Raw genomic sequence first — 57,671 nt, 5'->3', positions numbered from 1 at the left:
GGTGCCCGAGGCGTTCACATCGACGGCCGGGAAGATTCGCTTGTCAGCGAGCTGACGCGACAGGCGCAGTTCCATATTGCCGGTGCCCTTGAACTCCTCGAAGATGACCTCGTCCATTTTGGAGCCGGTCTCCACCAGCGCGGAAGCGAGGATGGTGAGTGAGCCGCCATTCTCGATGTTGCGTGCCGCACCGAAGAAACGCTTCGGCGGGTACAGAGCGGATGCGTCAACGCCACCAGAGAGGATGCGGCCAGAGGCCGGGGCCACGAGGTTGTAGGCGCGGCCGAGGCGGGTGATCGAGTCGAGCAGCACGACGACGTCGTGGCCCAGCTCGACCAGACGCTTGGCACGCTCGATGGCGAGCTCAGCGACAACGGTGTGGTCTTCGGCCGGGCGGTCGAAGGTGGAGGCGATGACCTCACCCTTGACCGTGCGCTGCATGTCGGTGACCTCTTCGGGACGCTCGTCGACCAGTACGACCATGAGGTGGACCTCGGGGTTGTTGGTGGCGATGGCGTTCGCGATCTGCTGCATGACGATGGTCTTACCGGCCTTCGGCGGTGCGACGATCAGGCCACGCTGGCCCTTGCCGATCGGGGCGACGAGGTCGATGATGCGCTGCGTGAGCTTGCCCGGCTCGGTCTCGAGGCGCAGGCGCTCGGTCGGGTACAGCGGGGTCAGCTTGTGGAAGTCGACGCGGGCCGCGGCCTCTTCAACGGTCTGGCCGTTGATGGAGTCGACCTTGACGATGGCGTTGTACTTCTGACGACCGGACTGGTCGCCCTCGTGCGGCTGACGGATGGAGCCGACGACGGCGTCACCCTTGCGCAGGTTGTACTTCTTGACCTGGCCGAGCGAGACGTACACGTCGCTCGCACCCGGCAGGTAACCGGACGTGCGCACGAACGCGTAATTGTCGAGCACGTCGAGAATACCGGCGACGGGAATGAGTACGTCGTCGTCGTTGACCTCGGGTTCGAAGTCATCGCCCTGGTTCGGGCCGCGACGCTTGCGGTCACGATACCGGTTGCGGTTGCCGCGGCCGTTCAGGTCGTCGTCGAGCTGGTTGCGGTCCTGGCCGCGGTCATTCTGGCCCTGATTGCGGTCCTGGCCACGCTCGTTCTGACCCTGATTGCGGTCCTGGCCACGCTCGTTCTGACCCTGATTGCGGTCCTGGCCACGCTCGTTCTGACCCTGATTGCGGTCCTGGCCACGCTCGTTCTGACCCTGATTGCGGTCCTGGCCACGCTCGTTCTGACCCTGATTGCGGTCCTGGCCACGCTCGTTCTGACCCTGATTGCGGTCCTGGCCACGCTCGTTCTGACCCTGATTGCGGTCCTGGCCACGCTCGTTCTGACCCTGATTGCGGTCCTGGCCACGCTCGTTCTGACCCTGATTGCGGTCCTGGCCACGCTCGTTCTGACCCTGATTGCGGTCCTGGCCACGCTCGTTCTGACCCTGATTGCGGTCCTGGCCACGCTCGTTCTGACCCTGATTGCGGTCCTGGCCACGCTCGTTCTGACCCTGATTGCGGTCCTGGCCACGCTCGTTCTGACCCTGATTGCGGTCCTGGCCACGCTCGTTCTGACCCTGATTGCGGTCCTGGCCACGCTCGTTCTGACCCTGATTGCGGTCCTGGCCACGCTCGTTCTGACCCTGATTGCGGTCCTGGCCACGCTCGTTCTGACCCTGATTGCGGTCCTGGCCACGCTCGTTCTGACCCTGGTTACGGTCGGACTGGGCCTGCGCGCGCTCCTGGTTGCGTTCCTGGTTGCGCTCGTTGCGAGCCTGACGCTGGCTCTGCGCCCGCGTCATTCCCTCGTCGTTGGTGCCGTTCTGGTTGCGGTCGTTCTGGGCGTTCTGATTCTGGGCGTTCTGGTCGCCCTGGTTGCGGTCGGCGCCCTGCGCACGGTCGCCACCGCGGCTGCGGCTGCGGCCCTGACGCGGCGCACCGGAATCGTTCTGCTGATCATTCGACTGGTCGTTCAACTCGTCGGTTGATTCGACCGACGCGTCGGGTGCGACCTCTGCAGAATCGGCGACAGCGTCAGACTCGGCGGGCGTCTCATCCGGTACGACAGCAGGGGTGCGCTGCGACGACGCACGCCGGGACGGCCGGCGAGTGGATGCCGCGACCTCAACGGGTGCATCGGCTGGCGCATCAGCGGAGTCGGCAACCACAGCGGCCGCGTCATCGAGGAGCACCGGTGCGACCTGCACGCGCTTGCGTGCCTGGCGAACCGGCTTGTCAGCATCCGCTCTGGTGGGAGCAGCGTCGTCGACTACGGGAGCAACGGTGGTGGACGTCACAACGCCGCGGGCGTTACGAGCGATGCGCGAGCCGGCCGCCGGAGCGTCGGGCAGGATGATGCCGAATCCGGTGCTGGCGTCGGCATTGACGTGGGATTTGGCGGGAGCAGCGGTCGCGGTACTGGCACGACGCGGTGCACGCTTGCGGGGGGCCGTTTCGAGTGCCTCGGCGAGGCTCTCGATCGGTGCGATCTCGGGAGCAGCCTCGACAGGGGCTGCCTCGACAGGGGCAGCCTCAACGACCGGCGCGTCGGCGGGAGCAGCGGCGCTCGTGCCGGACTGAGCCGTTTGGATTGCCTCCACAAGTTCGCCTTTACGAAGTTTGGAAGCGCCGGGGATTTTCAGTTCAAGGGCCAGAGCCTGAAGCTCGGACACGCGAAGGGTACTCAGACGGGGAAGATCCGAGCCAGCGGCGCGGAGGTTGACATCAGTCACGAAGGGGGTTCCTTTCCCCTGCCGAACAAAGATTCAGGTCAGGAGAGATGTATGCAGCGAGAATTGCGCTGCGGGTGATCCAATCCGACAAATGGAGGGGATTGGTGTAAACACCCACCGCTACGCAGAAATTCGCAATAACAGTGAGGTACAGGGAATGCACCGGAGAAGATGTCGCTCAAGGCGGTTTCTATCGGGTGCACAACAACCATAGCATCCCGGAGCCAGTCGCTTCGACAGCCTGAGGACCGGCCGAGCCGACGCGCGCCGCGGAGGCCGACTCGACTCGACTGCTCCCTACGCCGCGGTCTCCGCCGTCGTCTCCCCCGCGTTGTCCACCGTGAGCGGATGCACGGTGGCGCCCTGAACGTCGACGGCGAGCATGAGTGCTCGCCACGGGGTATCAGAGTTGCTGGCCACGAGTTCGGCAGCCACCAGGCGCTGGCTCGGGTCGCTCGCCAACACCAGAATGGATGGCCCGGCACCGGACACGACGGCAGCGAAGCCGGCCGCGCGCAATAGGGTGATCAGCTTGTTCGTCTCCGGCATCGCCGCGGCACGGTAGCTCTGGTGCAGTTTGTCCTCGGTCGCGGCCAGCAGCAACTCCGGGCTCTGGATGAGCGCGGCGATCAGCAGCGCCGAACGCGACAGGTTGAATACGGCGTCTTCGTGCGGCACCGAGGCCGGCTGTAGGCTGCGCGCGAGCGCAGTGGACATCTCCTGCTCGGGCACAAAGACGAGCGGCTTGACGCCGCGGTGCACCATGAGTTTCTTGTGCCGCGGGCCTTCCTGCGTCGTCCACGCAATGGTCAGGCCACCGAACAGAGCGGGCGCCACGTTGTCGGGGTGCCCTTCCATCTCGGTGGCGAGCACAAGCAGCATCTCGGCGTCGATGTCGACGATGCCCTCGAGCAGGCCCTTGGCCGCCATGATGCCCGACACAATGGCAGCGCCGGAGGAACCGAGGCCGCGCCCGTGCGGGATGACGTTGTGCGCGACGATGTCAAGCCCGGGCATAGCCTGGCCAACAGCGTTGAAGGTGTGGATGATGGCCCGTACGACGAGGTTGGTCTCGTCGGTGGGAACCAAACCGGCACCGACACCGTGCACCTCGACGAACACGCCGGGTTCGCTCCGCACGGTCACCTCGAGCTGGTCGTACTTGGCCAACGCCAGACCGAGCGTGTCAAAGCCGGGGCCGAGGTTGGCCGTCGTAGCCGGAACCTGCACCGAGACAGCGCGGCCGATCAACGAGACAGGGCTGGTCATGCCTTGGCCAGGCCGAGCACGCTCGCGATTTCGGCGGTATCGATCGGAACAATTGTGGGCTTCACATCGGAGCCGTCGGCGGTGCGGAGCGCCCACTGCGGGTCTTTCAAACCGTGGCCGGTGACCGTGATGACCACGGTCGATCCCTTCGGAATGAATCCGGCTTCGGCACGCTCGAGCAAGCCGGCGACGCCGATAGCGGATGCCGGTTCCACGAAGATGCCGACCTCGGCCGAGAGAATGCGGTGGGCTTCGAGAATCTTCGCGTCGGTGATGGCGCCGAAGTAGCCGTCGCTCTGCTCACGGGCGTTCAGCGCGAGGTCCCACGATGCCGGGTTACCGATACGGATGGCGCTCGCGATGGTGTCGGGGTTCTCAACGCGGTGGCCGAGCACGATCGGGGCGCTGCCCGAGGCCTGGAAGCCGAACATGCGCGGCAGCTTCGTGGTGGCGCCGCGGGCGACCTCTTCGCTGTAGCCGCGAAAGTACGCGGTGTAGTTGCCGGCGTTGCCGACCGGAACGAACTGAAAGTCGGGGGCGTCACCGAGCACCTCGACGACCTCGAAGGCCGCGGTCTTCTGTCCCTCGATGCGGTCGGGGTTGACCGAGTTGACCAGGTGCACCGGGTAGTTGGTGGCGAGATCGCGGGCGATGTCGAGGCAGTCATCGAAGTTGCCCTGCACCTGCAGCAGCTGGGCATTGTGCGCGACGGCCTGGCTGAGCTTGCCCATGGCGATCTTGCCTTCCGGCACGAGCACGGCGGCAGTGATGCCGGCGTGGGTGGCGTAGGCGGCAGCGGAGGCGCTGGTGTTGCCGGTCGAGGCGCAGATGACGGCTTTCGCACCGTCTTCCATGGCCTTGGAGATGGCCATGGTCATACCGCGGTCCTTGAACGACCCGGTCGGGTTCATTCCCTCAAACTTGATCCAGACCTTCGCGCCGGTGCGCGCGGAGAGCGCGGCGGCCGGAATGAGCGGCGTTCCACCCTCACCCAGGGTGATGATCGGGGTCGCGGCCGAGATGTTCAGTCGGTCGGAGTATTCGTTCAGCACGCCCCGCCACTGGCGGCTGACGATCGCCGCGGGGTTGGTCAGGCTGGCACTGGTCTCGCTTGGGCTAAACATCAGACTCCTTCAACTCTCAAAACGGATGCGACTTCGCTGACAACACTGTTGGTGGCCAGGTCCTGCACGGTGGCGGCGAGTGCGGCCTCCGTTGCGTCATGGGTCCCGATAACTAGGGTAGCCGTGGCCGAGCGCGCCGCACGACTCTTCGTTGCCATCACGGCCGGCGTCATGGACTGTTCCACGAGCGCCAGCGACACCTTGCGCTTGCTGAACACGCTCGCGATGGTCGCGAGCACGCCGGGTTCGTCGGTCACTTCGAGGGTCACGGCATAGCGGGTGGTGACCCGGCCGATGTCGAAAACGGGCAGTTCGGCGTAGCTCGACGCGGCCACTCCCGGCCCGCCGGCGACGTGACGCCGGGCGATCGAGACGACGTCGCCGAGGACGGCAGAGGCCGTCTCAACTCCCCCGGCGCCAGCGCCATAGAACATGAGGCTGCCGGCGGATTCCGCCTCGACGAAGACGGCGTTGTTGGCGCCGTGCACGGAGGCCAGCGGATGACTGCGCGGAACCATCGCCGGGTAGACCCGCGCCGACACCCCGTCGACCCCGTTTTCATCGGTGACGCGCTCGCAAATGGCCAGCAGCTTCACGACATAGCCGGCCTTGCGGGCTGATTCGATCTGCGCCGGCGTGACCTGCGTGATGCCCTCGCGATAAACGGATGCCAGCGGCACCGTCGTGTGGAACGCCAGACTCGCCAGAATGGCCGCCTTCTGCGCCGCGTCGAAGCCGCCGATGTCCGCGGTCGGATCGGCCTCTGCGTAACCGAGCGCGGTGGCCTCGGCCAGCGCGTCCTTGAGACTGGACCCTTCGGTATCCATCCGGTCGAGAATGAAGTTCGTGGTGCCGTTGACGATACCAAGGATGCGCTTCACCTGGTCGCCGGCGAGGCTTTCCCGCAGCGGACGCACGATGGGAATTGCCCCGGCGACGGCGGCCTCGTAGTTGATCTGGGCGCCGACCTGGTTCGCGGCGGCGAACAGCTCGGGTCCGTGGAGGGCGAGCAGCGCCTTGTTGGCGGTGACAACATCCGCTCCACTGCTGACCGCGAGCAGAATGTAGCTGCGGGCCGGCTCGATGCCGCCCATGAGTTCAATGACGATGTCAGCACCGAGAATGAGTTCTTCAGCGTTGGTTGTGAATAGTTCGCGCGGCAGGTCGACGGTGCGTTCCGCGTTCACATCGCGAACCGCGATGCCGACCAGTTCCAGGGTCGCGCCGACCCGGTTGGCAAGCTCAGGGCCCTGTTCGAGGAGCAGGCGGGCTACCTGGGCGCCGACGGATCCACCGCCGAGGAGGGCGACACGGAGATTGCGGTATTCGATCTTCAAGATTCTCCTCCGTTGGTGGGCGGCATGGCCCCGGTGTCCCGCGCGAGCAGGTCGGCAATCGTTTCGCCGCGCACCAGAACACGCGCTGTGCCATTGCGCACAGCGACGACGGGCGCGCGGCCCTGATAGTTGTAGTTGTTGGACAGTGCCCAGCAGTAGGCGCCGGTGGCGGGCACGGCGAGCAGGTCGCCTGGGGTCACATCCCCGGGCAGATAGTCAGCGTCGACGACGATGTCGCCGCTCTCGCAGTGTTTGCCGGCGATACGCACGAGCACCGGAGGTTCGGTCGACGTACGGTCGGCGAGGCGTACGGCATAGTCGGCGCCGTAGAGGGCGGGGCGCACGTTGTCGCTCATGCCGCCATCGACGCTGACATAGAGCCGCTGCGTACCCGAGACGTCGACGGCCTTGGTCGTGCCGACCCGGTACAGGCTCACGCCGGAGCGACCGATGATGACCCGGCCGGGTTCGAAAGCCACGACCGGCAGCGGGATGCCCAGCCGATCGCACTCGGCGGCGACGATGTCGGCCAGGGCTCGAGCGAGTTCGCGAATCGGAGTGGGTTCGTCGGCGCTCGTGTAGGCGATACCGAAGCCGCCGCCCAGGTTCAGCTCCGGCACCGGACCATCCGCCAGCAGGGTGGCGTGCAGCTCGAGCAGACGTGCGGCCGACTCGGCGAATCCGTCGGCGCCGAAGATCTGCGACCCGATATGGCAGTGCAGACCGACGAAATTGAGCGCTGGTTCAGCGCGAATCAGCGCGACCAGCCTGGGCGCGTCACTGAGCACGATGCCGAATTTCTGGTCTTCGTGCGAGGTGGCCAGAAAATCGTGGGTGTGCGCGTGCACGCCGCTGTTCACGCGCAGACGCACGTTCTGCACGCGGCCGTTGCGGGCTGCCGCTTCGGCGACGCGGCCGATTTCGACCTCGCTGTCGATCACGATCGTGCCGACACCGACCCGGGTGGCCTCATCGAGTTCGGCCAGGGATTTGTTATTGCCGTGAAAGCCGAGCCGGGCCGGGTCCGCGCCGCCGGCCAGCGCGACGGCGAGTTCGCCGCCGCTGCACACGTCGATGTTGAGGCCGGCGGCGGTCATCCAGCGCACGATCTCGGTGGAGAGAAAGGCTTTGCCGGCGTAGTACACCTTGGCGCTTGTGCCGATGCGGGCGAACTCGGTCTGGAACACGGCGAGCAGCTCGGCGGCGCGGGAGCGGGCATCCGTTTCGTCGATGACATAGAGAGGGGTGCCGAATTCGGCGGCGAGGGCCGTGGCACTCACTCCGCCGAGCACGAGTTCGCCGGTGCCGCTGCGAATGGTCGAGGTCGGCCAGAGTCCGGGGGCGAGCGCGTTGGCGTCGGCGGGAATGTGCAGCCAGTCGGGTGCCAGTGGGTTGGACGAGCCGTCCGAGGGATCAAGTGTCACGGGAAGTACCTCACGAGAGTCGAAGGGGAATCTCAGCGAGCGAACCCGGATTGGTCCCTGAAGCCGGAAAATGAGCCAGCCCGCGAATGGGGCGTGCCTGACTGGATTCTACCGCCGCAGGTGGCGAGGTTCGAATTAGCCGGAGCAGGTGCCGAGGGTGGTCAGCGACTGCCGGGTGAGCATAAGCGTGCTCGACTCCAGCGTAACGCGTGCCCGCTCGGGAGAAATGTCGACACCGTTCAGTTCGACGCCTTCGGGCAGGTACCCAGCGACGCAGACGCTGATGGGCGCCTGCTGGAGAATCAGATTGACCAGGGGTGTCGCATCGATGTCGCCGACGCCGCTCGTGACGGTGGCTTCGGTGGGCGCGATGTTCACTGTGTCACCGGCGGCGGTTGCCGTGGCGGTGGCGCTGTAGCCCACGTTGAACTCGAACAATTTCACCGTGCCGGTGTAGGTGACGACGCCGGCACCGAGGGTCATCACGGCGTCAGCCGGAGCCGTGCCGGAGGCCTGAACCAGCTGGTTGAGCGCGGCCTGGTCCACGTCGAGGGTGGCGGTGAGCGAGCCGATGGCCTTGGCGGTGTTGGTCGACACATCACGAGCCACGACGTGAACGGATGCCGGCACGCCGTCTACCGTGAGGCTGGGTGCGGTCAGTTCCACCTGGTCGAAGCTGCCGGCGATGAACTGGGCGATCACCGAGGTGCCGCCGATGGTGACGGTGACGTCACCGGTCACCGAGGCGGGCATGCTCTTGGTGATTTCTTTCTCAGCGGTGTCCTGCGCGAAGGCGCGCAGCCCGCCGTCTACCAGAAAGTAGGCGACGACGAGCAGCACGGCGAGCACGCCCACGATGATCAGCGGAACGAGGCCACGACGTTTGGTTCTGGCCATGATCACATGCGCTCCGGGGCAGTGACGCCGAGCAGGCCGAGGCCGTTGCGAATCACCTGGCCGGTGGCGTCGTTGAGCCACAGGCGGGTACGGTGCAGGTCGGTGACCGGTTCGTCACCGAGCGGAATGACCCGGCAGTTGTCGTACCAGCGGTGGTAGTAGCCGGCGACCTCTTCGATGTAGCGGGCCACGCGGTGCGGCTCGCGTAGTTCGGCGGCCTGGGCGACGATGCGCGGGTACTCCTGCAGCACGCCGAGCAGCGCGGATTCGCTGTCGTGCACGAGCAGCTCGGGGGCGAAGACGGTGCGTTCGACGCCGCTCGCGGTGGCATTGCGCGCCACGGCCGACGTACGGGCATGGGCGTATTGCACGTAGAAGACCGGGTTGTCGTTGGTGCGTTTGCCGAGCAGGTCGAGGTCGATGTCGAGCTGCGAGTCGCTGTTCGAGCGCACCAGCGCATACCGGCCGGCATCGACCCCGACCGCGTCGACGAGGTCGTCGAGGGTGACGATGGTGCCGGCGCGCTTCGACATGCGCACCGGCTCGCCGTCTTTGAGCAGGTTGACCATCTGGCCGATCAGAATCTGCAGGTTCACGCCCGGTTCGTCACCGAAGGCTGAGACCATCGCCATCATGCGGCCGACGTAGCCGTGGTGGTCGGCGCCGAGCATGATCAGGCACTGGTCGAAGCCGCGCTCACGCTTGTCGAGGTAGTAGCCGAGGTCGCCCGAGATGTAGGCGGGTTCGCCGTTGGAGCGAATGATGACCCGGTCACGATCGTCGCCGAAGGTGGTCGTGCGCAGCCAGATGGCGCCATCCGCTTCGAAGATGTGGCCCTGTTCGCGCAGGCGATCGATGGCACGGTTGACGGCGCCGGATTCGTGCAGGGAGTCTTCGTGAAAGTACACGTCGAAGTCCACGCCGAAGCTGTGCAGCTTCTCTTTGATCTCGGTGAACATGAGGTCGACGCCGATGGAGCGGAACACCTCCTGCTGTTCCTCGCGGGGCAGGGCCGCGACGTCGCCGTCGTACTTCGCGAGTACGTTGGCGGTGATGTCGCCGATGTAGGCTCCTCCGTAGCCGTCTTTGGGGGTGGGCTCGCCGAGGTAGCTGGCCAGCACGCTGCGGGCGAAGCGGTCGATCTGCGAACCGTGGTCGTTGAAGTAGTACTCGCGGGTGACGTCGGCGCCCTCGGCCTGGAGCACGCGAGCGAGGCTGTCGCCGACGGCGGCCCAGCGCACACCGCCCATGTGGATCGGTCCGGTGGGGTTGGCCGAGACGAATTCGAGGTTGATCTTGAGGCCGTCGTAGAGGTGACCGGTGCCGTAGGCGTCGCCGAGGTTCACGATGGTCTGCGCGAGTGCGCCGGCCGCCGCCGCTTCGAGGCGAATGTTGATGAAACCGGGGCCGGCGATTTCAACGGATGCCACATCGCTCAGCTGTTCGAGACCGGCGGCCAGTTCGGCGGCGATTTCGCGCGGGTTGGCACCGAGGGGCTTGGCGATCTTGAGCGCGATGCTAGAGGCCCAGTCGCCGTGGTCGCGGTTGCGTGGGCGTTCGACAGCGACGTCGGCGAGGGTGAGTCCGAGGTCTACCCCAACAGTGTCAGCCTCACGTCGGCGCTCGCTGACGTCGAGAATGAGGTCAAACAGGGACTGGGAGAGTTCGTCAGGAGTCACCGGTCAATCGTACCGGCCCCTCCTGTTGGTAAGGTCAACGCGTGACTGATACACGCGTCTACCCCACTCTCGTTCGTTCCACTCGTGGCCGGGCGAGCGTCCTGCTCGCCGCTGGCACGCTGTTCGCCCTCGTTCTGACCGGGTGCAGTGGTGGCGACGAGCCGAAGCCCACGGATTCTGCGACCGCAACGAGTGGGGCATCCGCTGACCCCACCGAGAGCGCTGCGCCGTCATCGTCTCCGACGCCGGAAGCGACCGGATCCGCGATCACGCAGACCTGTGGCGACCTGCTCACCCTGCAGGATGTCTACGATTTCAACCCCAACTATGGCACCGCTCCCAACTACTCGCCGAGTGCCGGCAGTCTGGGCGAGACCGCCGCAACGTACAACGGCCTGACCTGCGGCTGGTCAAACCAGACCAGCGGCGAGCTCATCGAGATCTCGGTCGTGACCCCCAACGATGTGCTGATGACCACGCTCAAGCATCAAGCGGATGCCGATAGCCAGGCCGTTCCCAGCTACGGCACCCCGCCGGCTGTGGACGGCTTCTTCACCTATGCCGGTGGCGTCGGTCAAGCGCAGGTCTTCACGGAAAAGTACTGGGTCACTCTCAGCACCGCCGCGTTCTTCGAGCCCGGCGATGCCGAGCCCCTCATCTCGACGGTGCTCTCGCACCTCGGCTAGCAGATTTTGTCGGCTGACCCGTGGTGGGTCTTGGCAGCCGGGGCATGATGCTAACCTTGAATCACCCTGGCCCCCATAGCTCAGGGGATAGAGCACTGCCCTCCGGAGGCAGGGGCGGCAGTTCGAATCTGCCTGGGGGCACACTGTCACGTGCCACGCTAATTCGGACTTCTGCCACCTAGTTCGGACAAACCTTTCCCCTAGGTCCCTAACAGCGATGGCAGCACGGTCAAAGCGCAGCTCTCCGAAGCAGCCGGTGCAGACCTGCCCGGGCTCCACCTCTTCCGTTGAGCTTGCGCACTTATGCCAGTTTCAACTCGCTAAGGCCCCACGCAAGCTGGCACCTGCGTGTCATTTTCGCAAAAAATCTGCTGCTACCCAGCCGTGGTCGGCAACATCTGGGTACTTCGCGACGAGTCCCACATCCAGAAAACTCGCCACCGCCGCTGGCTCGCTCTTGCATTACATATACGCAGCGAAACCATCTCAGTCCGGCCTGCAGTATTCACAGATGGGCGCAAGTGGTTCGGCGAAGTGGCTCACCGAGCAGCCCTCGAACGTCCCTTGCAGTTAACCTCGTCGGGATAGAGTTCGTGGTCCGATTACGGGAAAAGGCTTGGACCGTGCAGACTATGGCCAGAGCCTGAATTCAGGTGCCAATCGGGGGCCCGAGCTTTTCCATTTCTGGCAGTGCCTCCGGACATTACCCGCCGAGATTCCGACCTGTGGCTACTCGCCCCACGCCGCGCAAGTCCGGCCCGGACCAGAGGACAAGCACGATGGGGACACAAGTTGAGGCATCCACGATCAAGGCGGGTCAGCTCTTCTCGACGGCGGATTTCCATATTCCGGATTTCCAGCGAGACTACAGCTGGTCCAAGGATGTTGAGGTTTCTGAGTTCTGGAATGACCTGTCGAAGGGCATAGATTCGCCTCCTTATTTTCTGGGGCTGCTCATTATCACCGACGAAAACGACGTAAAAACGGTGGTTGACGGTCAGCAGAGAATCGTCACTCTCACGCTTCTAGCTAACTCGATCCGACGGGCGGCCCTTGCTCGAGGAAAATTGCTTGTAGCGGACAGCATGCGTGACGTCTTTCTCTATTCGATAAATTATGAAGAGGAGTCAAGATCCGCTCGAGTCGATTTCGCCTCACGTCGAGATCGCCGAACCCTCGACGCAATCCTCGACGACTCGGCCGAGGCCGGCGAGGGTTTCAATGAGACGCTGCTGCAAGCGCAGCGTTTTTTGGACCAGAAACTTGAAGCGGACCTTAAAAGCTCCGATGCGTCCGCGCGGCTGGGTAAATGGGCGCACTTCTTGTCCAACGGGATCACCTTTGCGTTGTTTGAGCATCCGGACCGTAACGCCGCTTACAAAGTATTCGAAGTTGTGAACATGCGCGGCAAGGACTTGACCCCTGCACAGCTCATCAAGAGCTACGTCATTGGTTCCGCCCTGCCGGAGAATCAAAACGACTCATACAGTCGTTGGATCGAACTGGAAGATCCGTTCGTAGATGTTGGCGCGGATGCACAGTTCACACAGTTCATCCGGAACATTGTCACGCTTCGACATGGCTACGTCGAGCCCCGTGACCTCTACCAAGCCATCGCTGATAACTATGTCGGCGATGACGGCGTGAAGACGCTCCTAAGTGAACTAGAAGAACAGATTGGCGTATACCTGCAGATGGTCGATCCGGCACTCGACCGGGAAGACACGACGCTAAAAACGTTCCTGATTCTGGATACCCTAGGTCTCCGAACTATCCGCCCGGTTTTTCTGGCGACTGCACATGCGCGAAATCCCGAAGCGGGATTCAAGGAACTCCTGCGAGTCATCGTGCCGCGCATCGTCACGGGAACCTTTGGCACTGGCAGTATCGAACGGCGTTTCTCCGAGGCGGCCAAGACCATTTTCACAACGCAGGACTGGTCTATAGGTGTAGAAGGCCTGCGGGACCTTGCTCCGACGCGACAAGAATTTCAGGAACGCGTTCAGTCTCGTCCTTTGAATAAGGGTGTACAGCTCGTTGTGCGTGCGTCAGCGCTCCAGCGCTCCTCAGTTCCGGCAATTTCGGGCTACGTCCACCAAGTCCGACAGAAGAACATCGAAGACTGGCCGGCTTTCAATGATGACGACTTCAAAGTCCTCGGATCCACGATCGGCAATTGCTTCATCTCGACTATTGATCGCAGACCACGCGGTTCAAATTCCCTTCAAGGGGTCATCGACAAGCTCCTTCCGACGGCAGTCGAGTTCGAGGATGAGTTAGTAAGGACTGCAAGTTCATGGTCGGCCGAGGACGTCCGAAACATGAATGAGCACCTGTCAACGCTTGCAGCTGAGGTTTGGTATGCCTGACGTGAGCCTTTCGCCCGGCCTGCAACTCATAATTGAATGTTTGTCGCAGAACATCGGTGAACTGGAGTGGCTTAAGCCGCTGAAAATGCATACGGAGAAGAAACTCCCGACCAATTGGGCGGCCATTGGATTCGATACCAATGCGCTGAAGCAGCTTCGGCGCTACCCGCCTGCGACTCGATCCTCTATATTGACCTATCTGCAAGGTGAATCAGTGCCCATCATCTTGCCGGCTCAGTCAGTTCAGGAGTATTGGAACAACCACGGGATATTCACTAAAGATGTTCTTGGGCTAGAGAACGAGACGAAAAGGCTTGCGAGCAAGTACGAGAAACTTCAGGGCGGCGCCAGCAGCAAGATACTGCTTGACCGAATCGCGGCACAGGTCTATACGCTTGCGGCGGATGTGGCCGATTCACAAAATCCGCATCTCTTGAAAGAATCCATTGACCTTTGGGATCTGCTTCTCGCCGACTCGACGACGGCCCATGTGCCGCGAGAACGGATTCTGAGAATCGGTGAGGCGCGTTTCGCGTCGGGAATAGCACCGGGTTTCGCGGATGAGTCCAAGAAGGCAAACAGGCTAGGTGATTTTTTCGTGTGGGCTGATTTCCTGATGGGGCTCCAGGCAATTGGTCTCGCCTCACCCAGCACCGAGGATTCCTCTATCGTCTTCGTCACCGACGATGGCAAAGAAGACTGGATTGCAAGCGGAGTACCTCATCCGACGCTTCTTGGCGAAATCTTCCACCTGACGGGGAAACCACTCGAGATCTTGACAATGGAGCAACTGAAGAAGATCGTGCAGGCTTAGCCTTCACAACCTCGTCCGCACCCCTTCTTGAGGATCACCGGTCGCCGCTTGGTCAACATGACTAATGCCCACAACTACCAAACCGCGATTGGCCGCACGACCGATATCCGCTGAATCAAACCAGTAATCCGCGTACCGAACGGTCTCCTCTTAGGTTCGTCACGCCCGCATCTCAAGGCATCCTCCTAAGTATCAAGGTCGGCCAGATGGGTCTTCGTGGCCCGTAGCACCTGCCCAGGGCACCTCTGTGTCCAAGGGCATCACCGCGAATTTATGCGCTGAAAATCACTCGGAGATCGTCCACACGCTCAATCAAAGGCCGGAATTATCACTTTGTGTGCCTATCGGAGGCCAGATTGTGACCGTTCGTCGCATGGCCGAATCAAACTGGCGGGCCATGAATGCACTTAGTCGGTCAACATCAGCTACGCTCCTCTCTCGCCGCAGCGCGCTCACCGGCTGGTGGCTAAGACTCTTGATGAATGCAACCGTTTGGGCTTTGGGTCGAAAGATTTCGACGGCGAGTTCTTCGATGGACGCCACCTCCCCCGGGTTCTGACTCGTGAGTGCAGTTCCAATGAATGAGAGCTTCTTGACCGCGTATCCGGTGTCAGTCACGGCCGCGCCGTCTTGTTCGAGATCCACGCGTCCGAGGTATTCGATGTCCACAATGGCTGCGACCTCGAACCTCAGTTCGAGCACTCGAGGTCCCTCCAACTCGCGTGCCTCCAGTGAGACCACACCCCAGCCTTCCGCGGCGGTCACGGTCATGCTGTCCGCGCTCGGTAGGTCGAACGCTGGAGGGAAGAGCTCCACCGAGGCTAGTAAACCGCCTTCGAATAGCAACGATTCGACTTTCGTGAGCAGTTCCTTGTCGAGGTCCGGTCTGAACGGCTCTCCGCGGTATTTCCCCGGCAGCGCTACCTGTGAGACGGATTTCGCAAGGGCAATCGTTCCCCCCTCGAGAAGCGACGCTACTTCCGCCGACAAAGTGTCACGGAGACGGCCGCTCGCGTCCATAAAGCCTTTATCTGCGGACACTAGAACAATGTCGTCCCTTGAGTGCTCGGCGGCGACCGCCAGTACGCTGTGCCAGTGCAGAGTATCTCGGTAGCCACCACCCTTCTCGTCGAAGGGTGGTGTGCGGTCAATCGCTCGTTGGGCTATGTCGTCATGTGACGGTGTCGGTGTCGCAAGTATCTCGAATCCCAACTCGACCACCCTTGAGTCGAGCCGAACGCCGTATGCGCTGGCATCGTCCGTGGTCAGCCGGGCTGCCTGCTCAATGAGCTTCTTGGCTTCCGAAGTGGCTCGCTTGGCGGACGCAGTAATTGATGACGCGACTTCGACTCTTAGTGCGACGTATCGCGCTTTTGCTTCCGCGAGCGCCACCCGTGGAATGAGCACCCGTGTAGTCCCGGCAATGACCGCAACGGAGAGCTGCTCCCAGTCGCTACTCCTGAGCCGCGCACCATGGACAATAGCGTTTGCATCGAGAACGACCACAAGCATTCCGAACCTCCAACACGCAATGGCGCTACGCGTACGCCAGGATTGAAGCCTATTCCAGAACGAACGGCCGTCATTTCACGACAGCATCCGGGCGCCAAGCTCGGCGCTAAACCCGAGACGCCGTTGCTTGCCCGACCTTTGTCTCCGATGGTGACGACGGCGAACCATACGGCCTGAATCAGAAGGAAGAGTTTGGGCCGTGGGGGTTCCAACCGTTCAGGAAAGGCCGAAGCTCATCCGGGGCCGGTTCTTTCTCCTCGGGCATACTGAGAGGCCCTCGCAACGGGTCCAGTTGGCCCAAGTGGCCCCTTGCCCACCCGAGCCATTCGGCGGCCCCCGAGCGGCTCTCGTTGTCTCCCATTGCCGCGACGGTGGCACTCATTTCGTCAATAAACTGCTCCATAGCATTGACGTTCTGCCACGCCTCGAACTGAGCCCCGAGCACAGTTCGTCTGTGATGCTCTCGGTAGTCGGCCCGCGCCTGTGCCATGGCGGATTCCCACCGCAGCTTCTTGGTGGCTGCCTCACGTTCCCCTTTCGCTTTGTCACGTTCAGCAGCCAGTGAGTAGATCTCAAAACAACGAAAGATCTCCGGTAACAGTTCCTCCAGTCGACTCGACTTCGAATCACGATATATATCGCCTTGGTACGCCGTGCGCCGGCCGTCAACGACGAGCTCAAGATTCCCGGTGGGGATGAACTCAAACCCTCGTTTCCTCTGCCACGTTGGCAAACGGTTTGCATGGTTCCAGTAGTCAGGAGCGATCCGGGATGCCCCCTTGCCCGGGATCTCGCGCACACGGATCGTGTAGACAGCTGCCGCGGCTTTGACCGCGAAAGGAATGCGCCCAACTTTTCGCCGCTCATATGGCAGGAGCGCCGCTGCTCCTGCTTCCGGGTCGAAAACAACGAGTCCTCTGAGCTCAGCCTCGGCTGTAATGGCCTGCAGCAGGTGCGCAGCACGCACTAGATGGTCTTTCGATACGTACTGCCATTCCCGATCCTTGAGGTAGTTCTGCACCAGGGGGTGGTACTTTCCCACCTTGTTGGGAACAGGAACTGGCCGCGGTAGCACTCGATCTGGAAGGTGTTCCGTTGAGTAGATATCAAGGTTCATGGAGCCGTAGTGGCCAACGAGCTTGCTTTCCAGTTTCTGCGCGAAGGGGCGAACTGACGAGTTCATGGACAGCCGAAGGAGCCTGTCGTAGTCCAGAGCGTCCGCGGATTTGTCGACCCTCATCGAACCGCCTGCAGCGAGCACGCGCTGCCAGAGCGCGTTAACGTCCGCAACTTCTTGCTGGGGCTCGGGCGCGGCCGGTGTGGCGAGGCGCTCCACGCCGAGCGCTGTGATCGCGGCTAACCAGGACTGTCCGCGCCCGGACACTGTGATCAGGCCCCTCCTGTGGAGGCCTCGCGCGACGATTCGGTGCGAGTACCCGTCGACGTAGACACCGTCGGGACAGCCGATGGAAATCCAAGTCAGAACCTCTACTTGGAGGTGATTCAATGCGCTCTCATCGCGACCCATTGGACCAGTCAACCGGGCCAACAGCGCAATTGAAAGAGCCGAAGCAACGGTCGCGAGGCGTCAGCGCTCCCCTGCTTCGCAAGATCCGCACTCATCCAGCGCGGCCGTCACGTCCGCCCAAGGCACTCGTTCCTGTTCGAACCGGACATGGCGGCCGTGCTTGCCGGCAACGAGCGATTGGTAGACGAGCTGTTCCGTATCGGTTAGGTTTTCCAATCGTGCGGCGGTCGGGACGTCCTCGGCAACCCAAGAAACCCGGTTGCGGAGCAACGTGCCCTCGTCCATGAGGATGGACGTGGCTGGCAGGTACGCGCGGAGCCGGTTCAGAATGGCGAAGCCATGCGTATCGATGTCACCCCAATAGAGGATCTGAGCTTCTTGCAGCCATGGGATCCGTGCGTATGCAGGGACGTCGAATCCTTTGCCTGCCAGCACGACCGTGCCCGGCCTGTCCGTAAACGCATGCCCGTTCTGCAGGTTCTCGCAGATGATAACTACTGTCGGCGTCAGCGGAAGTTTCGCGAGCTCCGTCGGCGGCGCGGTGAACAGGCCGAGACCGCCGATCTGGGCGCGGAGGGTGGCATCGAGGATGCGGGTGAACGTCATCTTCTCCATCGTGCTTATCGGAGCGAGGGGATCCGGGTTCAGTCGGGCCCCGAAGCCAGAGAGCTTTTCGACAAGCAGCCAGTGTCGTTGGACCCATTTGGTGTCCGCCCCCGGGATCGGGAGTTGACGAACCAGAAATCCTGAAGGGTCGTTGGTTTCAGCCCACCGAAGAGCGGAAAGCAATGTCGCCCAGTCACCGTCGGCGAGTGACATCATCTGCGTGAACACGCCGGCGGGCAGCACTCGGACGTCCGGCCAGCTGGCACGAAGCTCGGTGATGCGTCGGACCGATGCTGCCCAAGATCGCCGTTCCCCGGTGAACTCCGCAATGTCACCTGCCGTTTCAAACGTTAGGCGGTGCGGCACGTCCAAAACGCCGGAGTATGGCCATTTTCGGCGCACGGTTTCAACCCGACCCGGACCCGTGTACTCGCTCCATGCCCGGGCCCGGCCCAACGCCAGACCCGCGTCCGCAGCGATGCTGTTCGCGCTCAACTCCCGAATCGGAATCCGGACCGGGAACCCATCCGCCCTATTGCTCGCCTGCGCCCACTCCCTCATTTTGCGCTCGTATATCGTCCGCGCTTCCGTTAGAACCGCCGCGTACGCCTCCGCCGTCACTCGCGATCACCCCGATTGGCTTCGACTCGTTCCATCCGGATGGGCAGGAGACGGGAGAACTGGGTGTCGTCGGCGCGGTGGACAATCGTCGCACCGCCGACAAAGTGCTGGAATGTTGCGAGCATTTTGTTAGGGGTGGCGAGGATGAGCTGGAACCCGAAAGTTTTGAACACCTGCAGCGACTGCTCCGTGAATTGAGCGTCCGCTTTGGAGAACGCTTCATCAATGATTACGGGGGCGAACACCGGGATGTTGCCATAGCCATCTGTCAGCTGGTACCGGAGCGCCGCGGCGAGAGTGAATGTGACAAGTTTCACGCGTTGGCCGCCACTCCGGCCGTTGCCAGACGTATGCCGGTCGATGACCTCGTCTCCACGCAGCTCATCCGCGGCGAACACGACATGCTTCCGGACGTCGAGGACCTGCTGCTTCCACGTCAGATCTTTTGGATCATCACTGCCGAGCCGAGTGATGATGGCACTGAGCATGTCATACCGTTTCTCCGCCGTGTCCTCTGCGGGGAGGGCATTGGCCTGCGCGAAGTCTCGCAGTTCGCGTTTGAACGCCTGCAACTGTTGCTGTTGCGTGACGTCGGTAACCACGATTTCCAGATGCGTGCCGCGGTTGAACTCCGTGCTCGCCAGCGCGTCGTTGATCGGTTCGATGCGACGGTCTATAGCCCGGCGTTCTTCTTCCAGCTTTCGAGACAGATCGGTGAGATGCCGTGTCGGTCCGTCTTGCATGAGCTTCCGGAATGCGCCTTCAAAATCGGGGAGTCGGTCGCGTTCCAGTGTTTCAAGGATTTTACGGAACTCCGGCAACGCAGCGAACGTGTCATCGACGTCGGTTGACTGCTCCGGCCATTGCAGGATGAAGCTGGCGAAGATGAGTTTCAGGCTCGCGTGCGCAGCCTGGCTTTGAAGCTTCGCAGTATTTGCTTCCGCCACGATCTCGGTTCGCACAGATCCCGCAGCGTCGTTCAACGCGCTCACCGTGTGTGCGGGATTACCGGTGCTCAACCGGGCTTGGAGGGCTGTGTGCACGTCGTCGGAGACGGTGGGGAGGGCGGCCAAGGCCGCTCGTTCCGCCGCCAACCCGTCCGCGATATCACGATGGTTTTTGGTCGCCGCTCCGCGTTTTTCCACCGCGAGGTCGCGGATTGTGATTTCAGCGGCGCGGCTGTCCTTTGCGATGGCGAGATTCTCGGAAATGGTTCCGAGGGCTGGGTTGCCGCCGAGGATCGTGTCGAGCGTGCGCTGCTCACCTTCCAGACGCTGGATGGTGGCGTCGACATCGATGTCCTCCCATGCTTGACCGCGGATCCGCTGCAGAGCCTGTTCTCTGTCGCTGCGAGCTTGTTCCTTCTGCTCGACGGAGGTCCTTGCCTGCACAGCCGAGTTCATTGCCGTTCGTAATTCGGCGACGCTCTCCTCGAAGATGGCCGTTTTGGCGCCATTGTCGAACCCAAGCACCCATTTGCTTCGATCGTCGATGTCCCAACGGTCATCTTTGACGTGGCGGTCACGCCGCCCGCGTTCCAACCCGTTCCGGGTGACAGCTTGGATGTCCTTGTCGAGACCGGTGACGCTGTCCACGCACCGGTAGTCGAGTGTCTTGAACAACCGGTCAAGCACCCAACCGCGGAATTCCCCCGTTGTAACGTCCAGTTTGCCAATCAGGCTGTTCCCTGAGGGGCTGCGATCGGGTTCGGACACATCCGGGTTCACCGGGTAGAACACCACCCGTTTGCCGAGGTTGTTGTCATTGACGAACTTGGCGGCCGCGAGATAGTGCTCCCGGGGAACGAGGATTGACAAGGCGAAGCTGTGCATCACCCGTTCGATCGCGCCAGACCAGTCCTCCTCATCAGAGCGCACTTGCACCAGCTCGGCCACATAAGGGAATCGGGTTGCCGATGTTGCACAGGCGGCAGCTATCCGGTCGCGGACCTCCCCCTCCGTTGCAGGGACATTGGACGGACGCCGCCGCAATGCCTTGAGTTCCCGCTCCGCCTCATCGAACAAGGTCCGAGCTTTCGAGACCTGATCTTGAGCCGCGTACAGCACCTCTTGACGTTCCCTGAGGTCGCCCCCCATCTGTGCCAACTCCGTGGTCGCGTCACGGGCCAGCTGATGAAACTCTTCTGGGCTCGAGGGGATTGTGAAACCGGCACCTTTGATGTCCCGCGAGAACCGTGTCCGTTGGGTTTCACGCCTCCCGCGTTCGCCCTCCAGCGCTTCAATGCGGTCGCCAATTCTCTGAAGTTCGTTGCCACCGGCGTTTTCGTAGTCGCTGCGCAGCGCTTCGATCTCCCTGTCGCGGCCATCGATCCGGGCGTCGATGACGGTGATCTCGGATTCCGCGCGCGCCATAGAGTCTTCGGCGTCCCGCAGGTCCTGATCGAGAATAGTGACGGCGCGTACTCCGCGAACCCGAGCCACTCCAGCGAGCTCACGGTTGAGTCTCTCCTGGCTGTCGGTCGCGTTTTCGATTGCGGCCACATGCGAAACCAGCGGGTGAAGGAGGTCGCGTTGCTCCCTCGCGGTCTGCACGGCTTTGTGCGCGGCGCGGAGGTCCCCGAACTGGGCGACCGCACGATCTGCGTGCAGGAACGTTTCCGGCTCGTCCAGCATAAAGTCTTTCAGGAGACCGTCAAGGGTGTTCAACCCCTTCATGGCTTGGGTCTTCTGCAAGAGCTGCAGGGCTCGTTCGCTCTGAATGCCAAAGAGCCGCATGTAGCGTTCTTGGTACGGGCCGAAGTCAGTTCCAATGTGGGCGGGTTCGAACTTTCGTTTTAGGACACCCGAGTCGAGGCGGATCCGGACGATGTCCTCCAGCTCCTTCACGCTGAAGGGCCGTTCCAAGATCATCGCGACTTTGGTCAGCTGCTCCACGTTTGTGGTGCTTTCGGACGCGCGAAAGATTCTGACGAGGGTGATGACCCCTCGGTGCGGATGCGTGAATTCGAGAGCCAGAGCCGACCAAGTCGCACCGTTTCTCAGATACTGGACGGCGGCGTTGCCTTCCTCGTCGGGGCGTTGTGCATACGCCCCCCGAACGTAGGTGAGGAGGGTGCGGTCGCGACCCTTGGTGATCGCGTCACGGGCGGCCGCGTTGAAGTCAAGATCTTTCGGGGCGAACAGGACCGCAGACATTGCATCGAGGAGTGTGGACTTTCCTTTGCCGGACTCGCCCGTGATGAGGTGACCTTCAGGGGAGATCACGGCTTCCGAGAACCCCTTGAAGGTTCCCCAGTTGATGAGCTGAAACCGGCTCAGAGTGAATTGGGAGGGCCGGTTGTCGCTGGCGGCGAGGTCCGGGTCAAGGAGCGCAAGCAGGTCAGTCATCGGTTTCGTCCTCGTCAGTGTCAGAGTCAATGTTGGTGACCGCTCCACCGTCGGCGATAGTCCGGAGCGCGGCGAGCAACGCCTCGATGTCCTCGAGGGTGAAGAGGTTCCGCAGCAGCGGCATAATCGTGTACCGGTCTTCGGTGTCACGCACCTTCTTCAAGATTCCGAATTTGGCCATCTTGGTCACCGCATTGTCGACGCTGTTGCGGGTACCTGCAACATTCGTGTCGGAGAAACGACGAAATGCCAAGATTTCGTCTCTGATCTCGTCGAGGCTGACGACGGCGAACTCGCCGGTGCCGGTCACGGTGCCTAGCGTCCGTCGCAGACAGACGATGACCGCGGATTCGACAAGGGTCAGGGGTGCTCGACGCATCAAGACCGGGTACTGCTGCTCGGATCCGGCCTGCCGTGCGAAGGCGATCCGCGCGTCCCGGTCAATGATCAGGCTCAGGAACATCTCCGACAAGTGTTGGCGGACCGTATCCTCATTCCGGAGCAGCGCCTCATATGCGAGTTCGCTCTCCTCGCCGCTCAGCATCGGGCCCCTCACGAGCCGGACGATCGCAGTGCGCAAGTGCACACTGAACTCCCCGGTGTCCCCGGCAAAGAGCATGCCAGCTTGGGCGTCGTCCATCGCTTCGTAGTCGACAGCAGTGTCGTTCATGGCGTCTCCGGAGTGTAGAAAATGATCTTTGGGATGCGAATCGTATGTGTGTCCGACCACGGGATGATCTCGTCCGCCGCTTGACTCACCTGCGCGCTGCGGATGTCCCCGTCGGCTGCGCCCACCCCGATAAGGATCAGCCCGACCAGACCGGCGAGGCCTTGGACGAGTGGGTGTTTAAAGATGACGTCGGCGATGCTGGCCACGGTGCGACCCCGAAGCGTGTCCTCGATGTTGGCGCGGAGGGTATGAAAATCGATGTCTGTGAGGTCCACGAGCTCCAGAAGGTCTTCCCAGCCGCCAGCTTCGACCTCAGCGTCGTAGGAGATCAGGTCAGGCAAGGACGTGTCGACCTCTTTCAACTGCCACTGGCTTACTGAACTGACGCCACTCGTGGACAGTTTCAGTTCGAACGGGATGCGGGTCCGGCCCGACATCGTCTGGGCCAGTTGCCCGTAGACCTTATAGATGTCCTTGATCAGTAAGTCAACGCGGCGTTCGTGTCCGTATTGATTGTCTTCGACAAACGCGCGGAGCTTGGCGGCAAGGGTGTCAAAGACGGTGTGGACGTCACCGGCACGGCTACGCAGGTCCGGGAGCATGTCGCGCAGACCTTCTCGTTCCGCACGGCTCAGTGCCGCAGCGAACGGCCGTTCTAACAGCACGTCGATCGCTGACTCCACTTGCCGGACTCGTTCGGGGTCGGCCAGCACTTGATAGAAGGCTTTGAAACTGCGACCGAAGTCCGTAGTCTCCATTTGGTCAACTTGGCTCAACACGATTTCAAGGACATCGCCACGGCTCTCGTCCGATTCGACGGCTTGGCGCCTCAGGTCGTTGACAGCATTCCCAACGCTCCGACGGACACGCGCAAAATCCGCGGTGGACTGGCGGACTTGACCGAGAAGGTCGCGGACCGCTTCCAGCGCCCGCTCATCGTTCAAGACAACGGTTCGTCCTGCCCGGAGCTGTTCAATTTCGGCGTCGATGGCGTCGCGTTGAAATGTCAGTGCAGCAATGCGCGATTCAGGGTTCGGGTCGGTTGACACGGCGAGGTCCGAAAGCTGTTGCATGATCGAGGTCATCTGCGATTCCGTCGTCGACGACGCAGGGGTCACGATGGTCTCGGCGATGAGTAATGCGGCATGCGCATCCGCCGAGACATCGTAGATTTCCTCCGTCCCGGTCTCGTTTGGTCGGCGTTCTAGCCAACCGGCACTCACCCAGTCCGTGCAGTACTTCTGCGCGGAGGCGCTCATGTCACGGATTCCGGCACGGGCCAGCGCCCGAAGATCATCGGCAACACGTTCATGGAGGCGGCCGGTTGGGATCTGAGTGGCTCCGGAATCGATGAAGTTCATCTTGAGGATCGCGAGGATCTCGGGCGCATTATGCGCGGCGAGCAAAGTCCACGACGATTCGCCGCGGGCACGGCGCAGTGCCTCCGTGCGGGCGAGGAGAGCGGAGTCCGTGCGTGTCATACTCGCAGGCTAACGGCTACTTCCGACATTGCTGGGCTGGCTCGGGCTGAAGACCGAAGTCGGTGCCTCCCGATACGGTCGGGACATGGCCAGCGCCTATCGGCCGGCGTCGACATCCAAGGAAGCCGCGGTCACAAACCTCCGCTGTTCGACCGCCGGTAGAGTCTCCGAGGGCGGAGCAGCCTCAATCGAAAGGAACATCCCATGCGATCAGGAAAACCAGCGCTTTGCAGTTAAATTTCGTCCAAGCAATGCTGCGGCCGGATCCTGTTCCGCATCTGCCCCGCGGCTTCGCCTCGACAGCTGCGGGGAAATTCCGATTCACTGAATGGTGGCTTAGCCGTATAGGGAGGGGGATCGAGCCGGCGGGCGGATCTTGAAAAGATAGCTACCGAGTGCAGACGAGGACTTCAAATGGGGAGAACGGGGACCGCTAGTCGCCAAGCAGCTGGGCGTGTCTGAAGCGCCTCGGGATAGCGGAAGGTGCTGGGCGCACCACCTATGCCATCGCCATTCCCCGGCGCAGGAAGCAGGGAAGCCAGGCTTGGACCACGTGCGGTAAGGGACAAAAGGTGCATTCCTGCACGGAGTCGCCAGCCCGCACGACCGCGCTAGCGTCACCTCGACCGGTCATGCGACCGGTGGCCGAATCGGAGGTACGCGAATGCCCGAACATATCCTGCCCGTGCCATACGTTCCGGACATCCGTGGGGTTCGTGGTCTAACGGCCACCGCGCCCGCTCCCGCCGGCCGCTGCTACTGGCGTCGCAGGCCCGCACTTTTCCACGTGCGACCAGCGAGTGCGCTGGGATGGTCTCTCCGTGCAGGCATTGAGAGTCGTGGAGTGCACGGTGGGACGTTCGATGCATTGGATCGTGGATCTCGCCGTTGCCGGCGTAGTCCCGACGATCCGCTGGACGCCGCCGGTGACGGCAATCGAGCGCTCATGGCATTCGACGGCGCCAAAGAGAAATTATGATCCACGAAGAGAAACCATTCGTCGGTAAGGCTGGCGCGTCGGGAATCCCTCCGTTGGCTACCGCACACGGTTCCCAACTCGTGGTAGCCAAGAAGCTAATTGTGTACCCGAGACTTTTCGGCCCCGTGCCCCGGCGCCTTGACCGTGACGACGCCTACATGAGGTACACCGAGATTTGTTGTGCCGTGGAGATCGGCAAACGCGTGATCCTCCCGTCCGCTGGCCTTTGGGACGAGGGCTTCATCACCTCGCGTGTCGTGGCTTTTGCATCGGTGATGCCGCCGCGGGAGCTGAGCGCCGCAGATATCGAGATAATCCCGCGAGTCCGGCTTGATCTATGAATGCGAGCGAACCGGTTCCGCCGCCTGTGAACGCGCGCACAGATCTGGACCCACGCCGGCTTTCATACCGCCCCGTCCACGACTTCGCGCAGGCCTCATACGCGATACCAACACTGTCCACCGTCAAGTGCATTGGCGTGATGGGTGATCTGCATGGCGATCTGGAGCACGCACTGCAAGCGTTCTCGACTTTCGCTGCCCGCGGCGTTCGCTGCATCCTCCAGCTCGGCGACTGGGGCATTATCTGGCCGGGTGGAAATTGGCAGGCCGATTTGCGCAAGATTTCTCGGGCCCTAGCACGGCATCACATGGTGATGTTTTGGGTCGAGGGCAATCATGAGTATTACCCCAAGCTCCTGAACTATCCAGTGGACGCCGACGGCGTCCGGTGGATCACCTCCAATATCGGCCATCTCCCTCGCGGGTACCGAACCCAGATCGGCGGACAGTTCATCTTGGCCGCCCTTGGCGGCGCTAATTCCATCGACCGTCGATTGCGCGAAGAGGGCGTGAGTTGGTGGCCGGATGAACAAATTTCGGACGCAGATCTTCGCCGGCTTGGCTCCGAACGTGTCGACGTTCTCGTCGGCCACGAAGCGCCGCTCATGGACGAGTGCGCACTTGATAGGAGCGCTCAGGAGTCGGGATTCTCGCCAGTCGACGTCGCCTACGCGGCCGCAAGTCGGGTGATGTTTCGACGTGCCGTCCTGCAGACACGGCCACGACTGACCCTCGGCGGCCACTATCACCGCTTCTACGACCAGACGTTGACGGTACCCGGGGAGACTAGCTCAACCCGAGTGGTGGTACTCGATATGAACGGAAAATGCCGGGTCAACATGGCAATCCTGAACACCACCACCCTCGACCTTGAGTTTATGTACCGAAACGGCGCCTCCGTCCAGCCTGAAATCGACACCCCAGAAAGAAACGACAATGACCAACCCGAAAAATGACCCCGACCACGTGAACGAACTCACGGGAAAGGAGCGCGGAATATGGCGCATCTCGACCCTCGACAGTATTTATTACTTCGATCTGGATCTCGGCACCGTAACGCGCGTCCGCGGTGTCAATGCCCCACCCACAGTCAACGACCGAACCCGACCGTTGCGCGCAATCGAGACCCTCACGGTCGGACACCAGGGACGGTGGACGATGTTGCCCGATGAGGGGGACGACAACATGGACTTTTATTGGGCAAGCACTTCCCGGGTAGAACAAATCGACCGTATCACTCGGAATCAGCTTCCAGGAGCCAGCGGTGTGAACGAGAACGCCAAAGATCCTTCGGCGCCCGAACCAGATTTGTCCGCCCGCGAACGCACGTTCCTCACCACGCATTCTGGCCTGTCCGACCCCTTCGAGGCAACACTCGAAGACTACGAACGCCTGACCGAGGAAGAGCTTCAACGGACCGCCGCCACCCTGATGAGCGTTTCTGAAGTTGCCGCGTTGCTCAGCGTGGATGAGGACTTGCTCCGAGAGAAAATGGAAAATCCCGATCGCGTCGGCCTCATCATGCATACGGAGCAGTTCGATCTTCGACAGTCCGACGGGCCGCCACTGACGCCCTTGGAATGGCTCGCGGACGGCGGCGATCCCAAGGCCGTGTGGGACATTCTGACCGAGGAGATTCAGTGGTAATGCTAATCACTTGCGGAGTTGGGCCGGCCCAATACGACCGTAGGTGCGGGGGACGATGCGGCAAAGCTCAGCCGCAATTTTTAAAGAATTGCTTGGCCGTTCGGAGGTTGGTCAATTCACCGTGGAGGAACCGGTGACAATGTAACGAGGCCCCCTAATTTAGTGTGAGTCGTCGACAGCGGGACGCACTTAAGCTCGATCTGATACTCCGCACTCAGGGTGACTGGAGGGCCCCATGCCCAGCCCGGTAGGTGCTTGAGCATTGATACTTGGAGCGAGGTCAACCGCTCATTTCTGTATTTCAGCCGCTGTTTCGCTGCCCAGACGGCGAGGTGATGTTCGGACGGGCACGCGGTGCCAGCGGAGGGCGGATACCCGCTGATGACCATAAAGGCAAAGTACTCGTTCCAATGCATAATCCACCGCCGCGAGTGGGAATGCACTTTAGGGCTTGGTCGGCTGTCGAGCCACGCCACTTGAAGGGAACACCTGCGGCGTCTCGTGGCTAAAAGGCTCTCGTATCGAATCCACGCCGCCAAGGCATGTTCAGAGTCCCGCATCGGAGTGGAGGGTCGACGATTGTTTTCGACGGGTCGTCGTCCATGCTCGGCGTAGAATACTTCGACGGAATACGCGTTTCGGGCCTAGTCCATCACCCTCTGGGGTACCTGCACGCCTCGTGTAGACGAGTTCCGCAGCCCCTCAAGGGCCAAAAAGTGCAATACGGACCGTGTTTCATCTGGCGTGAGGGTAGAAGGATTTTGCGCAGCGAGGGACTCGTAGCGGGAGAAATCCATAGGCCAGGGCGTGCGTGGCATGACAATTTCCTTTCTCCCGAGCCAGCATCGCCCTGAAAGGCTTCGATGTCGATACCTCTACTGCGGTGAACCAGAGTGCATTCCTGCACGGACATTTGAGGATGGTGCCGGATCTACCGTGGGTGAGGGATCCCAAATGGGGGTCTTCGCCTTTGACCGGCTCTGGAGAGGACCGCAAATGCAACGGATCGATGGATGCTCGATCGTACTAACCGCATTCGGCACGACGTACCGTCACTTGAATTCCTGACCCGAACGCCAAGCCCAATGTGAACGATCAGACCCGTCCAGTGGGCCTGCAGGTCCACCCTGCGCAGGGGCAACTCGGGACCCGAATGGCCCCTCCGCGCTTACCCCGGAGGGATTTCATGAACTTTCGTCACTTTCAAACGTATCTCTCGCGGAATACTTAAGAAGGGAGCCCGCGGCAATGCGCACCATTGACCCGTCAATCGAGGTCGTCGAATTTGCGCGGTATAACTGCACCACGCCGAACCACCGCTGCCTTAATCCTTTGTCACGACGAGTAACTGCGAGTCGTAGGCGTGGGGCCGTTCACATTCTCCCGCTGCCACGTCCCGTGGGCGGCCTGGGCGGCAGCGGCCTGACGCGAAACTTCGCTGATCTGGCCGAGCACTATGTCGGCCCAAGCGATGTCGTCCAGCCGCATCACTATCTCACCACGCAAGCATCGCAACAATCGGGGGTAACTAGTTCCCAGATGCTGGGCCAAAAGCTCGAGCGGTCGACCCTTCGATTGCGCGCCCGGGTGCAACGCCCACGGCGTGCTGGCATCGGGTACAACCTCGACCGCCCGCGGGTTGCGGGCGATGGCCTTCGCCCGCGCCCTGATGCGAACCGCGTACAGGTGTTGCAATCGCGCGGCGCGGATCAGTCCCACAGGCCGCCGGTCGGTAACGGGCAGCCACTTTACGGTTTCGGCTTTCCCGAAGCTGTCGGGCTCCGCACAGTAATCGCGCGGCCTGTATCGAGGGTCAGTCACGCATCCCACGCTACCGTCCTGATCGGCGCTTTTTGCACTAAACCGTCTTTTTCTCGGCTGATTGTGCGCTATTTCGGCTTTAAATTAATGTGGCCAGCGGGATGCCGCGCACAGGACTCTTGTGAACGAACTAATGAAACTCATAACTGACGAATCCGTCCGATTCAGCGGCAATGCGCTGATCCGGTGGAAGCCGACCCCTGACACGACAGCGGAGGCACCCGCGGATCGTACGCTGCTTAGCCGGCATCTGTATCTCGCGGAAGCGTTCCGCAAGCCCACGTCCTATCCGCGCCAACGCAACTACTACGGCCTCTACTTTTTTTCTCAAACGAAGAAGCACGTGTGGCATGAATCGCTTCTGGAGGCGAACATGATGATGTTCTTGGACCACACGCAATCTATCTCCGCGATTGCGTCGCAGCCGTTGGAGATGGTCTACGCCGACGGCGGTCGGCATGTCCCTGACCTGATCGCGCTTCACAGCAACAACCGTCAGGTCGTCTATGATGTCAAACCCGCCGCGAGGATCTCCTCGAAGGTGTTGGAACAGTTCGCGAAGACGAAAGCAGTCTGCGACGCCGTCGGATGGGGCTACGAGGTCCTCCCTGGACTCACTGAGCAGGTCCAAGCCAACCTAACGTGGCTGAGCTACTTTCAGCACGATCTCTTCCAACCCGACGAGCAAGCAGTGGACACACTTATGTCTGCCCTGGATTCCCACACGCTTTCTTTCGACGACGCAGCCCAAATCCTTCGCCCGGGTTCCCTCGCATCCGGGCGCGCCGAACTCTTCCATCTCCTCTGGAAGCGCACGGTCACCACCGACATGCTCCACCACATCGACGAAACCACTCTGATCAAAAGGAACGACTATGCCCACGCTTGATATCAGCAAGCCCATCGAGCTTGACGACGGCGAATACATCGTCCTCGAGCAGCGAGCCTCGCTGATCAAAATGCGCTCCACCGCGACTGGCGAATACGTGACTATGCACTTGGCGGAGCTTGCCCAGCGTGTCGTCGGCCTCATGCCGATGTCCGTTCATGACGCCCGCGTGATCGAGTCCCTCTCCGACACACAACAACACAAGACTCTGACGCTTTCGGATCATCTTCGCGAGATCGTGACGGGTGAACATCCCAACGTGAAAACCCCGCGCCCTCAATACAACCCCGCAACAACCACGCAGGAACAGCGCGTTCAAGCGAAGCTCGTCGAGCTTGAGGCCGACGAGATGCTGCACATGTCCCGCTCCACATTGATGGCGAAGCTGTCTGCCTTCAAGAAAAGTGGCAATACCGGCATCGTCGACGGCAGATCCCTGACTGGCAAGTACCCGCACACGACCGATCGGACGAAGGTGATCGAGGCGCTGTGTGTCGTGATTGCCGGCCAGCGAGGAGCATCAACTGGCACTGCCCAGCGGCTGATCAAGCTCACCCGCGAGGAACTGATCATGCAGTACGCCTCTGATGCGCCTGAGCTGCCGTCTCAACGCACGATGTATCGGCTCATTGAGCTGTACACCTACAACAAGCACACCACCGGCAGTTCAAAAACCCGACGGTCTCTCGCCGACCGCCCTGATCGTCCATTCTCGAAGAACATCCAGCTCTTACCCGGCGCCGAAGTCCAACTAGATTCAACCCCGCTAGATCTCCTCGTCAAGGTCCCCGACGACAGGCCCCAACGCCCGACGTTGACGATCATGGTCGACGTGGCGACACGCAGCATCCTCGCGTATTCGTTTCGACTCGTCGCGACGAAGAGCGTTGACCATATCGGACTCATCGCCCAAGCGCTCACACCCCTCCAAAATCAGCCCGACCGGAGTCGATTCCGGGCGATGGTCGAGCAGCAAAACAAGAAATGCAAACTCCTCGAGAACGACGAACTCACCCGGTTGGCGAATCATCGTCCCTTCATCTACCCACGGACGCTGGTGATCGACAATGGCAAGGACTTCAAGGCCACGCCCACCATCCACACTGCGGAAAGCTTCGGCATGCGCGTCACTTTTTCCCCGCCACGAACCCCCACCACCAAATCCATCGTGGAACGCCAGTTCAAATCGATCCGGACAATGTTCACCCAGCACCTTCCCGGATACGTCGGTCAGTCGGTCGAATATCGAGGAGACGATATCGACAAAAGCACCGACCTCCTCGACATCTACGCCGTTCAGGAGCTGTTCCACGACTGGGTGCTAAACGTGTGGCAAAACAGGCCGCACTCCGGGCTGCGTGATCCCTTGCATCCCGCCACCTCCTTCTCGCCCAATCAGATGGCCGCCGCCGCGGCCGCCGCCATCGGATCGATCGATATCCCGCTCAACCGCGACAGCTACATGGCTCTCCTCCCCTTCAAACGCCGGGCGCTCACCTCCACGGGCTTCCGGCACGACAATCACTTCTACGACGCCCCCGAGCTTCACGCATTTCGTGGCCAAGAAAGATTTATGAACGTGCACTTCGACCCGTATAACCCGTCAGCAGTCTGGGCCCAAGCACCCGATGGAAGCTTCATCGAATGCGCGGTCAAAGACTGGAACGCCAGCAAAAGCCCCTTCTTTGCCAGCATCCAACCCGATATCGACCCAACAGAAGCAGACGCGCGACGAGCCCAAATCGACGCCCGTCTTGAGCGGCGAGCGGAAGTCGCCCTAGTCAGCGCGACGTTAGCTGGTACCCCTCTTCACCAGCTCCCCACCAGTCCACAACTTGACCTCACCCCTGTCGACTTTGATGCAGACGACGACACCGACGAACTTCTTGAACTCGACGCCGAAGGAAATTTCTAATGACCATCCTCTTCCACACCCACGACCGCCCCACCTCACTGCACAACGTGGAAGGCCTCTCAGCCTTCCTCAGCCGTAAGTTCACCCGACCCGACAAGCTCACAGACGCGCAGTACGCAGAGCTCACGGACTCCGCCCGCGCACAGTACGACCGTGAACGCATCATCTACGCGTCGGGCGGGATCGTCATCCCAACCCCGCACGTCCTCGAAGCATGGAAGCTCATGGAACAGGCCTTCGGCGTCAACCTTGCCAAAAACTCCGGCCACGCCGGACTTATGCTCAGCGGCGACTCCACCATTGGCAAGACCGAAACAACGAAAGCTCTCATGCGCAAGCTGTACTCCCAATACATAGCCATGTTCCCGGATTTCGCAGATTCTGATCGAATCCCCGTCGTCTACGTGTCTGTTCCCGCCTCATCAACCGGGAAACTTCTCATGAAAACTTTCGCCGATTTCCTCGGCCTGCCCGTTACCGGGCGCGAATCTATGGGAGAAATTCGCAGCCGCGTCGTGCAGGCATTGACCGCCGCAGGCACTCAACTCATCGTCGTCGACGAGCTGCACAACCTCGTCGGTCGCAGCGTCGGCCTCGGAGAATCCGTCGACGTACTCAAGGAGCTGCACAATGAGCTGCCGGCGACGTTCGTCTACGCAGGCATCGGACTCCCCACCAGCGCCCTCCTCTCCGGACCTAAGGGCCGCCAGCTGCGCGGACGCTTCACCATCCTCGACATGGACCGACTCAACCTCAGCGACCCCGCCGACGCCAAAACGTGGCGCCAAATTATCAACGCATTCGAGAAACAGCTCCCCCTACGCCACCAAAAGCTCGGCACCCTCAAGAGCCTCAGCAGCTACCTCTTCCTCCGAACCTCAGGATCCATTGGCAGCCTCGCGAAACTGCTCACAGGGAGCACCATCGAACTGATCACCAACTCTGATTACACGGTCGAGACCCTCACCGAAGAACTGATGGACACAATCAAACTCGACCAGTTCGCCGAAGAGAACTACAAGATCAAGAAAGCCAGCCTCAGCCCCCGCAAGACCACCCAATACCCCCTCGCCGGATTGGATGCAGCATGATCACCTCGGCACCGCGTCGCCTCCCGTTCGACGTGCGCCCCTTCCACCGCGAAACCGTTGACAGCTACAGCAGCCGGCTGCTGACCGCGAACTTTTGCACCGCCGCACACCGGGCTGACATGTCACGCCCCTTCGAAACCGGACGCAGCGTAGAAACCAAACAAGCCGCCTGGATGCGCGTCCTAACAACCCGCACCAAACGCAGCACCCTGCATCTGGAAGCCGACGCCCACGGTTGGCTCACACACGCCAATGGGACACCGTGCAACCATTTCCTGAACACATTGCCCGTCCGACAGGCCTGCACCCTGTGCCTTCACGGAGACCGCGCCGAGCAGAACCCCCATTTCGACAACATCGTCTGCACCATCCACCATCGCTGGCTAGGACTATGGGGCACCTCGGACACGCAACACCAAGTCGACGACGACGCTCTTGCCGCCCAAAAAACGTTCGCAGCTCTTCGCCGCAAGCACCTCCTCGACCCCCGCCTCTACGTACTTCTCACCCACGCCCTCACCAACGACTTTGCCCCGGGTAGCAGTGCAGCGGCAGCGGAGCCCGTAGTGTTCCCCGCTCTCGTGCGCACAGCACGAGTCATCACCGCCGATGCGTTCGCCCAACGCTTCTTCAACCCCACCACTGGCTTCACCAGCGCCCACTCCCTGCTTGAGAGCACCGTGCGAGACGCTGCCGGCCGGGACTGCCCCGAGACCACCCGGGCGCTGTGGGCGTACCTCTACGCGACTCTTCTCGCACTTCGAGAGAGCGTCACCACCGACGACGATTTCACCAAATTGAGCGTAACTCGGACACACGAATACCCCATTCGCGTCCACGTCGCAAACGTCGTGGTAGCCCATCGGGACGGACTTGAACCGGTTGAAAACTACCTCGCCGTCACCAGAGACACCGCCGTCACCGTCGCCCAGTTACTCGCCAAGCTCGCCCGCCCACCGAGAGGTCACACTTCTGCCCAAGCGCGGTCATTCACATGCGAGGCCGGCCATACCTTCGACTACCTCCCGACAGCAGCCACCACCACCGGCACCATCGAGCCTTCGACGCCCACCTGTGGGTTGTGTTCACCGCGCCGAGTCCGTCCCGGAGTCAATGACCTGCAAACGATGCGACCAACAATTGCATCGCAGTTCGACGTGCACCGAAATGGTGGCCTGACAGCTGCGGACGTCGCCATCAGCTCCAGCACCAACTACTGGTGGCTCTGCGAACAAGGCCACAGCCATAGCGTCAGCCCCTCCAAGAAGACACTCACCAGTTACAAATGCCCCGTCTGCTCGAACCGGATCGTCCAACCCGGCATCAACTGCCTCCTCACCACCCACCCCGAGGTCGCCGCGATGTGGGCCGAAGAATGGGCCGAACGCCGCTCCCCGTCCGTGCTCGCGTCAGGTTCAAACGTGCTCGCTACGTGGCGTTGCACCAACGGCCACAGATTCCACGCCCGCATCTGGGAACTCACCTCGAAAAAGCTCGGATGCAACATTTGCGCCCGCGAGCTCACCGTCAACACAGAGGATCGCCTCGCGAGCACTCACCCCATAATCGCCGCCCGTCTGCACCTCACAATGAACGGCGCCCTCACCGCCGCCCACGTCAGCCACGGCGAACGACGCGAAATGTGGTGGCAGTGTGAACGCATCGCCGAACACGCTTACAAGGCTCGACTCGACAAAATCAGCCGAGGACAAGGCTGCAGTATCTGCTGCAGCCGCAAACTCATCGCCGGCGAAAACGACCTCGGCACCGTGGAACCCCTGCTCACCATCGAACTCCACCCCTACCTCAACCGCAAAGAAGCCCACGAGATATTTCCCAGCGACCACAAGCTCTGGTGGAGATGCCTCGTCGGCAAGCACGACCACGCCCAGACCACCCAAAATCGCCGGCAATCCAACGGCTGCCCGAAATGCGAAAAAACTAACCGCATCCTGAACTACAGCGCCACCAAATCACAATCATGAACGGGCGCAAGCGATTCCCTATGGGCGCAGACCCGCGCAATGACCTTTACTCGGTGACCACCGACACCAACCAGCTCGCACCGCCATACCCCGCACAACCGCTGTCGGAGGCCAAATTGATCGGCGTCATGGGCGACTTGCTCGGCGACCTCGACCATGCTCGCATCGCCCTGACCACGCTCGCAGACCGCGACATCACGGCGATCATCCAACTCGGCGACTGGGGCATCATCTGGCCCGGTCAGAACTGGCAAATCGACCTAAACAAGCTTTCCCGCTTCCTGGCTCGGAACAAGCAGGTGATGTATTTCCTCGACGGTAATCACGACTGGCACCCGCGGCTCCAAGAGTTTTCCATCGGCCAAGACGGGGTTCGCTGGCTCACCCACAACGTAGGCCACCTCCCCCGCGGTTACCGCACCACCATTGGCACGCGCTTCGTTCTCGCAGCGCTTGGCGGAGCCAACAGCTCCGACCGCGCCCTCCGGACGGCAGGGAAGGACTGGTGGCCCGAGGAGCAAGTCACGGATGCAGATATCAGAGCCCTCGGCACCGAGCGCGTCGATGTCCTCGTCGCCCACGAATCCCCCCTGATGGCCGTCGACAACGACTTGATCCGCGAGAAAGACGGGGATCTCGCCCGCAGCGACGCCCTCTACGCCGATGCGTGCAGGGTCATGATCCGCCGAGCCGTCCTGCGTACCCGGCCCAGCTCAGCCTCGGTGGTCACTACCACCGGTACCTCACCCGCAACCTCACCGAGCCACTGACCGGACTCAACACCCGCATCGTCGTCCTCGACATGAACGGAAAGAACCGAATCAACCTTGCGATCCTCGACACGGACACGCTCGATCTGACTGTCTTCAACCGCGCCGGCGAGTCGCCACCACCGCTGTAAAGCGCACATGCACCCGACAGCCCACGCGCAACAAAAAGTCCTGAGCGACATCAGCTGCGATGCCGCGCGCTGGCGCGTGAGCCTGCCGTATCGTTGCGACCGCGCTGGCGTTCCGATACGCCGATAAGCAAGTAATACGTCAGGTCGTGCCTCGCGGTCGTCGTTCACCCGTCACCGCGACCGGCTGCCGGGTCGCGCGGCGAGCGCCGTTGATCCCGACTAGCGGTCGTTGTCCGTCGTCCGAGCGACATCGAGTCCGGGCCGTAACCAGAATCGTCATCGACCGTTCGTGGCATGACTGGACCGTATTCAAAGGTGTCGCCATCCCGGTCACGGATCGGGTCCGCTGCTGTCGTGAGTGCGGAGGCACGGCCGTCCCGGACTCGTTTCTTGCGAGCGGACTTGAGGGACTGCCCCGCTGACTGCCACCTGACTTCATCGTCAGCCAAGAGCGTCGGTTCATCCGGCACGACTCGGGTCTGGAATAGGGCCGTCAGCAGGCTCCGTTCGCTCGGCGTGGTGGGAACCATGTTTTCCGCCGTCTTGGCTCGGGCAGTCCGCGCAGAGTCGTTGCAGGTTCTCGAGCTCTCCCGAACTCCCGTCGATGTGATCAATCTCAGTTCCCGGCCGGCCGCACTGCCGGCATCGGCCGCCGTCTCTGACTTTGACCTCAGTTCGGACCACAGGTCGAAGGGTGCGGTCCAAGGCGCCGTATCCACCGACGAGCAGAAATGCGTTTTGGATTTGGATCGCCTCTCGTACGTCGGGATCGTTGACCCGGCCGTCCCGGTACACGCTGCGCATGTAGCGGACATGGCTGGCGATCTCCGAACACCACGACGAGCAGACGAGGGCTTCAACGTCATCTGGCATTGGTTGCAGACAATTGGCGCAGTGATCATCGAGGAAGTACCGGTTGCGCGGGAAGGGGACGGCGAAGGGCGGCTCGCGCGTGCAGCCATACTATGACGCGCGCCCGGCCCGGTCGCCGACGTGGAGGTCGCATCTGGCCACCGGTGCGAAATCGCTGCCGTCATCCTCTCCTTGATGAGGCTCAGCCGAGGGCGAACTCGGAGCCGCCGATGTACTCCGTCTTCAAACCGCACGCCTCTGCGCAGGCATCGAGGAAGGCTTCGTTGGTGAGGAACCATTCCTTGCCCGCTTCGCTGCTGCGGCCGACCAGAACGCGGCGCGGGTTGTCATGCCCGGCGGTACTCAGGAGCCGATGGAACAACTGCTCAACCTCCGTGAGGTTCCGCCCGTGCGCCGAATACACCCGAAGCAAAGCGAGAGGTTCCGGCATGTGCGTGCGGACAGCGGCGCCGCGATGGTCGGCGATGCGCCGGCCAACATCCTCGGCCTTCCCGACCTTGATCAAGGTGTTACCTCGGACCGGGTCCAGCGGGCTTTCGAGGTACCAGCCGTAGGAGAACGCGTAGATTCCCGGCACGTTCATAACGCGATCGGTCACGGACAACGTCTCGTTCTCGCTCTCCTCCTCAGCTGCAACGTTCTCCGGAGCCGTGACCTCATCGACGGCCTGCTCAACTTGAGTGAGCCGGCCTTGCAGGAGTGAAAAGGCATCGACCGAGATCGTGCCACGCGCCCGCCGGACCAGCGTTCGTAGCGACGAGGCGGTCTGTTTCAACATTGACGCGGACGACGAAAAGCGCCCCTCGACGGCGGCTTGGATATACGCGGAATAGGAGTACACAAACCCGAGCGTGGCAACGTTATGCCGCTCCGCGATCCCCTGAGCCGTCAACCCCTCCTCCAGGCCTCGGAACACATCCCCCAGTCGGGTCTGATCCTGCCGCAACAGTTCACGGATTTCGTCTGTCGGCGATACCGGCACCGGCCGGGGGGCGGCGTCTTCCGTGTTCACCCCATTCTGCATGATCAGATCCACATCAAATTCGGTTCGAGATGGTTCGTTGTCGCCCAACATCACACTCCTGTTCAATCCCTATGCTGGCAGAGCCAAGCCCGTCTCTGTGCACGGCGCGTCTCACCCGTCGTCGAAAGCCTTCGTTCCGGACCAGCCTCTTTGGGCCTCTATACCTTTAGGCTCCCTTTACGCTGCCACGGATTATTGTGATGCGGCCTGCGTGCGGCACCGCAATGTGAGTCCATTTTTTCGGCATGAAATCGACGGAGTCGGCGAGTCCGAACAAGAAGCAATCAGCGGTTGCGGGTCTTTCTCCCTACCCCAGCACCCCAGCATGCTCGTCGGTGGTTCGCCTTGAGAGCGAGTCCCTCCTATCGGCAAGCGGCCGCGGCATCCTCTGCTGCCCACTCATGAACCGTATGCACGTCTCGATGGAGGACCTCCCAACGCGTCAGAGCGCCGGACTCATACGCTGGCTCTGAGAGCCAGGCAACCTGTCTTTCGCTGGACGAGAAGCCCGAGCTGAGGGCAGTTAGAACGAGTTTCAGGCTAGCGACGATCGAACCATCCTTGAACTGACTTACTGGGTAGTAAAACTCTCCCCCAAAGTCGACTCCGAGGAGATCTCGGCTCGCCCGCATCGAAGCAAGCTCGGCGTCGGAAGCGTGCAGCGTGTCTCGGACGGCGCGCTGGGCAGCCCAAGGTCCCAAGCGATCGTAATAAGCCAAATCATCGTCCATGGCGGCAATATACCCGGCCGGGGGAATACGACCACAGACGCGGCTTGAGAGCGAACGGTCAAAGGGACCGAACGATCGACCCCTCCAGCTTGATTCGGGCGATGCACTCGCTGGCCGTCACCTCTGCGGAGTGGACTGTTTCGGTCCAGCCACTTGTTCGGGGCATCTCCTGTGGCCCGAGCCACATCGGCAGACCGAGACCATCTCGCCACCAGCGTTTGATGATGCCCTCAACCATGAGGGCGTGAGCGCCGTCCTCGAACAGTTCAAGGTTCAGGATCTCCCACCCGACCGATTGAAACTGGGCGAGGCGTTTCGTCCCGACGTTTGTGATGCCGACTTTGAACGCATTGAAGCCGGGGTGTTCGAGGAAGTAGACGTATCCGGGGAGAGCGCGTTTGAACCCTCCGCCCTCGGAGCATGACGGGCAGTTCTGCCCGTGTGTCCTGTTGCTGACGGTCGATTCCCATTCGTGACCGAGCTCACATTGCCACCAGCAGATGCTGTTCGAATACTGGGATACGTGGGACGCATGCACGGCGCCGTTCTTGCTCGGGTGCCAAGACGCTGCCACATCGGGCCGCTGCGTAACGAGGTCGTTAAAACCGGCCAAGACCCTGTGACCCGAGCAGATAGAACACCCCACGCCCTGACCGGTCCGGCTGGCGATGACTGCTTCCCACTCGTGACCACAGGTCCCGAGCCACCACGCCTTCGTACCGTTACTCACGGTGATGGTTTTGGGCGTGCGGCCAGCATTTTTGGTCGGGTGCCACTCAGAGGCGATGTCTGGACGTGTAGTGGCGAGGTCGTTGAAACCCGCCAGTGTGCGCTGCCCTGCACACGTCGGACAGCCCGTGTTCATCGAAGCGCGAGAGTTCCCCGTCGTCTCCCACTCGTGGCCGAGGCTGCATATCCACCAGAATTTCCGTGCCGCGCCGGCGACCACTGTCTCCGGGGTCATTGGGAAGTTACGCGTCGGGTGAAACTCGGCCGCAAGCTCCGGGTTCGTCGTGAGCATGTCGTTATGGCCGGGGACCAACCCTTGTGACACCCTCGTCGGGTCGAACGCCCGGTGTTTCACGGGGCGCCCTTCGGCCCGCCGGCGCCGCTTAGCTGCCGCGAATTCCTCACCCCGCGGGATCTTGCAAACCGGGCAACCATTACCGCTAGAGCGGTTGTTGATTTGAGCCAGCCACTCGTGGCCTTCCGAACAGATCCACCACGCCTTTGTATTGGACTTGGGAGCGACAGTGGACGGCAGGTGCGCGTTCCGCGTCGGGTGCCATTGAGCGGCGAGGTCGGGGTTCCTCGTGGCGAGGTCGTTGAAGCCCGCGAGCAGCAACTTGCCCGAACAGAACGGACACCCCGACCCGTTGGTACGTCCACTGATAGCCGTCAGCCACTCGTGCCCGTGGGAATCGAGCCACCAGACCTTCTTGCCTGACCTCCGCGCAACCATGGCGGGCCGGAGGTCGCCGTTCTTGGTCGGGTGCCATTCCGCAGCGACCAATGGTTCGAGAGTGGCCAGGTCGTTGAAACCAACGATGATCACGTGACCGGCACACACCGGGCAACCGCTGCCAATGTTGCGGCTACTCGGCGCCGCATCCCATTCGTGCCCGCACGTCCCGAGCCACCAGACCTTCTTATTCGACCCACGGGTCAGCTTTTGCAGTGAGACAGCACCGTTCAGAGTCGGGTGAAACTGCTCTGCAAGATCAGGGCGGGAGTCTACGAGGAGAATTCCACGCTGACCTGCACTATTGTCCGTCATGGCTTCAGCCTAGAGTCAGAACCAGCCCTCCTCGTTCGCCGGGGGTGCATGACGGAAGCCTGCGCCAGCCCTCGGCCGAGGTTTACTTCGACGTCAACCGATCCCGTTCGACTTAGTCGAATTTGTCCTCATATTGACTCACGTAGCCGATCCGCTCGCGCGCGAGAAGGCTGTGAACAGAAGGAAAGTGGGCACCCCAGTGGAAGAAGTCCGCCAGCATCATGGTGCTGTGGCCACTTTGGATCTTGCGTAGGCGTTCGTAACTGAGCGCGTCGGAGTCGGTGAGGCTGTCTGTGTACTCCCGCAGCGATTGTCCCTTCGCGAGGAGAGCCTCCCGAACCGCATTCGAAACGTAGTGCTGAATCAGCGCCGCCCTGAATCGTGGATCGGACAGCAGCACCCCCTCGGCCGGCTCAAGGCGCTCAGCCGTCTCGTTCAGGACCAAGCTCGCAACTATTGAAGGTCACCCGGGGAAGCCGGTTGAGGCGTCGGCAATAGCCGCTCCCCCAGAGTTATCCGGCTGCCCCGACTTCGTCACTGCACCAGCGTCACCCGGTCGTTGCCCCAGTGAGCGATGGCGGCCAGCGCCTCCGCAAGGCTTGCGCGGTCCGCGAACGGGCCGGGACCGAGGCCGCGCCCTTTGAGGACTTGAGTGGCCCACGTCCCGGGAGGTGTCCGGCGGACTACCGCTCGTGCCGGCTCATAGAGGACGCGTACGACGCACTCGTCCTCGTCGGTCATACGCGCTTCCATCGGGATAGCCATGATTGGCCTCTTTTCTGTGTACTGTGGCGCACGGTGCGAAACACCGCGTCACTAATACCATCGGTATTTATCGCACGGCCGCTTCCGCGCGTTCTGGAGCTGCCGTGGCCCTCCTTCACTATCGGCCGTCGGTCGTAGGGCTAGAGGGGTGTGGACCTCCATGATCGATTCTTGGAGGATCCAGACTTTCTCGAGGGGGTGCTAGCCGAGCATGGGCCCCTATTTGTTCAGCGCTGCCAAGCGAATCCACAACTCCTCTCCATCAGGTTGCCTGTTTCGCTGCAGGTTAGTGAACTGATTCACTTGCTGGCCATCACGAGGTTGGCGGCTAGAGCGAATATGGCTCGGAATTGGCCCGCCGGTCGACCGGCTGGCGGATATGTCCTCGGTCCGTCAGCCCGGTCGATAGGGTGAACTCGAAGTGATTGCGCAAAGGGGGCTGGTGGCGAGTGCAGTGGGTTTACCAGCGGACTGTAGATAACTCGGCAAGGTTCGTGCTCGGCACCGTCGGTGACAACCCGCTGGTGTGTTTCGGCGTCAACCCGAGTACTGCGGAGCCGAACAAGCTTGATCGCACAATGCAGAGCGTGAGCAAAGTGGCGGTCCGCAACGGGCACGACAGCTTCATTATGTTGAACGTCTATCCGCAGCGGGCAACGGATCCGAACGGCCTCCATTCGGCCTTCGACCCGGCACTCAAGTCCGAAAACGAGCGACAGATCTCGGCTTTCGTTCGCGGGAGAAAATTGACACTTTGGGCGGCGTGGGGCGCACTTATAAACAAGAGACGGTTCTTGCCACTCTTACTTAAAAGCATCCTCGAACTACCCGAGCTCGCCGCGAGCGGGTGGGTCTCGCGTGGTGCCGTCAGCCGGGACGGCCACCCGCATCACCCACTGTATGTGAAGGACGCCGAGAAGCTCGAGCCGTTTTCTGTCGCACACTATCGATAGGCATGAGGCGACCTGACAAAAGGAGTCCGGCTGGATCGGTAGGCTTTGCGTGGCTGGCACTGTCCGGCCTGATAAAGGGGCTGGGGGACGTAATGGCAGATGCCGAGGTCAAATTCGAGACGAAAACTGTTCGCGCAATTCGTGGCATGGAGTCCCGGACTGTGACGAAGTGGGAAGCCGATGGATGGGTCCTCGTCTCTCGGACACCAGGGAAGTTGCAGACCGAGATCACTTTCCGGCGGCCAAAGCCCCAGTCACGCCGGCTCGTATGGGCTATAGGCGGCGGGGTTCTTGCAGTCGGGTTCGCTGTCATTATTACCGTTGGGATCATCGGGGAACGGGACTCCACCTTTCCTGACCTACCGAGCGCGGAGTCGAGTGAGTCACCCGCAGCTCCGAGCGCGTCGCCGTCATCGGATGCGGCGGCGAACACGTCACCGTCAACGACTCCCAGAGACACAGCAATCACGTCTGAGCGCAACGCCGATCTGGCCGCCCTCCTCACGCTCACTGATTACTGCGACCCTTCAGTCGCGGAGTTCGCACGTACATACCGCGGCCAGACAATCTCGTTCTCGGGGAGCATTGGTGCATTGACCGCGCACGATGGCGCATCTACCCGGTACGACATCCTGATCGGTTCTGGCGACTTTAGCGAGACGTCAGCACCCGGCCCGGCATTTCAGTTCCGAGATGTGAACACAACTAACGATTTGAATTTCGTCGGCCCTACGCCAGACTCGGTCGGCGTCGGTACAAACTTGAACGTCACGGCTGAGGTCGACGAGTACGAAACGAACTCGTGTCTGTTTCTACTGAACCCGTTGTCTACCGCCGTTAGGTGAGCCTGCAAGAAAGCGCCGCCGTAGGCGGTCGAGTTTGGCACCGGAGGTGAGTCCGTAGGATTCCGATTAGCGATGCGGCCGTCGAGCCACTCGTAGCCGCGGCAGCGGTCAGTAGTTCATGACCGATGACGCTGGCTGAGGAAGCCTTTGTCTGAACCTGTTTCCGCTCGAGTTTTTGGGAGCCCGGTTCAGCACGACAGCTTCCGGCACGCCGACTACTTGCGTTGCCATCATCTGACCAATCGAAAAGTTTCAGTCCGATACGATGAAACCAATGGAGGCCGGGGGGGCGAAGCGTGGCACGAAGCTATCAGGATAGAGATCTGAAGCTATTGTTCGGTAAAGCTGGCTTTTACTGTGCTTTTCCGGCATGCCCAAATCGATTGATTGAACCTGCGACTCCGAAAGACGCAGAAGCGATTCTTGCGTACATTGCGCACATTGTCGGCTCATCAGACATCGGGCCTAGAGCCCACCCCGGCATGTCAGACAAGGAAAAGAACAGCTACGCCAACCTTCTCCTTCTATGCGGTCATCACCATCCCCTAGTCGACAAACAAGACAATTCATACTCAGTGGGAGAACTCCATGCCTGGAAGTCTCGCTTGGAGGCATGGGTGGAAGCTAGGTTGACCGAGGGTATGCGCGCTGTCCAGTTTGCGGAGCTTCGTGTCGTTTGCGACAGCCTAGTTTCAGAAACCAGCCAGCTCGGAAGCACCGCGTTGATCTCGGTCCCGCCTGCAGACAAGATGAACGATAATGAGATGACTTCAATCTCGGCATACCGGATGCGACTAGGACTGATGCAAGCGCCTCAAGTGGCACAGTTCATCGGTGAGTATGCGACAAGAATCGACTCAAGCTTTCCGGGTCGATTGCGTGCAGGTTTCGTTGCTGAGTACGACCGGATCTATGCAAACGGGGTAACAGGCGACGCGCTATTCCTCGAGATGCAAAACTTCGCCGCTGCTGGCGCCTCAGACCTCGGTTCATCGCAGAGCGTGAGATTCGAGCGCGAAGCCGCAGGTCTAGCGGTGCTCTGTCACCTTTTTGAAATTTGCGATGTTTTCAAGGCGCCAAGTGTTGCTACTGCCTGACAAGTACGTGCACGAGCGTCAGTCTCTTATTGGGCAAGCGGGCATACTTCTCGCGAACAGGTCCATCGACCAAACCGTTAGTGAGCTATGGCACACGTCCTCAAAAGGGGACGATGATCTGACGTTCGGTCGTTTCGAGGCTGCGCTCAGCTTCCTGTTCATTCTGGGTGCTGTAAATATGAATCACGGAATTCTAGAATGGGGATCTTCTTGAAACTGGTCCGACTTACAGCGAACAAACCATCGTTCAAGACAGCGACTTTTCGAGATGGTCTGAATATGGTAATCGCGCATCGCTCAGCTAAATCCACGAATACCGATTCCCGGAACGGAGTCGGAAAATCATCGCTGCTTCAGGCGATCGATTACTGCTTCGGCGGGTCGGTCAAGCCCAAAGACAGCCTCAACAAGCTCAAAGACTCCGACTGGGAGTTTAGCCTCACTGTTCTTGTTGATGGAAAACATGAACTTACTATTCAGCGTGGATTTCAAGTTAGTGGAGTGTCACTATCGGGCGCCCTGAAAGAGCTACGTCTGCGCGACGATGACGAGCCTAATTTATACATGGGGCTGCGCGCTTGGACTGACTGGCTGGGGTCACGTGTGTTCGGTCTTGATAGCAGCTTGGAGAGGAGCGAGTATTCTCCGACATTCCGTAGGGTGTTCGGGCATTTCCTGCGTTTTAGAGATGATGCCTACATCGATCCATTTGAAACTTTTGCGAAACAACGCGCGTACCAACGTGAGGTCGACAATTCCTTTCTCCTTGGTCTGAACTCGCGACTCGGGGAGGCTTGGCAAGAGCTCCGCGATAGAAATTCGAGCTATGGCAAGGTCCAGATGGACGAGGTTGCTGAGCGCCTCGGGGAGCTTGAATCGCGTCGGGCTAGTGCTGAGGTACAGCTAGCGCAGTTGGAAAGGCAACTCCGAGACTTCAGAGTCCTTCCCGAGTACCGAGCAATCGAGCACAATGCGAACAAGCTCACCGCTGAGATGCAGCGCCTAGCAAATGCAATGCTTATCGATGCTGAACTACTCGCTCTTTATCAGTCACGTTTGGCTTCAGAATCCGACGAGGACGATTCTCTAAATCTGAAGGCGCTCTATGAAGAAGCGGGCGTACTGTTCCCACACGCTGTGCAAAAATCGCTCGATCAGGTGAGGGCCTTTCGGGCCGAAGTCGCGAGCAATCGAAAGGAATATCTCGCAACAGAGATTCGCCGCATCGAGGCGAGCAAGCGAGAACTCGAAAGTACGCTTTCACACCTTGATGAAAAGCGCCAAGCCGAAATGTCGATTCTCCGAACTCATCGAGCACTTGATGATTTCGTCGAACTGCAGCGTAAATCAGGTGCGCTTTCGGGCGCTTTGAAGTCGATGAGCGCGAAGGTTGATGAACTGCGGGAAGTGCGTAAAGGAAAATCCGCCGTTAAAGCGGCTGAGCTTGAATTGGCCAGTCGGACGCAAGAGGACTTCGAACAACGCCTTGGTCGGCTCGCATCCACAATCGCGCGATTCAATGAAATCTTCCTATCGCTGTACAAAGAAGAGGCTGATCTAGTAGTCGACCCGAGCGCGTCAGGTTACCGGTTCAAAGTCTCTATCCCCCGCCAAGGATCCCACGGGTTGGGTAAAGTGAGCATTTTTGCCTACGACCTATGTCTGTCTGAACGGTGGAGCCAAGCTGATAGCGGAATTAGATTCCTGGCACACGACAGCATCGTATTTGACGGCGTCGACGAGCGGCAAACAGCGGGCTCGATCAATTTAGCGACGAAGTCCGCCGAGCAGCGGGGCGCCCAGTATCTCCTCACTATCAATAGCGACGATATTCCTTTCAAAGATTTGGAGGAACTGGACGTTGACACCAAATCGTCGACCATTCTCGAACTCTTCGACGACTCATCGGAGGGCGGGTTGCTCGGAATCCGCTTGTAGCGCAGCGCTGCATCCGACCCGCCTGAGGTGCGGGGCGACGCTCAGCGCGCTGCAAGACGGCGTTCGACCATCGCGGCCTCCGCGTGTCCGGAGTATGTTGGCAAAACTGACGGCGTTGCGATCGCCAACTTCCGCGCAATTCCGGGTGTCCGGAATTGGCAATTTGTCCGGACTAGGATGGCACGTGACACACACCAAGAAAGGCCCGATCAAGGCCCGTTTTCTTCCCATCACGATTTGGAAGATTTGGCCGTCTGACTACATTTTGACTTCACTTAGCGCCTCGACAACGTGATTCAACGCGACTGCAACGCTGTCTAAGTCCGAGTCGAAGAGGTCTGCATAGGTGTCGAGAGTCTCTTTGGCCGACGCATGGCCGAGCATCCGCTGCAGTGCTTTCACGTTTGCGCCCGCTAAAACGGCCAGGCTGGCGCAGGTGTGACGTAGTTCGTGAGGCGTCAAACCCGGCACCCCGATTTCGTCGGCGGCCGCAGTGAGGAACCCGCGCCGGAACACGCGATTGCGCAGCACTCCCCCGCCACGCAGGCCGACAAAGACGTGCTCGGTCGCTGCGCGGTCGGCGACAGCAACGCGCAGGAGCTCGACCACGAAGGCAGGCACGGGAATGGACCGTTCCTCGTAGGTCTTGGGCGTGGATTCGACGAGGTAGCCGTTCACCTCGATCATGGTGTGCCGAATCTCAAGCCTGCTGCGGGTCAGATCGACGTCGGCGACGGTCAGGCCGGCCAATTCGCCCCAGCGCAGACCGCAATAGCTCAGAACCAGCACCACGAGCCCGTAGCGACTGCCGCGCCGTTCTGCGGCCGCTGAGAGGTCTCTGACCTGCTCGTGGCTCAGATACCGCTTCGAGACCTTCGACACTTTGGGCAACTTGAGGCGTGCAGCCGGATTGGCCGGGATGCGGCCGTCGTCGACGGCCAGTTGCAGGGCCGCGCCCAGGGTGTTGACGATTTTGCGCACCGACCACGCTGCCTGGTTCTCCGACAGCTTCGCCGCCCACTCCTGCACGTCGATGCGCTGAAGTTCGCTGAGCGGCACTCGTCCCAGAGTCGGCACGATATTGCGTCGAATGATCCCCTCGACGCGGTCAAGTGTGGAGGGTCGCAGGTCACTGCGTGTGGCGAGCCACCGCTCCATCCACTCGGCCACCGTCACCCGCGACCGACTCGGGTCCAGGTAGGCTCCGTGGCTCTTGGCGACCTCCACGGAGGCCAGGAACAGGATGGCTTCCCGCTTCGTGATGATGCCACGCTTGCTTGTCGCGGACCGATCCGGCTTGCGGTACTGCACTCGGTAGCGCTTCCCGTTCGCCGTCGCGTAGGCGCTCACGCTTCCCATTGGTGGCCCTCCCATTGCACGAGGCCACGACCGCCAGCGCGCTCCCGGTCCGGGCCTTCGAGACGGGGTGCAGGACTTGCTAGGTGCAATTCTGTCGCACGTGCATCCATGGCGCCAGCGCCCGCGCCGGGGCAATGCGGGCTGAGCACGCCAAGATTCGTTTATTGCGTTTAGGCCGTGTTACGTGTTTGAATGTGGTCATGGCATTCACCATGGAGCACCTTCTGCCGAATCCAGATCAAGAGCTGGCCAGGACCGCCTTGATTTCAGTGCGGCGCGTGCTGGCCGAGCACCAGGGCCAGGACGGGCCGGTCACACTCACCGTGGCCGACGAGGCCGAACCGGTGGTGGTCCCCCGCGCAGCGATCGACTTGCTGGTGTCGGTGCTCGCAAACATGGCTGCCGGCCAGAGCGTGAGCATCGTGCCACTGCACGCCGAGCTGACGACTCAACAGGCGGCTGAAATCCTCAACGTCTCACGGCCATTCGTGGTGAAAATGCTCAACGAGGGTCGAATCGCTTACCGACTAGTCGGAACCCACCGTCGAATCCGAGCCGATTCCCTTCTTGGATACCAGCGCGACAACGATGTACGAGGTCGGTCAGCAGCGGACGAACTCACTCGGCTCGGTCAGGAGATGGGCGTCGCGCGGTGACTTTCGTCGCCGTTTATGACGCGAACGTGCTGTACCCATCAACGCTCCGAGACGTCCTCATCCGCATTGCCCTCGGCGGTCTGGTCCAGGCCAAGTGGACTGAGGAGATCCTGGAGGAGACCTTCCGAAGCCTTGCGAAGAACAGGCCGGACCTCGACGCGGGGAGGCTGGCCCGAACACGCCAGCTCCTGCGCACCGTGGTCAGCGACAGCATGGTGACCGGCTACGAAGAGTTGATTCCCGCCATCAGTCTCACGAACGACCCGAACGATCGCCACGTGGTCGCGGCGGCCGTCAAGTCCGGCGCTCAGGCCATCGTGACGTTCAACGTGAAGGATTTTCCGGCTCGGGAGCTTGAGAAATGGGGCATCGAAGCGAAGCACCCGGATGACTTTCTGGTCGATCAATTTTACCTCAATGGGCCGGCGGTGCATCGAGCGATACAAGCGATCGCCGACGCCTGGACAAATCCGCCTGGAACAGCACATGACGTACTCAACAGCCTCGAACGAGACGGTCTCCCGCAGATCACTGCACTGCTACGCCGGTAGGTTGCTCACGCTGTCACGACTCCGTGTATATTGATATTCAATAACATTGAATAACAATATGGAGTAACTCATGGTCCAGGGGAATGTCATCGATAGTCGACCACTTCGCGAGCGGCAGAAAGCCTTCAGGGTGGTCCGCGCGATCCTGCTGATCGTCGCGAGCTTCACGGTTCTGAGCAACATCACGCAGGCAATTACGATCGCAACCGGGCGCACGCTGGCAGCGTTTGGTGGCGCTGACGGCCGACTGCCCCTGGCCCACCTGCCGCAGCTCTTGAAAGCAGACCTGTACGACGGCGCGAGCGGCACATTGGCTGACGCCGACCTGTCATTGCGCCTCCTGTGCGCCCTTCCGGCGCTCATTCACGCCGCTACGATTGTTCTAGCGACGGTCTTCCTCCTCCGCGTTCTGCGCGGGATAGCGCAGGCACGTCCTTTCGACCCGTTCGTCGTCACGAACTGGCGACGGCTCAGCCTCGCGCTCCTTATCGGCGGGGTGTCACAGGCCCTCGCTGACACCGTCGCGAGCGTCTATGTCGCCTCACGCATCGGGCTCCTGTTCGGAGCCGGATTGGTCTCTACAGAACAGCAGGAACGGTTCCTCGGCGGCGACTATCAAGGGATCAACATCAACTCCCCGCAGTGGCCGGTGTCCATTATTATCGCCGGACTTGTTGCGCTCGCCCTCACCGCCGCGTTCCAGGCCGGCGCGAAACTCGAGAAGGATGTCGACGGAGTTGTCTGAATCGCTCGATGAGACTTCGACCAACCACCGGATCGTCTGCCATTTAGACGCAGTATTAATCAGCAAAGGCATGACGCTCACGGAGCTGTCTTCTCGCACCGGCATCACCATGGCCAACCTCTCGATTCTCAAGAACAACCGGGCGAAGGCCATCCGCTTCACCACGCTCACCCTCGTTTGCGACGCTCTTGCTACAACGCCGCAGGAACTCTTCTCAATCCGTGAGTAGAGGCGGAACTACCGCTCGCGGCATCCCGTCCACACGTCGGCTAGCGTGAAAGCATGAACCCAACGTGGCCAGAAGTTGCCCTTATACTTGTTGCCCTCTTCGCGAGCATCAGCGTGGTCGGCACGTTGAGACGAATTCGGGACGCGACCGAAAAGACCGTCGACCTCCTCGAAAGACTCGGAAGCGGCGTCCTCCCGAAGGCCGATAGGGATTGACCTTTTCGTTAACATCGAAGTTCGCGAGCAGCGGTAGCTAAATCAAGGGCCGCAGGGAGAGAGACGGGCGTCAGGCAGTGACGTCGAGGGCCGCTTGGGGCGCCTGCCCGGTCAGGTAGCTCAAAGCATTGTCGATGGCGACTCCGAATGATTGCGAGTACTCGTCACCGGCGTATTTGGTGGCCAGGAGCTGAAGGTACGCCGGTGAAATCTCCTGACCGGCCAAGAGATATCCCGACTGACGGTCCAAGGCGATTTCGACCGCAAACATGGACACAATCTTTGAGCTGTCATTGACTCGACGTCCGGTCGCTTGATAAACGACCTCGCGATCGGATGCCGTCAACAGAGACATGAGCTTATCGCCCGGCTGCTCTTCGGTGGCGCGAGGGGCAGAAGTTCGGCTCAAGGCGAGCCCAGCGATCGATGGGGCGGAGTTGACGCTCAGTGACATAGAAACTCGCTTCTAATAGAAGTAGTCAATTGGGGATGTGGGTCCCACTGTATCGAGGTGGTTTCGTCTATGTGTGCAGGGACCGCCACTCCTACTGCGCGCGGAGCAACTCCAGAAACTCGTCGGCCATGCCGAGTTGGTCCTGGAGTTTCTGGCGTCGGGCAGCGGTTTCGGTGATGAAGGCGTCCAGTTGCTGCCTGGTTTCGGGGGTGTCGGCATCCGCTTCACCGTTTTGTCGGGCGTCGATGACCGCCAGCAGTGTCGTCATCTCGTCGAGGGTGAAGCCGAGCGGTTTCATGCGACGAATGAGCATCAGCCGAGTGAAATCGTCGGGCGTGTAGAGCCGAAAGCCACCATCGGTGCGAGCGGATGCCTTGAGTAGGCCGACCTCGTCGTAGTGACGGATCGTGCGCAGCGAGAGCCCGGTCTTGTCGGCGAGTTCGCCGATATGCATCGTGACCGCAGGGACTGTCGCGCCTGGTTCCACCGGAAGCCTCTTTCTTTAGGGTCACAATCAACCCTTACGTTAAGGTAGTGTTGCGAAAGTCGGCTGACATTCATCTGTGAGCCCACTCTCCCACCATTGTCCTTGATCGCCCTGCCCGTGTGGGCACGGCCTCAAGGTCCGGTGGAGGTGCGCACTGCGGCGCCCACCCAACTCTTCCCTATCCACTTCGGCCGCATTGTCGGCCCAGCTTCTGGAGGCCTCATGGCCATCGTTCAAAAATCTGCTGCATCCAACCGCTACAAGGCGGAACCCTCGGTGCTCACCGCACTGCGCACGCCGCGCCTGCTCACCCGCGAAGTGCTCGCCGGACTGGTCGTGGCGATGGCGCTGATTCCCGAGGCCATCGCCTTCTCGATCATCGCCGGCGTCGACCCCCGCGTGGGCCTGTTCTCCTCGTTCGTCATGGCCGTCACCATCGCGTTCGTCGGCGGACGCCCGGCCATGATCACCGCCGCAACCGGCGCTGTCGCCCTCGTGATCGCCCCGGTCGCCCGCGACTACGGGATGGAATACTTCGTCGCCACCGTCATCCTCGCCGGGGTGTTCCAAATCGTGCTGAGCCTGGTCGGCGTCGCCAAACTCATGCGGTTCATCCCTCGCAGCGTAATGGTCGGCTTCGTCAATGCCCTCGCCATACTCATATTCACCTCACAGCTCCCCCAGCTGCTCGGCGTTCCGTTCCTGGTGTACCCGCTCGTCGCCGCCGGCCTGATCATCATGATCGTCATGCCACGTATCACCAAGGTCATTCCGGCGCCGCTCGTCGCGATCGTGGTACTCACCGTGGCGACCGTGGTCATCGGCCTCAACGTGCCGACGATCGGCGACCAGGGCGAATTGCCGAAGAGCCTTCCCGAACTGTTCCTCCCAAGCGTTCCGCTCAACTGGGAAACGTTCACCATCATCGCGCCGTTCGCGCTCGGCATGGCGCTGGTGGGAATTCTCGAGTCCCTCATGACGGCGAAGTTCGTCGACGAGATCACCGATACCCACTCCAACAAGACCCGCGAGACCTGGGGCCAGGGCGTCGCCAACGTCATGTCCGGCATCTTCGGCGGCATGGGCGGCTGCGCCATGATCGGCCAGACCATGATCAACGTGAAAGCCTCCGGCGCCCGCACCCGCATCTCCACCTTCCTCGCCGGCATCTTCCTGCTCGTGCTGGTCCTCGGCCTCGGCGACGTGCTCGCCGCAGTTCCCATGGCCGCCCTGGTCGCGGTGATGATAATCGTGTCTTATCTCACGTTCGACTGGCACAGCATCCGTTTCTCAACCCTCAAGCGGATGCCGAAGAGCGAGACCACCGTCATGGTCGCCACGGTCATCGTCATCGTTCTCACTCACAACCTCGCGATCGGCGTGGTCGTCGGGGTCATCGTCGCAATGGTCGCCTTCGCCCGCCGCGTCGCCCACCTCGCCCGGGTGGAACGCACCCTCGAACTCGACCAGCCCGTTCCTACCGCGTATTACACGGTGACCGGAGCGCTGTTCTTCGCCTCCAGCAACGACCTGATGACCCAGTTCGAGTACGCCGGCAACCTCGGCGGCGCCCACTGACGCCGGCCTCAGTGGACAACTTTGTACGGTTGGGGGCGGCCAACACCCCACAAAAGTGACTATTGAGCGGGCCGGTCCCCCCACACCTGGGCAATAGGGATCTCTTGGTGCAGAATATTCGACGCCGCTCGGTGGCCGGAGCAGAAGGCCGCGGTGACCGTCGCGGGATCGTCCGTCCAGGTTGCCTCACCGGCGAGGTGTAGCACTCCCCCGATGGGCGTCGCGAGGTCGTCGTGGTCCGCCGTCGTGGAGCCGAGCTTCATGTAGGCGTACGAACCGCGAGCGAAAGGATCGTCCTGCCAGGCGGTGATGTGCACACTGGTCGGCTGCTCAACTCGGTCGCCGTACAGCCGCCGCAGCTGCGCGAGAACGGAGTCGACGACCTGTTGTTCCGACCACTCGCGAATCTCTCGGGCCACCGGACCCGCTGCAAAGGTCAACAGTGTCGGTGGTCCGTGCAGGGCCGTGAGGTCGTACCAGGAGTGCCACCGACGCCCTTCGGCCCCTTGCTGCCGGATTGCATAGACTCCCTCGTCCCAGAACTTGGTCGAAAACCGCAGAAAGACCTTCTCGAAGGCGTTCATCGTGAGTCGCCCCAGGGCGTTCGCGTTCGGTTCGGGGAGCGCCGGTTCAATCGTGAAATCCGTCGACTGGAGCACCCCGATCGACACCGTCACGACCGCGGTGCCCGCCGTCACCGTGCCGCCCCCTGTCGTGACAGTGACGCCCTCCGTCGACCAGCGCAGAAGGGTAACGATCTGGTCGAAGCGGATGTCCAGCCCGGCCGCCAAGCGCCCCGGCAGTTGGTCATAGCCGTTTGGAAAGACCACTTCGTCACCGTCGATGACATCGTCATCCAGGCCGTGCGCGGCCAGATCTTCGATCCACGCCCCGTATTGTTCCTCGCTCCGGTGCTGCAAAAACTCGCGCACCCGCTCCCCGCGCTCGAAGCTCCAGCCCTGGCTGGCCAAGGCCGTCTCGGTCGCGTCGCGGTAGGAGGCATCCGCTTTCGAGGCAGCGACCGCCGTGACGAGCGCGGCGTCGACCGCACGCACGTCGTCGGCGAAGGCCAGCGCGGCATCATCAGAGAGTCGCTCGCCGGTCGGACCGTAGTAAGCGATCGGGCGGCTGTCCGGCTGGTATCCCCCGACGGTGAACTCCACGGTCGGCAAGCCGAAAGCCTCTGCCGCTGCCGCGACGGGGTTGTCAGTCACGCCGTGAATCCAGGATGCGCCCAGGTCGGTGACCAGCCCGTCGGTGCGGTCCGTGTACACCCGGCCGCCGACGCGGTCGCGGGCCTCGAGTACGACGACGCTGCGGCCCGCTTTCGCCAGCAGTCGAGCGGCCGTCAGGCCGGCTACGCCGGCGCCGACCACGATGGTGTCTAAATGTTCCATGCCTGACTTTGGCACACTTCTGCCACCGCGACCGTGTCTCAAGTCTGGACGGATACAACAAGGAAGCCCCAGTCTTTCGACTGGGGCTTCCTGGTCACTCAGCGGGAGTTAGTGGCTGCTCAAAGCCGGTTCCTCAAACTGGTTGCTCGTGTTGTTCACGCCGCCAGCCTTGAGGGCTGCGGCACCGGCGAAGTACTCCTTGTGGTTGTCACCGAGGTCTGAACCAGACATGTTCTGGTGCTTGACCGTGGCGATTCCCTCGCGGATTTCGCGACGCTGCACGCCCTTGACGTAGGCGAGCATGCCCTGGTCGGCGAAGTAGCCCTTGGCCAGGTCATCCGTCGAGAGTGCGGCCGTGTGGTACGTCGGCAGGGTGATGAGGTGGTGGAAGATGCCAGCCTCTTTCGAGCTGTCGCGCTGGAAGGTGCGGATCTTCTCGTCGGCGTTCACGGCAAGTTCAGTCTCGTCGTAGTCGACGCTCATGAGCTTGGCGCGGTCGTAAGCGGAGACGTCCTTGCTCTCGGCGAGGAGTGCGTCGTAGGCCTGCTGACGGAAGTTCAGGGTCCAGTTGAACGACGGGCTGTTGTTGTAGACCAGCTTGGCATTCGGGATGGCCTTGCGAACCTCGTTCATCATGCCGGCGATCTGGCCGATGTGCGGCTTCTCAGTCTCGATCCAGAGCAGGTCGGCACCGTTCTGCAGCGACGTGATGCTGTCGAGCACGCAACGAGCCTCGCCGGTTCCGGCACGGAATTGGAACAGATTGCTGGCCAGGCGCTTCGGGCGCAAAAGCTTGCCGCCCCGCTTGATGACGACGTCGCCGTTGCCGAGGTCGGCCTCTGTGATTTCGTCAACATCGAGGAAGGAGTTGTACTGGTCGCCCAAGTCGCCGGGCGTGTACGTCACGGCGAGCTTCTGGGTGAGGCCGGCACCGAGCGAGTCGGTGCGCGAGACGATGATGCCGTTCTCGATGCCGAGCTCGAGGAACGCGTAGCGAACGGCGTTCAGCTTGGCGATGAAGTCTTCGTGAGGAACGGTGACCTTGCCGTCCTGGTGGCCACACTGCTTCTCGTCCGACACCTGGTTCTCGATCTGGATGGCGCAGGCGCCAGCCTCGATCATTTTCTTGGCCAGGAGGTAGGTGGCTTCCGGGTTACCGAAGCCGGCATCGATGTCGGCGATGATCGGCACAACGTGGGTCTCGAAGTTGTCGATCTGCGTCTGGATTTGAGCGGCCTTGGCGTCGTCGCCAACGATGCGGGCGTTGTCGAGGCCGGTGAAGAGCAGGTCGAGCTCGCGGGCGTCAGCCTGGCGGAGGAAGGTGTAGATCTCCTCGACCAGAGCCGGAACGGTCGTCTTCTCGTGCATGGACTGGTCGGGGAGCGGACCGAATTCGCTGCGCAGCGCCGCAACCATCCAGCCGGACAGGTACAGGTAGCGCTTGTTCGTCGTCTTGAGGTGCTTCTTGATCGAGATCATCTTCTGCTGGCCGATGAAACCGTGCCAGACGCCCAATGACTGGGTGTAGACCGAGGAGTCGGCGTCATACTCGCCCATGTCTTTCCGCATGATGTCGGCGGTGTACTGCGCGATCTCGAGGCCGGTCTTGAACCGGTTCTGGGCACGCATGCGGGCGACGGACTCGGGGTTGATGGCGTCCCAGCTGCTGCCGACCTGCTGCTTGAGGGCTTCGATATCCTCGATGTCTTTCTGGTACTCAGTCATGTTCATTCCTTCGACGTATGAGTTGGGCTGAGCCGGGACTGCTGACTCAACTGGCCGGTATCGGCTGCTAAACCCAGATTGGCGCAAGAACAAGCGGTCTTCTCAAGAATGTTCACCAGAATAAACGTGATTCTTCTGCAATTGAAAAGTTTTTCGCCAGGGATCGGCCTATTCCGGCCAGAGGCCGGGTATGACTATAACCAGTCGGCATCGTGCGCACCGATGGCAGGATTCCAGCCCCTCGGCGGTGTCGACGCCGTCGGTGATCATCGTGACGCCGCAGGCAGGACACAGGGGGGCGTCCGCGGGGTCGTCGTTGATCACGAGTACCGCGTGGTTGACGTGGGCGATTTCAGGCCGGCACCGCAGAGGGGCACGACCACCGACTCGGCCGTGAGCAGGCTCTCAGCCGCCGCCCAGGTGCGGCTGGCGGAGTCGAACGTCTGGTCGACGGCGGCGCGCACCGCGGCGAAACACACGGCCGAGGTCGGCTCGACGAAGAGTCCTTCGTCGGCCAGTTCCTGCCGGGCGGCCGCGGTCTGCCGGTCGGTGACGGAGACGATGGTGTCGCCGGTCGCGCGCACGGCCGCGAGAATTTGTCGTCCCCGGGGCGGCGCCGCAATGGCGATGCCCTCCGCGATCGTGGCTGAGCCGTCAAGGGTCACGGGCGAGTCGAGACCCTGTGCCATGGCCTGTTCCAGCGGTGCACAAGCGGATGCCTGCACCGCGACAATCCGCGGCATCCGCTCGGCGAGACCCGCGGCCACCAGCTCGCTGAAGGCGAGGTAACAGCCGAGCAGCATCGTTCCGTTGCCGACTGGAACCACCACGGTCTCGGGTAGGGAGCGCCCGCGCTGCTCCCAGATTTCGTAGCCGTAGGTTTTGACGCCGTGCAGAAAATAGGGGTGGTAGACGTGGCTCGCGTACAAAACGCCGGGTTGCCCGGCAGCCCGCAGGGCCGCCGCGGAGGTGTCGGCGCGCGAACCGGGTACCAGTTCAACCGTGGCGCCGTGGGCGCGCATCTGCGCGAGCTTGCCGGGCGAGGTGGATTCGGGAACGTAGACCGTGCAGTCGATGCCGGCCCGACTGAAGTACGCGGCCATCGCTGTGCCGGCGTTGCCGCTGCTGTCGACCATGGCGCTTTCGACGCGCAACTGTTTGGCGAGGGTCGCGAGCACCACGGCGCCGCGGTCCTTGAACGAGAGCGTCGGCAGCAGAAAGTCCAGCTTGAGCTGCACGTGCGGCAGCGCGCGGGCTGGCACGAGCGGCGACAAGCCCTCCCCCAGGGTGATGGTGGGGTCGGCGGCGATCGGCAGGGCTTCGGCGTAGCGCCAGAGTGAGGGGGCGCGGCCGGGCAGCGCCGCGGCATCCACTGTGGTGTCGAAGGCAACCACGTCGAGCATGCCGCCGCAGCTGCAGAGCCAGATCAGGCTCTCCACCGGGTAGATGGTGCCGCAGTCGGAGCAGACGAGGTCGGGCATCTCTTTAGACTAGCTACCCGTGGTGAATTTCCAGCTGGTCGATGAGACGGGGTTGCCGGCCAGGTCGCGCACGCCCGCGGCAGCGCCGGTGACCGTGACCGTGAAACTGGTCCTGGCCGCGAGCGTGGAGTTGGGGCGCAAAATCGTCGAGGTGCACAGCCCCGCTTCAACCTCAGTTTGCGCGCCAACCGCCACAGAAATCGGATTCAGCCCACGGAACGGGTCCGAGCATGACCGGGTATGGACTCAGCTCTCGGCCGTCAGCGATTGCCCGCGCGCGCCCACAATCGACGAATCTTTAGTGGTCCAAAGCTGACTCTGGCATGCCGCGCTGGTGCGGCCGGTCGGCGCGGGCGACACCCTCATCGCCGCATGCGCTCTCATCAATGATGCGACTGTTGTGCACTACGGCAGCGACTTCGAGTCCGTCTCGAAGGTAATGACCCAGTTTCGACACGAGTGGACCGTGCCACGCAGCACCCTTTGAGGCTTCCCGCTCGTCTGAGCCAATAAATTGTTTCGATAAGGTCAGAGGTAGTGAACCACAAATTGGGGGAATGATGGAATTTGCAGAATTAATAGGGGCATTGGCTCTCAAAGTACGCAACCAGCGCGAAGCAATTCAAACTGAAGAAGCAACCAAGAACGCATTTATCATGCCGTTTATCTCGACGATCCTGGGCTACGACGTGTTCAATCCGTTGGAAGTGGTCCCCGAGTTCACCGCCGATGTCGGCGTAAAAAAGGGCGAAAAAGTCGACTATGCGATTATGCGCGACGGTGAAGTCCAGATCCTTATTGAATGCAAGAAATCTACGGAAGCGTTGAAGATAGAACACGCCTCGCAACTCTTCCGTTACTTCGCGGTCACCAATGCGCGCATCGCCGTTCTCACAAATGGCGAAATTTACCAGTTCTACACGGACTTAGACGCACCCAACCGCATGGATGAAAAGCCGTTTCTGGTTCTCGATTTGATGGACATCGACGAAACGCTGATTCCGGAGCTGCGGAAGCTGACCAAGGACGTCTTCGATCTCGACTCGATCATAAACTCGGCTGAGGAACTCAAATACATAGGTCAGATCAAGCGCACGATCGCAGCTCAGTTCA

General features: G+C 61.4%; 48 protein-coding genes and 1 tRNA gene (2 of these 49 only partly in view). 25 read left to right on the top strand and 24 right to left on the bottom strand.

Features of this window, described 5'->3' with window-relative positions; all coding sequences use genetic code 11:
- The 7 genes from rho to argS form a co-directional block, all read right to left on the bottom strand.
- Nucleotides 1-2,745, bottom strand: the 5' portion of a protein-coding gene (gene rho / locus CXY78_RS06770) for a transcription termination factor Rho (RefSeq protein ID WP_233206112.1). 198 nt of this gene lie to the left of the window's left edge; only the first 2,745 of its 2,943 coding nucleotides appear in the window; the start codon lies at nucleotides 2,743-2,745; its stop codon lies beyond the left edge, outside the window.
- 297 nt (nucleotides 2,746-3,042) lie between these two features.
- Entirely contained in the window at nucleotides 3,043-4,014 is a 972-nt protein-coding gene (thrB, locus tag CXY78_RS06765; protein ID WP_104088741.1) for a homoserine kinase, read from the bottom strand.
- A complete protein-coding gene (gene thrC, locus CXY78_RS06760; RefSeq protein ID WP_092340856.1) occupies nucleotides 4,011-5,138 on the bottom strand; it encodes a threonine synthase in 1,128 nt (375 codons plus the stop codon). Before thrC ends, thrB begins: the two co-directional genes overlap by 4 nt.
- The gene (locus CXY78_RS06755; RefSeq protein WP_233197326.1) at nucleotides 5,138-6,475 is read right to left on the bottom strand and encodes a homoserine dehydrogenase; all 1,338 of its coding nucleotides are present in this window, start codon (nucleotides 6,473-6,475) and stop codon (nucleotides 5,138-5,140) included. The genes thrC and CXY78_RS06755 overlap by 1 nt, the downstream gene beginning before the upstream one ends.
- Nucleotides 6,472-7,899, bottom strand: a complete 1,428-nt coding sequence (gene lysA / locus CXY78_RS06750) for a diaminopimelate decarboxylase (protein ID WP_104088739.1) — start codon at nucleotides 7,897-7,899, stop codon at nucleotides 6,472-6,474. Before lysA ends, CXY78_RS06755 begins: the two co-directional genes overlap by 4 nt.
- 135 nt (nucleotides 7,900-8,034) lie before the next feature.
- Entirely contained in the window at nucleotides 8,035-8,796 is a 762-nt protein-coding gene (locus CXY78_RS06745; RefSeq protein ID WP_104129970.1) for a DUF2993 domain-containing protein, read from the bottom strand.
- Between the two features lie 2 nt (nucleotides 8,797-8,798).
- Nucleotides 8,799-10,475 carry an arginine--tRNA ligase gene (gene argS / locus CXY78_RS06740; protein WP_104088736.1) on the bottom strand — a complete coding sequence of 559 codons (1,677 nt, stop codon included), beginning with the start codon at nucleotides 10,473-10,475 and terminating at the stop codon, nucleotides 8,799-8,801.
- Between the two features lie 41 nt (nucleotides 10,476-10,516).
- Between argS and CXY78_RS06735 the strand changes: the two genes are divergently transcribed.
- The 4 genes from CXY78_RS06735 to CXY78_RS06720 all read left to right on the top strand — a co-directional run bounded on the left by CXY78_RS06735 (nucleotide 10,517) and on the right by CXY78_RS06720 (nucleotide 14,344).
- Nucleotides 10,517-11,161 (top strand): iron ABC transporter ATP-binding protein, encoded by a 645-nt coding sequence (locus CXY78_RS06735; RefSeq protein ID WP_104088735.1) that lies wholly within the window; start codon nucleotides 10,517-10,519, stop codon nucleotides 11,159-11,161.
- A 69-nt stretch (nucleotides 11,162-11,230) separates the two neighbouring features.
- Nucleotides 11,231-11,302, top strand: a tRNA-Arg gene (locus tag CXY78_RS06730).
- Nucleotides 11,303-11,886: 584 nt separating this feature from the next.
- A complete protein-coding gene (locus tag CXY78_RS06725) occupies nucleotides 11,887-13,530 on the top strand; it encodes a DUF262 domain-containing protein (protein ID WP_158253286.1) in 1,644 nt (547 codons plus the stop codon).
- Entirely contained in the window at nucleotides 13,523-14,344 is an 822-nt protein-coding gene (locus CXY78_RS06720) for a PIN-like domain-containing protein (RefSeq protein WP_104088731.1), read from the top strand. Before CXY78_RS06725 ends, CXY78_RS06720 begins: the two co-directional genes overlap by 8 nt.
- Before the next feature lie 312 nt (nucleotides 14,345-14,656).
- Here the strand turns inward: CXY78_RS06720 and CXY78_RS06715 are convergent, their stop codons facing one another.
- From CXY78_RS06715 to CXY78_RS06690, 6 genes are all read right to left on the bottom strand, one after another.
- Nucleotides 14,657-15,856, bottom strand: a complete 1,200-nt coding sequence (locus tag CXY78_RS06715; protein ID WP_104088730.1) for a PIN domain-containing protein — start codon at nucleotides 15,854-15,856, stop codon at nucleotides 14,657-14,659.
- 178 nt (nucleotides 15,857-16,034) lie between these two features.
- Nucleotides 16,035-17,384, bottom strand: a complete 1,350-nt coding sequence (locus tag CXY78_RS06710) for a hypothetical protein (RefSeq protein WP_104088728.1) — start codon at nucleotides 17,382-17,384, stop codon at nucleotides 16,035-16,037.
- A gap of 60 nt (nucleotides 17,385-17,444) precedes the next feature.
- Entirely contained in the window at nucleotides 17,445-18,611 is a 1,167-nt protein-coding gene (locus CXY78_RS06705) for a Wadjet anti-phage system protein JetD domain-containing protein (RefSeq protein WP_104088727.1), read from the bottom strand.
- A complete protein-coding gene (locus CXY78_RS06700; RefSeq protein WP_104088725.1) occupies nucleotides 18,608-21,958 on the bottom strand; it encodes an ATP-binding protein in 3,351 nt (1,116 codons plus the stop codon). Before CXY78_RS06700 ends, CXY78_RS06705 begins: the two co-directional genes overlap by 4 nt.
- Complete coding sequence (locus CXY78_RS06695) at nucleotides 21,951-22,628, bottom strand: DUF4194 domain-containing protein (RefSeq protein ID WP_104088724.1); 678 nt, start codon at nucleotides 22,626-22,628, stop codon at nucleotides 21,951-21,953. The genes CXY78_RS06700 and CXY78_RS06695 overlap by 8 nt, the downstream gene beginning before the upstream one ends.
- Nucleotides 22,625-24,109: a DUF3375 domain-containing protein gene (locus CXY78_RS06690; protein ID WP_104088722.1), complete on the bottom strand. Its 1,485-nt coding sequence runs from the start codon at nucleotides 24,107-24,109 to the stop codon at nucleotides 22,625-22,627. The genes CXY78_RS06695 and CXY78_RS06690 overlap by 4 nt, the downstream gene beginning before the upstream one ends.
- A gap of 975 nt (nucleotides 24,110-25,084) precedes the next feature.
- Between CXY78_RS06690 and CXY78_RS06685 the strand changes: the two genes are divergently transcribed.
- The 3 genes from CXY78_RS06685 (at nucleotide 25,085) to CXY78_RS06675 (ending at nucleotide 27,076) form a co-directional block, all read left to right on the top strand.
- Entirely contained in the window at nucleotides 25,085-25,429 is a 345-nt protein-coding gene (locus tag CXY78_RS06685) for a hypothetical protein (RefSeq protein ID WP_104088721.1), read from the top strand.
- Between the two features lie 140 nt (nucleotides 25,430-25,569).
- Nucleotides 25,570-26,385 (top strand): metallophosphoesterase, encoded by an 816-nt coding sequence (locus CXY78_RS06680; RefSeq protein ID WP_158253285.1) that lies wholly within the window; start codon nucleotides 25,570-25,572, stop codon nucleotides 26,383-26,385.
- Nucleotides 26,366-27,076, top strand: a complete 711-nt coding sequence (locus CXY78_RS06675) for a hypothetical protein (protein ID WP_104088718.1) — start codon at nucleotides 26,366-26,368, stop codon at nucleotides 27,074-27,076. Before CXY78_RS06680 ends, CXY78_RS06675 begins: the two co-directional genes overlap by 20 nt.
- A gap of 1,335 nt (nucleotides 27,077-28,411) precedes the next feature.
- Here CXY78_RS06675 and CXY78_RS06670 read toward each other — a convergent pair.
- The gene (locus CXY78_RS06670; protein WP_140425504.1) at nucleotides 28,412-28,897 is read right to left on the bottom strand and encodes a hypothetical protein; all 486 of its coding nucleotides are present in this window, start codon (nucleotides 28,895-28,897) and stop codon (nucleotides 28,412-28,414) included.
- 133 nt (nucleotides 28,898-29,030) lie between these two features.
- On the opposite strand from CXY78_RS06670, the gene CXY78_RS06665 reads away from it, so the two are divergent.
- From CXY78_RS06665 to CXY78_RS06640, 6 genes are all read left to right on the top strand, one after another.
- Entirely contained in the window at nucleotides 29,031-29,786 is a 756-nt protein-coding gene (locus CXY78_RS06665) for a TnsA-like heteromeric transposase endonuclease subunit (protein WP_104088715.1), read from the top strand.
- Nucleotides 29,773-31,701, top strand: coding sequence for a Mu transposase C-terminal domain-containing protein (locus tag CXY78_RS06660; RefSeq protein WP_104088713.1), 1,929 nt, complete (start codon nucleotides 29,773-29,775; stop codon nucleotides 31,699-31,701). The genes CXY78_RS06665 and CXY78_RS06660 overlap by 14 nt, the downstream gene beginning before the upstream one ends.
- Complete coding sequence (locus CXY78_RS06655; RefSeq protein WP_104088712.1) at nucleotides 31,701-32,792, top strand: TniB family NTP-binding protein; 1,092 nt, start codon at nucleotides 31,701-31,703, stop codon at nucleotides 32,790-32,792. The genes CXY78_RS06660 and CXY78_RS06655 overlap by 1 nt, the downstream gene beginning before the upstream one ends.
- Complete coding sequence (locus CXY78_RS06650) at nucleotides 32,789-34,777, top strand: zinc-ribbon domain-containing protein (RefSeq protein ID WP_104088710.1); 1,989 nt, start codon at nucleotides 32,789-32,791, stop codon at nucleotides 34,775-34,777. The genes CXY78_RS06655 and CXY78_RS06650 overlap by 4 nt, the downstream gene beginning before the upstream one ends.
- 20 nt (nucleotides 34,778-34,797) lie before the next feature.
- Nucleotides 34,798-35,547, top strand: coding sequence for a metallophosphoesterase (locus CXY78_RS06645; protein WP_104088709.1), 750 nt, complete (start codon nucleotides 34,798-34,800; stop codon nucleotides 35,545-35,547).
- Nucleotides 35,548-36,206: 659 nt separating this feature from the next.
- Nucleotides 36,207-36,647, top strand: a complete 441-nt coding sequence (locus tag CXY78_RS06640; RefSeq protein ID WP_140425502.1) for a hypothetical protein — start codon at nucleotides 36,207-36,209, stop codon at nucleotides 36,645-36,647.
- 85 nt (nucleotides 36,648-36,732) lie between these two features.
- Here CXY78_RS06640 and CXY78_RS06635 read toward each other — a convergent pair whose 3' ends face one another.
- The 3 genes from CXY78_RS06635 to CXY78_RS06620 all read right to left on the bottom strand — a co-directional run bounded on the left by CXY78_RS06635 (nucleotide 36,733) and on the right by CXY78_RS06620 (nucleotide 40,528).
- A complete protein-coding gene (locus CXY78_RS06635) occupies nucleotides 36,733-37,626 on the bottom strand; it encodes a GIY-YIG nuclease family protein (RefSeq protein ID WP_104088706.1) in 894 nt (297 codons plus the stop codon).
- 738 nt (nucleotides 37,627-38,364) lie between these two features.
- Nucleotides 38,365-40,083 carry a zinc-ribbon domain-containing protein gene (locus CXY78_RS06625; RefSeq protein WP_104088703.1) on the bottom strand — a complete coding sequence of 573 codons (1,719 nt, stop codon included), beginning with the start codon at nucleotides 40,081-40,083 and terminating at the stop codon, nucleotides 38,365-38,367.
- Nucleotides 40,084-40,195: 112 nt separating this feature from the next.
- The gene (locus CXY78_RS06620; protein WP_104088702.1) at nucleotides 40,196-40,528 is read right to left on the bottom strand and encodes a hypothetical protein; all 333 of its coding nucleotides are present in this window, start codon (nucleotides 40,526-40,528) and stop codon (nucleotides 40,196-40,198) included.
- Nucleotides 40,529-41,342: 814 nt separating this feature from the next.
- Between CXY78_RS06620 and CXY78_RS06610 the strand changes: the two genes are divergently transcribed.
- From CXY78_RS06610 to CXY78_RS06595, 5 genes are all read left to right on the top strand, one after another.
- A complete protein-coding gene (locus CXY78_RS06610) occupies nucleotides 41,343-41,801 on the top strand; it encodes a DUF1643 domain-containing protein (RefSeq protein WP_158252809.1) in 459 nt (152 codons plus the stop codon).
- Between the two features lie 2 nt (nucleotides 41,802-41,803).
- Nucleotides 41,804-42,646 (top strand): DUF4839 domain-containing protein, encoded by an 843-nt coding sequence (locus tag CXY78_RS22085; protein ID WP_104088697.1) that lies wholly within the window; start codon nucleotides 41,804-41,806, stop codon nucleotides 42,644-42,646.
- A gap of 296 nt (nucleotides 42,647-42,942) precedes the next feature.
- A complete protein-coding gene (locus CXY78_RS20710) occupies nucleotides 42,943-43,743 on the top strand; it encodes a hypothetical protein (RefSeq protein WP_140425500.1) in 801 nt (266 codons plus the stop codon).
- On the top strand, nucleotides 43,709-43,957 hold the full coding sequence (locus tag CXY78_RS22080; RefSeq protein WP_369827265.1) for an ABC-three component system middle component 6: 249 nt from the start codon (nucleotides 43,709-43,711) through the stop codon (nucleotides 43,955-43,957). Before CXY78_RS20710 ends, CXY78_RS22080 begins: the two co-directional genes overlap by 35 nt.
- A complete protein-coding gene (locus CXY78_RS06595) occupies nucleotides 43,942-45,681 on the top strand; it encodes a DUF2326 domain-containing protein (RefSeq protein ID WP_104088694.1) in 1,740 nt (579 codons plus the stop codon). Before CXY78_RS22080 ends, CXY78_RS06595 begins: the two co-directional genes overlap by 16 nt.
- A 258-nt stretch (nucleotides 45,682-45,939) precedes the next feature.
- On the opposite strand, the gene CXY78_RS06590 is transcribed toward CXY78_RS06595, so the two are convergent.
- Entirely contained in the window at nucleotides 45,940-47,040 is a 1,101-nt protein-coding gene (locus CXY78_RS06590) for a site-specific integrase (protein WP_158252807.1), read from the bottom strand.
- A 200-nt stretch (nucleotides 47,041-47,240) separates the two neighbouring features.
- Between CXY78_RS06590 and CXY78_RS06585 the strand changes: the two genes are divergently transcribed.
- The 5 genes from CXY78_RS06585 (at nucleotide 47,241) to CXY78_RS21595 (ending at nucleotide 49,436) form a co-directional block, all read left to right on the top strand.
- Nucleotides 47,241-47,696, top strand: a complete 456-nt coding sequence (locus CXY78_RS06585; RefSeq protein WP_092340850.1) for a helix-turn-helix domain-containing protein — start codon at nucleotides 47,241-47,243, stop codon at nucleotides 47,694-47,696.
- Nucleotides 47,693-48,247, top strand: a complete 555-nt coding sequence (locus CXY78_RS06580; protein ID WP_104088691.1) for a PIN domain-containing protein — start codon at nucleotides 47,693-47,695, stop codon at nucleotides 48,245-48,247. The genes CXY78_RS06585 and CXY78_RS06580 overlap by 4 nt, the downstream gene beginning before the upstream one ends.
- A gap of 70 nt (nucleotides 48,248-48,317) precedes the next feature.
- A complete protein-coding gene (locus CXY78_RS06575; protein ID WP_104088690.1) occupies nucleotides 48,318-48,992 on the top strand; it encodes a DUF2975 domain-containing protein in 675 nt (224 codons plus the stop codon).
- Nucleotides 48,985-49,221: a helix-turn-helix transcriptional regulator gene (locus CXY78_RS21600; RefSeq protein ID WP_255410003.1), complete on the top strand. Its 237-nt coding sequence runs from the start codon at nucleotides 48,985-48,987 to the stop codon at nucleotides 49,219-49,221. The genes CXY78_RS06575 and CXY78_RS21600 overlap by 8 nt, the downstream gene beginning before the upstream one ends.
- A gap of 53 nt (nucleotides 49,222-49,274) precedes the next feature.
- A complete protein-coding gene (locus CXY78_RS21595; RefSeq protein WP_158252805.1) occupies nucleotides 49,275-49,436 on the top strand; it encodes a hypothetical protein in 162 nt (53 codons plus the stop codon).
- A gap of 70 nt (nucleotides 49,437-49,506) precedes the next feature.
- Here the strand turns inward: CXY78_RS21595 and CXY78_RS20705 are convergent, their stop codons facing one another.
- Nucleotides 49,507-49,707, bottom strand: coding sequence for a hypothetical protein (locus CXY78_RS20705; RefSeq protein ID WP_140425499.1), 201 nt, complete (start codon nucleotides 49,705-49,707; stop codon nucleotides 49,507-49,509).
- Nucleotides 49,708-49,981: 274 nt separating this feature from the next.
- Nucleotides 49,982-50,344 carry a MerR family transcriptional regulator gene (locus CXY78_RS06560; RefSeq protein ID WP_092340845.1) on the bottom strand — a complete coding sequence of 121 codons (363 nt, stop codon included), beginning with the start codon at nucleotides 50,342-50,344 and terminating at the stop codon, nucleotides 49,982-49,984.
- Between the two features lie 255 nt (nucleotides 50,345-50,599).
- On the opposite strand from CXY78_RS06560, the gene CXY78_RS06555 reads away from it, so the two are divergent.
- Entirely contained in the window at nucleotides 50,600-51,955 is a 1,356-nt protein-coding gene (locus tag CXY78_RS06555) for a SulP family inorganic anion transporter (protein WP_104088686.1), read from the top strand.
- Between the two features lie 59 nt (nucleotides 51,956-52,014).
- On the opposite strand, the gene CXY78_RS06550 is transcribed toward CXY78_RS06555, so the two are convergent.
- The 4 genes from CXY78_RS06550 to CXY78_RS06535 form a co-directional block, all read right to left on the bottom strand.
- Nucleotides 52,015-53,352, bottom strand: a complete 1,338-nt coding sequence (locus tag CXY78_RS06550; RefSeq protein ID WP_104088684.1) for an NAD(P)/FAD-dependent oxidoreductase — start codon at nucleotides 53,350-53,352, stop codon at nucleotides 52,015-52,017.
- A gap of 108 nt (nucleotides 53,353-53,460) precedes the next feature.
- Complete coding sequence (locus tag CXY78_RS06545) at nucleotides 53,461-55,077, bottom strand: isocitrate lyase (protein WP_092340842.1); 1,617 nt, start codon at nucleotides 55,075-55,077, stop codon at nucleotides 53,461-53,463.
- A 320-nt stretch (nucleotides 55,078-55,397) separates the two neighbouring features.
- On the bottom strand, nucleotides 55,398-56,558 hold the full coding sequence (locus CXY78_RS06540) for a threonine synthase (protein WP_104088682.1): 1,161 nt from the start codon (nucleotides 56,556-56,558) through the stop codon (nucleotides 55,398-55,400).
- Nucleotides 56,559-56,567: 9 nt separating this feature from the next.
- Nucleotides 56,568-56,753, bottom strand: a complete 186-nt coding sequence (locus CXY78_RS06535; RefSeq protein WP_233197325.1) for an Ig-like domain-containing protein — start codon at nucleotides 56,751-56,753, stop codon at nucleotides 56,568-56,570.
- A 365-nt stretch (nucleotides 56,754-57,118) separates the two neighbouring features.
- Here CXY78_RS06535 and CXY78_RS06530 point away from each other — a divergent pair, with 365 nt between their 5' ends.
- Nucleotides 57,119-57,671, top strand: the 5' portion of a protein-coding gene (locus tag CXY78_RS06530) for a type I restriction endonuclease (RefSeq protein WP_104088890.1). 542 nt of this gene lie beyond the right edge of the window; 553 of the gene's 1,095 nt are visible here — the first part of the coding sequence; the start codon lies at nucleotides 57,119-57,121; its stop codon lies off the right edge, out of view.

The sequence above is a fragment of the Cryobacterium sp. N19 genome, from assembly GCF_002929595.1.
GTDB classification, from domain to species: Bacteria; Actinomycetota; Actinomycetes; order Actinomycetales; family Microbacteriaceae; genus Cryobacterium; species Cryobacterium flavum.
This window is presented reverse-complemented; position numbering and strand designations above follow the sequence as displayed.

Excerpts from the sequence above, each read along its gene's own strand:
- CXY78_RS06540 (WP_104088682.1), bottom strand. The coding sequence starts at position 56,558 with ATGCCCGACCTCGTCTGCTCCGACTGCGGCACCATCTACCCGGTGGAG.
- CXY78_RS06655 (WP_104088712.1), top strand. The coding sequence starts at position 31,701 with ATGACCATCCTCTTCCACACCCACGACCGCCCCACCTCACTGCACAAC.
- thrB (WP_104088741.1), bottom strand. The coding sequence starts at position 4,014 with ATGACCAGCCCTGTCTCGTTGATCGGCCGCGCTGTCTCGGTGCAGGTT.
- CXY78_RS06590 (WP_158252807.1), bottom strand. The coding sequence starts at position 47,040 with ATGGGAAGCGTGAGCGCCTACGCGACGGCGAACGGGAAGCGCTACCGA.
- CXY78_RS06560 (WP_092340845.1), bottom strand. The coding sequence starts at position 50,344 with ATGCATATCGGCGAACTCGCCGACAAGACCGGGCTCTCGCTGCGCACG.
- CXY78_RS06640 (WP_140425502.1), top strand. The coding sequence starts at position 36,207 with ATGTTTTCCGCCGTCTTGGCTCGGGCAGTCCGCGCAGAGTCGTTGCAG.
- CXY78_RS06650 (WP_104088710.1), top strand. The coding sequence starts at position 32,789 with ATGATCACCTCGGCACCGCGTCGCCTCCCGTTCGACGTGCGCCCCTTC.
- CXY78_RS06700 (WP_104088725.1), bottom strand. The coding sequence starts at position 21,958 with ATGACTGACCTGCTTGCGCTCCTTGACCCGGACCTCGCCGCCAGCGAC.
- CXY78_RS06545 (WP_092340842.1), bottom strand. The coding sequence starts at position 55,077 with ATGACTGAGTACCAGAAAGACATCGAGGATATCGAAGCCCTCAAGCAG.
- CXY78_RS06690 (WP_104088722.1), bottom strand. The coding sequence starts at position 24,109 with ATGACACGCACGGACTCCGCTCTCCTCGCCCGCACGGAGGCACTGCGC.
- CXY78_RS20705 (WP_140425499.1), bottom strand. The coding sequence starts at position 49,707 with ATGTTTGCGGTCGAAATCGCCTTGGACCGTCAGTCGGGATATCTCTTG.
- CXY78_RS06680 (WP_158253285.1), top strand. The coding sequence starts at position 25,570 with ATGGGTGATCTGCATGGCGATCTGGAGCACGCACTGCAAGCGTTCTCG.
- CXY78_RS06710 (WP_104088728.1), bottom strand. The coding sequence starts at position 17,384 with ATGGGTCGCGATGAGAGCGCATTGAATCACCTCCAAGTAGAGGTTCTG.
- CXY78_RS06625 (WP_104088703.1), bottom strand. The coding sequence starts at position 40,083 with ATGACGGACAATAGTGCAGGTCAGCGTGGAATTCTCCTCGTAGACTCC.
- CXY78_RS06695 (WP_104088724.1), bottom strand. The coding sequence starts at position 22,628 with ATGAACGACACTGCTGTCGACTACGAAGCGATGGACGACGCCCAAGCT.
- CXY78_RS06675 (WP_104088718.1), top strand. The coding sequence starts at position 26,366 with ATGACCAACCCGAAAAATGACCCCGACCACGTGAACGAACTCACGGGA.
- CXY78_RS06660 (WP_104088713.1), top strand. The coding sequence starts at position 29,773 with ATGCCCACGCTTGATATCAGCAAGCCCATCGAGCTTGACGACGGCGAA.
- CXY78_RS06635 (WP_104088706.1), bottom strand. The coding sequence starts at position 37,626 with ATGTTGGGCGACAACGAACCATCTCGAACCGAATTTGATGTGGATCTG.
- CXY78_RS06585 (WP_092340850.1), top strand. The coding sequence starts at position 47,241 with ATGGCATTCACCATGGAGCACCTTCTGCCGAATCCAGATCAAGAGCTG.
- CXY78_RS06665 (WP_104088715.1), top strand. The coding sequence starts at position 29,031 with ATGAAACTCATAACTGACGAATCCGTCCGATTCAGCGGCAATGCGCTG.
- CXY78_RS06555 (WP_104088686.1), top strand. The coding sequence starts at position 50,600 with ATGGCCATCGTTCAAAAATCTGCTGCATCCAACCGCTACAAGGCGGAA.
- thrC (WP_092340856.1), bottom strand. The coding sequence starts at position 5,138 with ATGTTTAGCCCAAGCGAGACCAGTGCCAGCCTGACCAACCCCGCGGCG.
- CXY78_RS22085 (WP_104088697.1), top strand. The coding sequence starts at position 41,804 with ATGAGGCGACCTGACAAAAGGAGTCCGGCTGGATCGGTAGGCTTTGCG.
- CXY78_RS06645 (WP_104088709.1), top strand. The coding sequence starts at position 34,798 with ATGGGCGCAGACCCGCGCAATGACCTTTACTCGGTGACCACCGACACC.
- CXY78_RS06745 (WP_104129970.1), bottom strand. The coding sequence starts at position 8,796 with ATGGCCAGAACCAAACGTCGTGGCCTCGTTCCGCTGATCATCGTGGGC.
- CXY78_RS06715 (WP_104088730.1), bottom strand. The coding sequence starts at position 15,856 with ATGCTTGTGGTCGTTCTCGATGCAAACGCTATTGTCCATGGTGCGCGG.
- CXY78_RS06685 (WP_104088721.1), top strand. The coding sequence starts at position 25,085 with ATGATCCACGAAGAGAAACCATTCGTCGGTAAGGCTGGCGCGTCGGGA.
- CXY78_RS06575 (WP_104088690.1), top strand. The coding sequence starts at position 48,318 with ATGGTCCAGGGGAATGTCATCGATAGTCGACCACTTCGCGAGCGGCAG.
- CXY78_RS21595 (WP_158252805.1), top strand. The coding sequence starts at position 49,275 with ATGAACCCAACGTGGCCAGAAGTTGCCCTTATACTTGTTGCCCTCTTC.
- CXY78_RS06720 (WP_104088731.1), top strand. The coding sequence starts at position 13,523 with ATGCCTGACGTGAGCCTTTCGCCCGGCCTGCAACTCATAATTGAATGT.
- CXY78_RS22080 (WP_369827265.1), top strand. The coding sequence starts at position 43,709 with ATGTTTTCAAGGCGCCAAGTGTTGCTACTGCCTGACAAGTACGTGCAC.
- CXY78_RS06595 (WP_104088694.1), top strand. The coding sequence starts at position 43,942 with ATGGGGATCTTCTTGAAACTGGTCCGACTTACAGCGAACAAACCATCG.
- CXY78_RS06550 (WP_104088684.1), bottom strand. The coding sequence starts at position 53,352 with ATGGAACATTTAGACACCATCGTGGTCGGCGCCGGCGTAGCCGGCCTG.